Genomic DNA, 57,671 nt, shown 5'->3' with positions numbered 1-57,671 from the left:
TCCAATTATCGTCAGCCACTAACCCTGCTAATGCATCGATGCTTATTTATACGCCACAGAGCGTAGTACGCAGCTCTGGTAAGCCAGAGAAGCCATCGATGAAAGGACAGCAGAAGTTGGAGACGGTTCACATCGTGACCCTTCGTGTTGAGAATCGTAACAATGTGAGTGAAACGATACCGAATTTCAAATTGATGGCTTGGTCCCACAGTGATGTGTATCAAAGCTCGCGTTTGGAAGAGAAGCCTGTTACGCTCCAGCCAGGAGAACGGACGAATGTTCGGTTTGCCGTTGCAACAGGAGACCAGACTGAATTAACGAGTTTGCAAATTCAAATGCCAGAAACGTTTGTGCCGCGTAATGCTAAGGATGACACACAAAACATTACGTATCATGTAGGCCGAATCAATATCCAAGTTCCAACTACAGCGGTGGCGAAGATTACAGCTGTTGAAGCTTCTATGAAATCACCGCTTCCATTAGAAGATGCTAAAGAACTGTTTCCTGAAGGGGTAAAGCTGTCCGTTGAGGAACAGACCCTCTTGAGCAATAAAGAGGTTGGATTTAAAGCTATGCTTGTACGTTATAAGCTGGCGAATACGAGCGCATCGACCGTGAAGCCAAAGCCGTTCCACGCTGAACTGGAAACGAAAGATGGAGCGATTTTTGGTGGCGTCCAAGTTGAAAAATTACCGGAGCAGCTTGTACCGAATACAGCTGTCGTACTCACACATGTCTTTGTTATTCCGGACTTGGAGCAAGGATATAACCTGTCAATGCGTATCGTTGATAAACGCGAAGAAGGGAAATATCCAGTCGTTGTTGGTATATTCAACGTGAAATATACGTTGGATAATACAGGCGACAAAAACCTTCATATGTACCCGTTTGAAGTTGTCTTAGACAACTGGAAGTTCGAAATCGTGACTGGGGATATGGGAGGAACGAGCAGCGGTGTGAACTTGAAACTAAGAACAACCGTTGTGCGCCAAATTCAAGTCATGTCTGATCCGAATATGCATAAATTGCAATTGGAGTTAGTAGATGCACACAATAAGCTGCTTGCTACAAAGCAGTATTCGTTATCGGGAGATCCGAAATTGCCGAATGGCGAGCACGATGTAGCGTTTGGAAATATTAATATTTTCAACAATAATGTAAGAACGCCGCTGATGGTGAACTTCTATGAAGTCGTTGAGACTCCGACTCACGGAGCCGTCAAGCGATACCTCGGAAAAGTTGTGAATAATTAAAGCTTACGCGTAACGATGTGTGATGTTCGAGTACCCCTTAGATGAAGGGCAGTAGCTATCCTGTGTTATTTTACAGGTAGCAGCCCGGTTCTAAGGGGTTTTTTATTATGAGGAATAACGGAAATTTCATTTATATGAGCGAATTGGATAGTTGCTCGAGGGTGTGCTAAAGAACGAGCTGTTTCGTAAAGGTCACTGGTACGATATGATAGTAATGGGGTTGCTGCAGCGCGATAATGAATTAATATTGTAAATTATCCAAAGGGCAGCGCTAATAAAGTAGATTCAGTAGCTTCCAGAGGAGGTTCGTTAGTGATGAAGTCAGAAAAAGAAAAAATGATAGCTGGGGAAGCTTACCTCGCTGCCGATCCGGAATTGATCGCAGATCGCTTAAGCGCACGCAAGCTCACGCGCTTGTTCAATGCAACACTGGAGACAGAAGTTGAGCAGCGGAGTGTGTTGCTGAAAGAGTTGTTCGGCTCTACAGGGAACAACTTGTACATGGAGCCCGATTTCCGTTGCGATTACGGGTACAACATCCATGTTGGTGAGAACTTTTACGCTAACTTTAATTGTGTGATTTTGGATGTGTGTGAAGTACGCATTGGCAAAAATGCAATGCTTGCACCATGCGTTCAGATTTATACGGCTTACCATCCGCTTGATGCGGCTACGCGTATCTCAGGTGTTGAGTACGGGGCACCGATAACGATCGGAGATAATGTATGGATTGGCGGGGGAGCGATCATTATGCCAGGCGTTACGATTGGCGACAATGTCGTCATCGGTGCTGGAAGTGTAGTGACGAAGGATATTCCAGCAAATGTTGTCGTGGCAGGAAATCCAGGCCGTGTTATTAAGCAATTAAGTAATTAAGCGAATAGAGCATATTAGAGCATATGTAACCTATAGGAATGGCCTTGTAACCAGTCTTGTAACTATTCAGTTTAAAATGCGTCAAAAAGAAGCCCTGTTACTTAATTGCAGGGCTTCTTTACGTTATAGCATGGTTGACGCTATCGTTATGGCTTGGATGGCAGTGGGGTCGACCAATCGACCGTGTGCGACCGTACTTTGACTTTCGGTTTCAGTATCATTTGCTGTGGTAGCTTCTTCATGCCCTCAAAAAAGAACCACTTGCGAATATGATATGAACCGTCCGCTGCACGCTTTGGAGCTAAGTCTTCCGTATACTCCAGCGGAGTTCCCTTTTCGTCAGTAATAGTCCAAGCACTATATAAGGCGGTACCCAGAGGATGTGTCATATCCATTTCTAAGATAAAGCCTTCTCCTTTATAAGTTCCAGACCCATTCACCAGCTTGACTGTGGTAATGTCTTGTTTACCTTGTTGTTTTATCGGTTTAACACGAATAGTTGTGCCCTCATGAACAACAGTTAACGGCTCTGTCGTTGTTCTTGCTGCGTTTGAATGAAGCTTGAGCGCTAACTGAAGAGGCTCGTTCGTATAAATAGACTTAAGCTCAAATATCAAATGTTGCTTATTTCCGAATGGCAAATAACTGTGCTGCTCATAACCTCCGCTCCCAAAAAAGGCTTCGCGAACGATGTTTTTATGACCAAGCTGCATTTGCCCTTGCGACATACCATCCCAAGCCGCAACGATATTCCCTTGCTGATCCTTGATTTGATAGAACAAACCGTACCAATCAAGCATAATATCTTGTCGTTGTTCCGCCTTCATATCTTTCAACCGTTTCGCCCACACCTCGGTGTTGCTTGTGTGCAAAAATAGCTCCGAGCGACTCGGCCCATGACGCAACTGCAATAGCGAAATATCGAGACCAAGTGGAGACAAATGTGACTTGTCCAGCATCATCCAATTTGAAGCTGCCTTTGCTTTTTGAATATCAATCGGAACCTTTACATGCCACATTCCATTTGTATCGCCAATTTGGTTTACATTAAACTTTATATAAACCTTATCTGGAATTTCATTCAAGGCTTTGACTGCGCCTTTATCCAAGGAAGAATGAATCGGAAGTTGCAGCACCGTATCAAGATGGTGTTGGGACCAGCTTAACTGCGTTTGCTGAATCGGCTTGTTGGACTCATCTAGCAACTCAAATGTGTTGATAGGAGGGACAAGCTTATCGCTTCCTGGCGGTGGATCAGACCAAAGGGCATGTTTCATTACTAATTCGGTTGAAACGGGTTTCCCATTGTAGTGAAGACGAAATGCAATTGATAGCTGTAACGGATCGAGCAGCGCTTCTTTAACAATTAACGTGTAGCCTTTATCAGTCACTTTCATATCAATGGGCAGCGCGTGGCCTTGTTGAGCTGCTTGTTTGGTACCTTCATGACTTTTGTAAAAAAGAAATAATGACTTTACATACGCTGCAAATGTCGGCGACATATAGGCACCAAGCATAGAGGCGGCAATAAACATGGTTGTACTTGCTAAAGCTACGATTTTAATTCGTTTACGGCGAGATTGTTGTGCCCGACGTTTACGTTGTTGGCGAGTCTCAACGGGGCGCTCTATACCAAGCTCAGAGTCTGGCACAGTCCAATGTTGCAAGGGCTGTGTGAATTCATTCTCATGCCCAGCCATATCAAAATGAAACCGTGACTGTGTTCGTTCGTCATTGTTCGTTTTCCAATGCAGGGGCTTCTTACCTTCGATAGCGGCCATGACATTGGAAGCGAACGACTCTGGTAACGGTGGACAATAGCTTAACGTATCCAGCAGCGCGGTTTCCATTTGATACATTTCTAACTGTGAACGACATGTTGTACAACGCTCTAGGTGAGCATGAAATAAAATCGCTTCATCTTTCGTTACATCGTTATAGAGGTATTTCATGAACTGATCAAACTTCAAGCAATTCATAGAACTTACCTCCTTGTGTGGATTGTTGGACAATCATTTCCCGTAATTTTTTACGAGCGCGATGCAATCTGATTTGTACCGTGCTTACAGGAAGTCCAATAACATCGCTAATTTCGTTATAACTTAACTGCTGGACGTGGCGTAGTAAAATAACATCGCGGTAGTCAGGCGGAAGCTGAATGACTAGTTGCCACAATGTATCCGTTTGCTCTTTTTCCAGTAATATATCTTCTGGAGTTACTTGTTCGGGAATTTCAATGTCGAGTAGCGGTATATGTTGTATTCGCTTTCGTTTACGAATTTCGTCGATACAATGATGATAAGCAATTCGGCTTAGCCATGTCCAAAACGATCCTTGATGCGTATAGCGATGCAAATTCAAGTAAGCTTTAATAAACACTTCCTGTGTCATATCTTGCGCGTCTTGAGTTTGTCCCATCATTCTATAAATAAACGCATACAGCCGTTGTTTATGTTTATTAATGAGTTGCACGTATGAATCTTGATCCCCTTCTAAAATAAGCTTTATAAGCGTAACATCATCCTGCATGATAACATCCTCCAACAGATAAAGACACCTGCAAATAGAAACGGTTATCGTTACTTTAGAAATGAAAAGGAGCCGTTTCTCCATTATTTTCATATTTAAGAAGCTCAAAAAAAGGTATTAGTATACCTTACTTCATTAGAACGAAAATCGTTGCATAATTCTTACACATTTTTCGGAAAATCATAACAAAAAATTTATAGCTTCTTAAAATCGTATTTCATAGCCGTAAATAAGCGAAATAATCCATTATGATTCGGTTTATATGACGTTGTATTTTGGAAATTACCTGTACGGAATAAAAATTCCGTACTTTTTTGTGTATTTATTGTGTATCAAATATTTAATATTGTGCATTAAATAAATATGTGATACATTATATCCGGCAAATAAGAATATTTATTACATCACATTTCTTCTTTATATCTGCAATTATCCACACCATCAGACTGGGGAATCATCGAATTCTGACATTTCCGAATGTAATCCACCAATGCTATTACGAATTAGCCTACGACCTAGCAGAAGCCAACATATATGGATGAAACACACAGCAGCTCATGTAGATACATGTAAACCATACAAGGGAGGAACATAGTCAATGAGCAAGCGGATATATCATTTTCACGAGGGTCAGGTGGCCTTGAAGCCGTTGTTAGGCGGAAAAGGGGCAAACTTAGCCGAAATGACGGGACTTGGGCTGCCCATCCCACCGGGATTCACGATTACGACGGCGGCTTGCTTGGCGTATGAGGAAGCGGGGCAAATACTGCCGCTTGGGCTGATGGAAGAGGTGCAGCAGGCGCTGTTTCTTCTAGAGCAACGCAAGCAGTTGAAATTAGGAGATAGACACAATCCGCTGCTCGTCTCCGTTCGCTCGGGAGCTGTTGCTTCGATGCCGGGGATGATGGATACGATATTAAACTTGGGTCTAAATGATGAGACAGTAGAGGGGCTAGCAATACTTACGCAGGATGAGCGATTTGCGTACGATTGTTACCGTAGATTTTTGCATATGTTTAGCACGGTTGTTCTGTACATTCCTACTGTGTTATTTGAAGATATGGTTCACCTCATGAAGCAAGAAAGGGGCTTTGTTGAGGATCACGATGTGACGGCTGACGGTTGGAAGGAAGTGTGTCAGTCGTTCAAGCAAGCCATTCTGGAACGGACAGGTGATTCGTTTCCCCAGCAAGTAGAGCAGCAGCTGCAAATGGCGATTGAGGCCGTATTCCGCAGCTGGCACAATCCGCGTGCGCAAGTGTTCCGTCGTACGTACGGTATTCCGGATGCGCAAGGAACGGCGGTCAACATTCAAGCGATGGTGTTCGGCAACTGGGGAGAAGATAGCGGCACAGGCGTCTTATTTACCCGCAACCCTTCTACGGGTGAAAAAATGATTTACGGCGAATATTTAGCAAACGCACAAGGTGAGGATGTCGTGGCGGGGGTGCGTACGCCGTTGTCTATTAGTCATTTGGATGCGGAGATGCCGTACATTTATGAGCAGTTAGTGGATACGGCGTTAAAGTTGGAGCAGCATTACAAAGATATGCAAGATATTGAATTTACGGTGGAGCAAGGGCAGTTATATTTGCTGCAAACCCGCGAAGGCAAACGAACGGCACAAGCGGCGGTTAAAATTGCGGTTGATCTCGTGCGCGAAGGCGTTATTTCGCCGGAAGAGGCGGTCGAGCGAATGGAACCGATGCATATGGATCAGTTGTTGCATCGCTCGATTCGACACGGCGAAGCGCTAACCGTGCTAGCCCAAGGACTGCCTGCTTCGCCAGGAGCTGCCTCCGGCCAAGTCGTATTCGACGCAGACACGGCTGTGCAGTGGAAGAGCGAAGGGCGTAGCGTGCTGCTTGTCAGCACGGAAACGACGCCGGATGATATTCACGGCGTTATTGCAGCCGCAGGCGTGCTGACGAGTAGGGGCGGCATGACAAGCCACGCCGCAGTTGTGGCGCGAGGCATGGGTAAGCCGTGCGTATGTGGCTGTGCTACGCTCGTGATTGATGCGCAGAGCGGCACGCTGCGCCTTGGCAACGTAACGGTGCGCGAGGGTGAAGCGTTGACGATAGATGGTGCCACGGGGCAGGTCATTCTTGGCACAGTAGAGTTGCAAGAGCCGCAAGTGACGGCAGAGCTTGCGGAATTGCTGCGCATGGCGGATAGCATTCGCGAGCTGCAAGTTTACGCCAACGCGGATACGCCGGAAGATGCTGCAAAAGCACGCGAATTCGGTGCACAAGGCATCGGGCTATGTCGCACAGAGCATATGTTTATGAGCCCAGAACGACTGCCCGTCGTACAGGCGATGATCTTGGCGGAGTCGGACGTTGAACGTGCTGCTGCGCTGCGGCGCATTTTGCCGATGCAGCAAGCGGACTTTGAAGGTATTTTTGCGGCAATGGACGGTTTGCCGGTGACGATCAGGTTGCTGGACCCGCCGCTGCATGAATTTTTGCCAAGCTTGTATGATTTGAAGGATCAGTTACACCAAGTGGAAGCGGGATTGAGCACAGGCATTGAGCGTGAGCGGCTGACTCATGTTCTTCGCAAAGTAGAATCACTGCATGAGACGAATCCGATGCTCGGCTTACGTGGCTGTCGGTTAGGCTTGTTGTTTCCTGATATTTACGATATGCAGATCGAGGCGGTGTTCTTAGCTGCGCGTGCAAGTATTCATCGCGGAGTTGCTGTACTGCCCGATATTATGGTGCCGCTAGTCGGGCATGTAAATGAATTGAGCCGACTGCGCAAGCGGATTGATGAATGTGCAGAGCGTGTGCTGGGTGTGGAGCGGCTGCTATGCCCTTATCGAGTAGGCACGATGATTGAAGTGCCGCGAGCAGCATTGACGGCAGGCGAAATTGCACAGCATGCCGAGTTCTTTTCATTTGGTACAAACGATTTGACCCAAATGACGTTTGGCTATAGCCGCGATGACGCTGAAGGGAAATTTTTAGCGCAATATTTGGAGACAGGAATATTGCCTGTTAACCCCTTTCAAGTGCTTGACCAAGACGGTGTTGGTCAGCTTATCGAGTTGGCGGCTGCACGTGGCAAGGCTATGAATGCTAATTTGAAGACGGGAATTTGCGGTGAACACGGTGGCGACAGCAAGTCGATTGCATTTTGTCATGCCATTGGGCTAGACTACGTAAGTTGCTCGCCCTATCGCATTCCGAACGCACGCATTGCGGCTGCACAAGCGGTACTACAGCACAGAAAGCAGCACATGCAGGCTTCTTTGTCCCAGCAAGCGGAGCGCATGTCGAAGCGGAAAGTGGAAGCTATTTAGGTGGGCATAAGCGAGCTTTTAAGCAAGCTATTGAACAAACTACTAAGCAAGCTACTTGAACGAGCATTTTAGCAGGCCAAAGGCGCACTTCGTCCAACAGATGCAACAGATGCAACATATGCAACACATGCAGCTCCTGCAACGCATCTGAGGTGAGGCGCGCCTTTTCCTATTTAAAATCGCGTTATTTATGCTTTAATTTCGGTCATACCATACATATACGGTCGCAGCGCTTCTGGAATGTAAATCGAACCGTCTGGGCGCTGATGATTTTCCAGCAATGGGATCAAGATGCGCGGGCTGGCAACGGCTGTATTGTTCAATGTATAAGCATATTGCAGCTTACCCTCGCCGTCGCGGAAGCGGATATTCGACCGTCGTGCTTGAAAGTCCAGCAAATTCGAAGCCGAATGCGTTTCACCGTAAGCTCCGCGGCTAGGCATCCACGTTTCAATATCATACTGCTTATGCGTCTTTTCCGACATGTCGCCTGTACATACGGCCATCACTCGATAAGGTAGCTCCAGCAACTGCAATATTTGCTCCGCATTGCTGAGGATGTGCTGTAGCAATCGGTCCGCTTCAGCTGCATCATTGCGGCAAATGATAACTTGCTCCACTTTGGCAAATTGATGTACACGGTACAGTCCACGCACATCGCGTCCTGCCGATCCGACTTCACGGCGGAAGCACGTCGAAGCTCCTGCCAAACAAATAGGCCCGCTGCTTAAATCTACAATTTCGCCCGCATAGTACGAGATTAAGCTGACCTCCGATGTGCCTACGAGCCATTGGTCATCGGCTACCGCATAAGTCTGCTCTTGACCGTACGGGAAAAAGCCAGATGCCGTTAACGCTTGTTCGCGTACCATAAGAGGCACTTCCAGCGGCACAAATCCTTGCCGCACAAGTAGATCCATCGCAAGCTGCTGCACAGCTCGATGCAAGTAGACGCCTGCTCCGGTCAAATAATATTGGCGCGTTCCGGCCACTTTGACGCCGCGTCCCATATCGATAAGGCCGAGCCGCTCCCCAAGCGCGACATGGTCAAGCGCTGCGTCTTCCTGCTGCACAGTTGGTTCGCCTACCCTGCGAACTTCAACATTATCTTCGTCTGTCTGCCCAACAGGCGAATCTGGCGAAGGGAGGTTAGGGACGAGCAGTATAAGCTGTTTATAGTGCTGCTCAGCCTGTGCCAGCTCCATTTCTAGTTCAGCCAATTGTTCATTCGCCAAGTTGACCTGCTGCTTTAATTGTTCCAAGTCGAACTCCAAATCAAGTTCCAAATCGAGCTGCAAATCTTGCTTTAGAGCTTGCTCCTGCTCCTGCTTTTGCTCCTGCGTCTGATTGTGCTCTAGAGGGGTAGCATCAGCTCCAAGTCTGGCTTCATGTTTCTTGCCGTGATTGCGATGTGTTGCTCGCATATATTGCCCAATACGGGTCGAAACTTCGTTTCGCTCCCGACGTAGCTCATCAACAGCTGTTAACAGCGAACGGCGCTTATGATCCGAATCTAGCAGTTCTTGCACCGAGAAGCGAATTCCTTTTAAATCAGCAGCCTCTTGCACTCGTTCTGGGTATTGGCGAATCCAATGCATGTCTAACATAGCGATCGTCTCCTTTTATTCCGCGAAATTGTTGAAAAAAGACAGAAAGCGCCCCTCATCCGATTGGGACGAGGAGCGCTTAGCTCGCGGTGCCACCCAACTTGGTGCAACTAACGACTACAGAACAGCCTACCTTACGAGGTAAGCCTCTATCGTGGCTTACCTTCATTAAAGGTGCTGTAATTGCAATCGTTGCTGCTACCCTCTTGGTTCCGCGATAACGGGCGGTTCCGGTTCACTTAGGGAGTTGCGAATGGGTCCGCAAATCCTTGACGAGAACGCCTCCGAGTTGGATGCTCTTCACGGGCGTAATGTGCACATTTATAATTAACGTTATTATATAGGCTTTAAATGGAAAGTCAAGGGGGCATATCTTACCCCTATATTAAAATGGTTCAGCAATCTACAGCAGCCCTTCAATATCTTTCGCCAATTTACTTGGGTTCGTTTGCGGGGCGTAGCGATCAATGACACGGCCTTGGCGATCAACGAGAAACTTGGTGAAATTCCATTTCACATCGCTGCCAAGTAGCCCTTTTTTCGCAGACGTCAAATGAGAGAACAAAGGATGAGCCTGCTCACCTTTTACATCCACTTTAGCGAACATAGGGAACGAAACGCCATAATTCAACTGGCAAAACTCCATCGTTTCATTCATGTTGTCGAACTCTTGCTTGGCGAATTGATCGCAAGGGAAGCCAAGTACGGTAAAGCCGCGCTCTTTATACGTTTCGTAGAGCGATTGCAGCTCTTTAAATTGCGGCGTAAAGCCACATTTGCTTGCTGTATTGACGATGAGTAGAACGTTATTTTCATATTCACGCAACGATGTTGCTTCGCCAGCAGGCGTGTTCACTTCCATATCATAGAGGTTCGACATTTCATTCGCTCCTTCGGGTTCCGCTTTTTTAACTTCACTTTATTTATAACACGGCATTATATTGTTATCAATTAAATTTTGCACAAATTAAATATAAAGGTGAAGAAAAACGATTTCGTTTAGGTGAACCAGCGCAGCGCCATCATCGTTAGCATACCAACCGTGACCGTACCAAGTAAGCTACGGGTAAAATAAGCGACAAGTAGCGCGGGAACAGCAGCTAACAGTCGTAAATTATTATGTAAAATGGAAAATTCCGAGGTCGGCAACAGCAACTCATGCGCCAGCAAAGCGGCCATGACGGCGACCGGAATATGACTAAGCCAACGTATTCCCCAGTCAGGTATTTGAATTTTACTTAATAAGACTAGCGGCAATACGCGTGGAATCATCGTCACGATCGCTCCGCCCATAATAATAAGGAATAAGTACCAGCTTACTTCCATTTTTCAACCACCATCCCCATCGTTGCTGCAACTACGGTTGCAATAATAATGCTGAAGCTGTCCAAACCTACTAAACCGCCTATGAAAGCTATAATGGCAGCGCTAGCGGCAACGATGACATCGGTACGCAGCTTGCCTCTGCTTAAGATTTGCAAGATTAACAAACCGATAAACATCGCAGGCAGTGCAAAATCAAGGCCCCATGCTTTCGGATCAGCGATCCATTGTCCAAAAAATGCGCCAGCCACATTAGCAATAGCCCAGTTCAAATAAGCCGTTACGTTTAGTCCAAGCATCCACTTGTCGCTGCCTAACGCTCGGTTAGCTAAATGATTAGCTGCCACACCGAACGTTTCATCGGTAATTTGAAGCCCGATCAACGTATTTTTCCAAATAGGAAGATGGCGAAAATAGGGCGCAAGTGCAGCACTCATCAGCAAGTGTCGAAGATTTGCCAGAAAAATAGTGAAAATAATGGCGGTCACCGGAGCGCCAGCCAGCACCATGCCCGCGGTAATAAATTGTGCGGACCCGGCGTAGACGAACAGGGACATAAGGAGAATTTCCATAATCGTTAACCCTGCTGCTCGTTCGAGCACACCGGCGGCGAAGCCGATGCTTAAATAGCCAAGCACAGTTGGTAAGCAATCTTTTACACCTTGCATAAATGTATCTTCATGCAGAGGCTGAGCAACGCCCCGTCGCTCGGATACTAGTTCCTGATTCAATTCAGTTCACTCCTTGTCTACTGATCATGTAGCAATAAACGTTCTGAATATCATATAGTTTATTCCATAATCAGTAAAGGTAGGGAAGAACGTTTCCGGCACACGTAAACAAAAGCGGGCGGTATATTTGGCAGTACGAAGCGGATGTGGTCGATGTCGAATTTTTGTGCCAGCCGCTTGCGCATATGAACCGAGTATTGAAAGGCAATAAATAACCCGTCAGGCTTTAGTGCTTGTTCGACTTGATCTAGAATGTCATCAATGAGCTTGCTCGAAAATATGGCAAACGGAAGTCCGCTTATTACCACGTCTAAGGTGGAAATCCCGTACTGCTGCATGGCGCTAAGCAGATGTTCTGCGTGTTCGCCCATAACAGCGTGCGGATATTGTTGGAGCAACCGCTTACGCATATCCGTATCTTGTTCAAAAATGAGGAAGGTCGATTCTGCACGTTTGTATTGCATAACATGCTTCGTAAATACGCCTGTGCCAGCTCCGAGTTCGGCAATCGTCTCAAGTGTGTGCCAATTCACAGGCTCCATCATGCGTAATGCTAGTGCTTGTGAGCTAGGAATGAGACTGCCAATTAAGTGGGGGGTTCGTATAAATTTATAAAAAAACAAGACGGTGTCTTTCCAGCTATTCCAGTGCCATCCCGCGTAACTGTCTTTCATCGGTGTTCTCCTTTTCGTCCATTTGCCATTTGTTTAGCTTGTGCACTTTTACGGGAAATTATTGAACAGGACTGAAAATGAAGGCTGCTTATCCATACCGTGCTTACTGCTATCCCATGGTATAATAAGCAGCATAGTACGCATAACGGAAGGAAGAATTGGATGAAAGCACTTGTATTGGCGGAGAAGCCATCAGTCGCACGTGAGATTGCGCGCGTGTTGGACTGTCGCTCCACACATAAACATTACATGGAAGGTCCTAATTATATCGTTACATGGGCACTTGGCCATTTGGTCGGCTTAGCAGAGCCGGAAGATTACGACCGGAAATTTCAAACGTGGCGTTTAGAAGACTTGCCAATCGTACCCGAGCAGATGAGGTTGAAAGTGTTAAAAGAATCGGCTCATCAATTTAAGGCTGTACAGCAGTTGTGCAAGCGCACGGATATTAAAGAACTCATTGTAGCGACTGATGCAGCGCGTGAAGGCGAACTGCTCGCACGCTGGATTATGCAAATGGTGAAATGGAATAAGCCGTTTCGCCGTCTTTGGATTTCATCGCAAACGGATAAAGCGATTAAAGAAGGATTCCGTCAATTGAAGCCTGGCAATCAGTTTGACCGTTTGTACGAGTCGGCTCGCTGTCGTGCAGAGGCGGACTGGCTCATTGGATTGAACGTGACACGTGCATTGACGTGCAAGTTCGAGACGCCTTTGTCCGCGGGGCGCGTTCAGACACCGACGCTCGCGACATTGATTACTCGTGAGCACGACATTCGCGAGTTCCGCTCGCAAGAATACGATACGGTGCATGCCGAGTTCGCTGGCTTTGAGGCTGTGTGGCGCGGGGCCAATGGCGATGCGCGCCTATTTGATTTGAATGTGGCAGAGCAACGCGTACTGCGTATGCAGGGCCAAGCGGCTACTGTCGTCGAGCTGAACAAGACGACGAAAGCGGAACCGCATCCGCTGGCATACGACTTAACCGAGTTGCAGCGTGATGCGAACCGTCGCTTCGGATTCTCAGCGAAGCAGACTTCCAATGTGCTGCAGAAGTTATACGAGCAGCACAAAATCGTAACCTATCCGCGCACCGACAGCCGTTACTTGTCCTCGGACATGGTCGGCACGCTGAAAGAGCGGCTGGATGCGATGGCGGTTGGTCCCTATGCGTCGCTCGTCAGGCCGCTACTGCGTAATCAGCTAACGACGACGAAGCGCATCGTGGACGACAGCAAAGTGACTGATCACCACGCGATCATTCCTACGGATGAGCCGCTGCGTTTACATGCGCTTTCTGCGGATGAGCGCAAGCTATATGACCTCATCGCGCGTCGATTTATCGCGCTCTTCTTGAAGCCTGCTCGTTACGAGCAAGTAACGGTGACACTTGAGGTTGCAGGTGAGAAGCTGCACGCCAAAGGCAGAACGATGCTAGAGGCTGGCTGGCGCGAAGCGTACGGCGGTGATTGGAACGACGTGGAGGACGATGAGGGAAGCGCCACACAAGCGCGGACTCAAGAAGATGCGCGTGCCGCTTGGAATCAGGATCAGCGTCTGCCGAGCCTGACGAAAGGGGATAAGCTGTCTGTTAAGCGTCTGTTTACACGCCGTGACCGTACGAAGCCGCCCGCAAGGTATACAGAAGCGGGGCTGCTGACGCAAATGGAGAAGCATGGCTTAGGCACGCCAGCGACGCGTGCTGATATTATCGAGAAGCTAGTTGCTTCAGATACGATCGAGCGTCAAGGTTCTCATTTGCAGCCGACAGGCAAAGGGACGCAGCTTATTAACCTTGTTTCCGAGCAGCTTCGTTCGCCAGAGCTTACGGCTTCATGGGAGAGTGAGTTGGAACGAATTGCGCGTGGAGAAGCTCGTTCTGCTTCTTTTATGAGTCATATTCGTCGCATGTCAGAGCAACTCGTACGAGAGGTGAAGACGAGTGAGGCGGAATATAAGCCACACAATTTGACGCATAGCCATTGTCCGGAATGCAGCGCACGGCTTATGGAGCGAAAGACGAAGCGCGGCAAGATGCTCGTCTGCTCGAACAAGTCGTGTGAGTACAAACGTTCCGGGGAAAAAACGTTGTCTAACCGTCGTTGCCCAACTTGCCATAAGCGGATGGAGCTGAAAGACGGCAAGGCAGGCAAGTTCTTTCAGTGCTTGCCGTGTAACATCACGCAGAAGCTCGAAGAGGGCGGCGGGAAGTTGCGCAAGCATGAGGAGCGCAAGTTAGTGAAGCAATTTGAGAAGCAGGAGCCGATCGGATCTAACTTGGGTGAGTTGCTGAAGGCGGCTATGGCGAAGCAGCAGGAGTAGTGAGAGACATCTTCGTAATCGGGCAGTAGCGTCTAGCAACTGAACAGAAGTATATAGCAATCGATCAGTAGTAGTATCTAGCTATAATGGAGCATCATCGAGCAATGGAACAGTTAGTTGAACCTAGCTACAGTGTGGCGGTATCTAGCAACTAAACAGAAGTATCTAGCTGTAGTGTGGCATCATCGAGCTATCAATCAGAAGTATATAGCAATCGAGCAGTAGCGGGCTTGAAGGTATAGGCTTAAGTTGATCACATAAGCGCAAAATACGTATAGATGTTGCATCGTAAATCGCTGAGAGGGCAGGGGAAGCTTGAGATGATACGCATCGTTGTTCTTGATGGTTTAATGCTTAATCCGGGAGATTTAAGTTGGGATACCGTTAATACAGCGGTGCAAGCCGCAGGTTACCAAGCTGATCACATACAACTGCAAGTGTATGACAGATCAGCACCAGCAGATGTCATAGATCGGGCACAGGGCGCGGCGATTGTGCTGACGAACAAGACGCGCTTAACGGCTGAAACGATGTCACAATTGCCAGACTTACGTTATATCGGCGTCTTGGCGACGGGGTATGACGTCGTAGACGTAGCGGCTGCAAGAGAGCGGCATATTACCGTGACGAATGTACCTTCATACGGCACGGAAGGAGTGGCGCAATTCGTATTTGCCTTGCTGCTTGCTTGGTGCCATCGCATCGAGCGGCACGACGATGCGGTGAAGGCGGGAGAATGGTCCCGTCAAGCGGACTTCAGCTTCTGGCTCACGAGCCAGACAGAGCTCGCAGGCTTGACGTTCGGCATTATTGGCTTCGGTCTCATCGGCCAGCAGGTTGCTAGACTGGCGCAAGCATTTGGCATGAAGGTACTCGTATCGAGCCGCAGCAATCGCGGTCAAGTCGACCATCCTCATGTTAGCTTTGTCTCGCAGGCAGAGTTATTGCAGCAAGCCGACGTCATTTCGCTGCACTGCCCGTTAAACGATGACACGCGTCATATGGTTAACGAGCGCTTTTTGCAGCAAATGAAACGAAGTGCGCTGCTCATTAATACAGCACGCGGTGCGCTTGTCCACGAGCAGCAGTTGCTCGCTGCGTTGGAGCAGGGGACAATCGCTGGAGCTATGCTGGATGTACTGTCCGAAGAGCCTCCAGCAACGAATCATCCGCTGTTAGCAGGAACTGAGGGCCACGAGCGGCTTATCATTACGCCGCATATCGCATGGGCTTCACAAGCGGCTCGTAGCCGCTTGCTTGAAATCGCATCGAGCAATATTCAACATTTTTTACGCGGTCAGCCGCAACATGTCGTTTCATAGCGCATTAGAGAGACGGTAAGAGCATGCTCGTCATGCTGTTGCCGTCTCTTTTTTTTGTCCATATCTCGCCGTATTCCGCCACATCTCTCCATAATCCGTATGTAGTAACAACAATGTTTCTATATTCCTAACATTTCCCTAGATCTTGTAACGTTTCTGTAATACGCTTTTGATAGATTTATATTATAGTAGGTGTCGAAATAAGTCGTTAGAAGGAAGGGTTACAAGATGCGAGAGCGAAGTGTGATGGCGGCCAGCAGCCGTCGTCGAGGCGGTCGAAGATTGAATCCGAAAAAATTTATTGGCCGCTTAGTATTGCTAGGCTTAATAATCGGATTATGTTTTGGTGTGTATAAGATAGGTACGGCGTTGTTTGCAGACGATAAGGCAGTAAAAAGCGGTGAGGTTGCGGTTACAGAAGTGCCTGTATTTTTATCGGCCGCTAAAGAAAAAGCGACACCGAAGGAATACAACGGGATGAAGCGTAAAGTTGCGTACTTGACGTTTGATGACGGGCCTAGCAAATTTACGAATGAGTTGCTAGATATGTTGAAGCAGCATGATATTAAGGCGACTTTTTATATGCTCGGCCAAAATATGCATACATACAGCGACGCTGTTAAGCGTATGGCCAAAGAAGGGCACTATCCTGGGCTTCATAGTATGACACATGAATACAACAAGCTCTATAAGAGCGGCGGTTCTACGAACTTTGTGAACGAGTTCAAAGAGGCGCAAGAAATTGTGAATCAGCTAACAGGTGTAAAGCCAACTAATATTCGTGCTCCTTACGGCAGTGCCCCACAAATCGGTGAGCAGTTCAGAGCGGATATCGCAGCAGCCGGCTTTACGTTGTGGGACTGGACGCTAGATTCGTTTGATTGGAAATATCCAAACGACCCGAATCGGATTGTAGACATTGTGAAGTCTGGATTGACGAAAGATGTAGAAATTATTTTGCTACATGAGCGCAAGCAGACGATGGAAGCTATGCCGGCCATTATTGAATATATTAAAAGCCAAGGCTACGAGTTCGAAGTATATAACGAGAATGCTCATTTTATGGTCAACTTCCATGATGATAAAAAGTTGTAAGCTAGTATTTTAGGAGGTTAGTAGCTTGAGAAGCAGACACAATTGGGGACGCTTTGCACTGTTGCTGCTCGTGGTAGCAGTAGTGTTAACAGGTTGCGGTACATCTGCAACGACGAAAATTTTCAACGCATTTGAACAGGCGGCTACGGCGGAAGCAGCTGTTACGACAACGATGGCTTCCTTGCAATCGTTAGAACAACATGACGAGCAGCAATATAGCAGCATTATTAATGAAGGTGTAAAATCGAATCAGAACGTGCAAACGTTAATTGCTAGCGCGACAGAAGGATTAGCCAAGCGCAAACTAGCGATGGACGAAGTGAAAGTGCAGATTGATGAAGCTCGTCAGAAGCTTGGCGAATTAGACGGTACGCTGTCCGATTTGGAAGATGCCAAATTGAAAGAGCAAGCAACGGCTGCATATCAAGCTTATGTGAAGCGTTACGATACGTTCCAAACTTTGCATAAGCACTACGGTGAAATGTTGGAGCGGGAGCAGAAGTTGTACGAGCAATTGAAATCGCCAGATACGAAATTGAAAAATATTAATGCGTCCGTTTCAGAGCGCAATGCATCGTTCCGTCAAGTCGAGCAATTAAAAACCGAGTTTAACGAGTATTCGACGCAATTTAATACATCGAAGCAGACTTTTTATAAAGCAGCGGGCATCTCATCGCAGCCTACCCCATCAAAGTAATGATATCCATCTATAGAGGACATAGATGATGTCGTAACGAGCAAAGGGTAGAATCGGCGCGAAGAAGGGATGCCCCTTCTTTTTTAAATGGATATATCGTATTTTGAAGCTCCACATCAACATGTTAATGGTTCAGCTGGTTAGACGGATGTAGAGGGTTCAAATAAGACTTGAATTAGATTTCAATATTTTACAAGTAAAATTTTTGTTTATTTGTGAGCCAATATTTAATATAATTATAAAAATATTTAGCTGAGTGTCCTCTCCACGAGGACACTTTTGTGTTGGTCTAGGGAGGACAGTCAGATGAATCAGTCAGCAAGCGCTCCAAAAAGGACCTTGTTTATGCGTATCCTTGACGGCATAGAACGTATCGGCAACAAGTTGCCTGATCCGGTTATGTTGTTCGCTATTTTGGCACTGTTAATTGTAGTCATATCTGCGATTTTATCCAGTATTGGATTAAGTGTTGAACATCCGCTCAAACCGGGTGAAACATTGACCGTGTATAACTTGCTTAGCAAAGAAGGAATTGCTTACATTTTTGAAAATGCGGTTGCGAACTTTACGAACTTTGCGCCGCTTGGCACCGTGCTCGTCACGATGCTCGGTATTGGAATTGCGGAGCGCTCAGGTTTGATATCGACGGCTTTGCGCGCGCTCGTTATGTCTGCTCCACGTCAATTGATGACGGCAGCGCTCGTATTTGGTGGCGTCATGTCCAGTATGGCATCTGACGCGGGTTATGTAGTATTGACGCCGCTAGGTGCGGTGCTATTTGCGGGTATGGGACGCCATCCAATCGCTGGTTTGGCGGCTGCATTTGCCGGTGTATCCGGTGGTTTCAGTGCGAATCTATTGCTAACGTCGCTTGACCCGATGTTAGGTGAGCTGTCTCGTACGGCTGCGGCAACGCTTGATCCTGCATATGCAGAAAGCTTTAATCTCGCAGGCAACTATTATTTCATGGCTGCGTCGGTATTTTTAATTACGATTATTGGTACGTTTGTAACGGATAAATTGGTCGAGCCACGCTTGGGTACGTATACAGGCGGTACGCAAGAAAAGGTCGAGAAGTTGAAACCAGAAGAGGTTCGCGGACTATGGCTGTCTCTTGCTTCGTTTGTAGCTACTTGCGTAGTGCTTGCTTTGCTTGTCGTTCCAGATTGGGGTCCATTGCGTGGAACTGGAGATATTGTCAGCTCTCCATTCTTTAAACACTTGGTACCTGTTATTTTGATCATGTTCCTCGTACCAGGTGTAGTGTACGGCGTCGTCACTCGTTCGATTCGCAGCTCTAGAGATGTGTCTGCGCAAATGTCGGACACGATGGCTACGATGGGTTCTTACATCGTATTGGCCTTCTTTGCTGCACAGTTCGTCGCTTACTTTGGTAAGACGAATTTGGGCATGATCTTGGCGATTAAAGGTGCTGAATTCATTCAAAATAGCGGTGTAACAGGTATTTCGCTTATTCTCATTTTTGTTCTTATTTCAGGTGTGATTAACCTGTTTATCGGATCAGCATCTGCAAAGTGGGCCATTATGGCACCGGTATTCGTACCGATTATGATGCAGTTGGGTTACACGCCGGAATTTACGCAGCTCGTGTATCGGATTGCGGATTCAACAACGAACATTATTTCGCCACTGTTGCCTTACTTCGCAGTCGTGATTGCGTTTGCGCAGAAGTATGATAAAAAAGTGGGTATCGGAACACTCATTTCAACGATGGTTCCATACACGATTGCATTTACAATCGGTTGGTTGATCATGTTGTTCGCATGGATGTTCCTTGGTTGGGAAATCGGCCCTGGTACAAGCATTTTCATGCCAATTAAATAATACATGAATACAAGGAATGCCCTTTTCAAGTCGTTAAGTCTACTTGGAAAGGGCATTTTTACAACTCGTTTGCATTAAAAAAAGATTGCCCGCCACCTGGCCTTTTGGCTGGATGGTCGGCAATCTTTTTCATATAGTCAGAAGTTATGCATGTTCGTAGTTGTTAGAGGCAGCATCAAATCTTCACATCTTTAGCTTACTCAACGCCACGTCTGGGCTACCACATCAGCCACAACCATAAATACGATATAAGCTACAATGGCAGAGACGATATGTATAAGGCCGACTTTCGTTTTTTGCTGAAACAAGCGCAGCACCCCGAGGCTGAGCAGTGGGCATACGATAAGTAAAAAGAAGAGCACAGTTACAAATAGTTGGGGACTAATCGTACTAATATTAACATAGGTCATGGCTTTCACCTCATCAGTTACAAATTCCATATTTTTCAATGATTGATTTCACAGCACTTTTATTATAGCGGGAACTGGGCAGGAAGTCTTTAGGTTCGCTTCCAAGTTTGCGGCGATTTTGCGTCAGTTTTTTGTGTGGGGATTGAGTTCAGTGCTCACTTTAATGTAAAGGCCATTACGGTTATGAAGAATGAATACCCTCCTTTTTCCTGTGTATTCGAATAAAGTAATACACCGCTAAAACGATAGATGTCAGAATTCCTAGAATAGGTGCGACGATAAGCATTAAGATCATGCTTACTCTTTTGTATTCCATTCCTTCGATTTTAAGCATCTCTAATATAGTAAGTGATAGAAACCCATAGAAAATATAAAGCAGAAAAAAGGTTCCAATGGCTATTCCGATTCTCCCCAGTATGCGATCTACAATTTTCAACGTGTATTCTCCTTTACCTCATCCATATCGTTAATTCATCTACTCGACATTCGACAATAATAGGGTACACATTTTTCATGCATTTTTCGATACAAAAATGTTCATGACCGTCGTCTTTTTTTGAGAAATTTAACAATTAGGCGGCATAGCTCGTGGTATAATATTCCTAATCATAAAAAGGTTTATTTTGGTATTTAAATGGATGGGTTGTCGAAAAAATAGAGAATTAAAGGGGAGAATATGATGAGTTATATGATCGGAATCGACTTGGGCGGCACCAATATCGTGTGTGGGTTAGTGAATGAACAGTATGAGCTGCTTGAAAAAGTAAAACGCCCAACGGATGCAGCGCAAGGTGTCGAACAGGTGATTAGCAAAATGGCTGAGATGATCGAGGAGCTAGTTAACCGATCAGGAATCAAGCGCAGCGAGTTGGTCGCGGTTGGGGCAGGAATACCAGGCTTTATCGACCCTGAGCGCGGAATCTGTTTATTTTCGGCCAACTTGAAATGGCAGGATGTCGAAGTGGCGGAGCTGTTAAGCGTTAAAGTTGGCGTACCTGTCTTTATCGATAATGATGTTCGAATGTACGTTTATGGTGAAGCGATGAGCGGTGCGGCACGTGGATCTGAAGTGGTACAAGGTGTCACGATCGGTACGGGATTGGCATCGGCCACGGTGACGCGCGGCGAATTGTTTTATGGCAGCCGATTTATGGCGGGCGAGCTTGGTCATGTCGCCGTGGAAGGCGAAACCGAACGTTGTGGCTGTGGCTTGACCGGCTGTTTGGAGACGGTTGTGTCGGCCACGGGTATCGTTCGGCAAGCGAAGCAAGCGCTTGAGGTAGGGCGAAGCAGCACGCTGCGCGATGTGTATGAGCGCGGTGAATTAACGGCTGCGCACGTATCAGCTGCTTATGATGAAGGGGACGAGCTGGCCGTGCAAATTATGGACTACACAGGGCAAGTGCTAGGCCGGGGATTGGCCTACTCTATTTCGCTGTTTAGCCCAGACGTTATCGTGATTGGTGGAGGCGGGGCATTGGCAGGAGAGCGTTTGTTCCGTTCGGTGCGTGAGACGTTGAAGCGGACGGTATATCACGGCTATTTAGAGAACTTGACCATTTGCCAAGGTGAGCTGATCGATGATGGCGGTGTGATTGGGAGCGCGGCGTTTGCCAAAAATCGATTGGGTAAGTCAGCGTTGCAGGTGAATGTATAATGGCTGATCTGCGAACAGAGCATGGAATGGCACACGTAGCGGTTCCGTCTGATGCTCGTACGGACGGGATGGAAGATTTAACATCATTGATGCTTCAAGAGCGAATCATTGCGATTTTCCGCGGCATTACAGGTGAGCCGGCCGATTTAGCAGGACAGGCGCTTGTAGCTGGCGGGGTTCGGTTCATGGAAGTGACGATGAACACGGAGGGAGCCGTTCAGCAAATCGCCCGCTGGCGCGAGCAGTTTGCTGGGGTAGCCTACATTGGTGCTGGCACGGTGTTGGATGAGAGCATGGCCGCAGAGGCGATTCATGGCGGCGCACAGTTTCTTATTTCGCCGAACTTGGATGAACGCGTTATTAGTTATGCAGCAGAGCGCGGAGTTGATGTGTGGCCGGGCGTGTTGACGCCGACTGAGATGGTAAAGGCTTGGAAAGCCGGAGCTAAAGCGGTCAAGTTATTCCCGATGGGGGCGCTCGGCCCTGAATACATTCGTGAAGTTCGTGGACCGCTGCCACACATTCCGATTATTGCTACTGGCGGAGTGGATTTGGACAATATGGCCTCATTTTTGAAGGCAGGTGCTTCGGCGTTTGGACTTGGTTCGAAGCTGGTGCGAAAAGAATGGATTCAAGACGGGCGCTATGAGGAGTTAAGGCAGCAGGCCCAGTTACTAGTGAACACAGCGAAAAGTACAAGTTGAATCAGCTAGACCAAGTTAAAGGAGGAGGAGTAGATGGCTTTGTTATGGCTATTTGGAGCAAGTGTGTTAGCAGCAGCTGGGGCGGCGGGCGGCGTATGGAAGATGGCAGTAAAAAGTCAGGCACCGCGTCACGTACCGATTACGGCGGAGCCGCCTTATCCTTATGAAAATGTACAGTTTGTTGGTTGTATGCCACTGCAAGGGTGGTTTATTCGTGGCAAGGGGCGAATAGACACCGAACGAGCCCCTACAATTATTATTTCACACGGCTGGGGTTCCAGCCGTGTGAGGGTACTGCGTTATGTGACTCCGCTTATTGAAGCTGGTTACCATGTGCTGATGTATGATGTGACGAGTCACGGGGCAAGTGAACGGATAGCTGCGCCTTCAGCGTTCTTATTCAGGGACGATTTGCTGGCGGCTGTTCGATATGCACGATCACGTGCAGATGTGGACACTGCGCGAATCGGATTGTTGGGACATTCAATGGGCGGATTCGGAGCTGTCTTGGGCTTACATGAGGGCTTGAATGTACAAGCCATCGTAACCGATTCGATGCCTGTGCGGCCGTTTACGATGATAACGGCAGAACTAAAGCGTCGCAATATACCGCTATTTCCGTTAGCGAATATTTTGCCGCGTATTTGGTTGTGGCGTGCCAGAATACCGGTGAAATCATTCATTAAGATTGATCTCGCGCGCATTTTAACAGACAACCACAATCGTAAGCAGCAAGAGCAAGTACCTGTGCTCATGGTGCATTCCCGACAGGATGATTTTATTCCGGCAAGTGAACTGGAAACCTTAATGGCGAAACTGCCCTATAAACAGTCTTGCTTGCTTGTAGATGCGGACGGACATAGCTGTTCCGAGCAAGATGCCCGCTTCTGGGAAACGGTATTACCGTTCTTTCAACGGCATATCTAAGGTGTTAATTTAGGAAACACTTAACATTTTATTTTTTCAAAACTCGCTTCGATTCGGCACTACTCGCCTAAAATAATGCCTCACATACAGCGACCTCTTTATGAATTCTTGCATAATAGATGAACTTCATGGCGGCCAATGTCGATGATCACCGATTCACTCCGATTGTGAACCATTTTGCAGCTGTCATAACCAGACAGCATCTGCATGAGTGCTGTGCTACGATACGTATCACCAAAGGCGGACTAGCGCCGTTTTAACCGAGGTGGTGATACGTTTGCACGATTTTGATTCAGATGAGCCCCATCACATCCCGCTACGCGTAACGAAACGGGGACGAGTGAGGACAGCTTTACGTGTGTGTATCTTTTTGATGATTTCGGCCAGCTTAATCGTGGGCTTCGCAGTATTATCCACAGTTGAGGCCAAACCGCTGCGTCAAAAGCAGGAAATCCAGCAATGGTTAGTGGAACAATTAACGCATCGGGAGCCGAAATCTACTTTTCAATATGAAGGAGCAACGGATAAGTTAACGAAAAAAATGAACAGTGTGCTGGCGGAATCGCTGCATTCTGATCCGTTTATTCGGTACAATGTCAGCCGTTATTCTTTTAATTGGAAGGGAGACGACAATAGTGCGACCGTAACGGTATACGTTGATTATCGTGAGACGTACGAGCAGTCGATGTATGTCCGTAGTGAAGCGAAGCGAATTGTACAGACCATTATTAAGCCGGAAGACGATGTCAATTATAAGGTGAAAAAAATTCATGATTATATCGTACAAAATGTGGCGTATGACGCAAATATGAAAAAGTTCACCGCATACGAGGCTTTGACTGACGGTAAAACGGTGTGCCAAGGCTATGCTTTGCTTGTGCAAGCGATGATGGAGGAAGTCGGTATTCCGAGCCTCGTGATCGAAGGAGAGGCAGGCAATACGCTGCACGCTTGGAATTTGATTCAAATGGATGAGCGGTGGTATCATCTTGATGCAACTTGGAATGATCCGCTTCCTGACAAAAAAAATCAAGTCCGGTATACGTATTACATGCGTACGGATCAGGAGATGCGGACAGACCATAAATGGGTAGCTGATAAATATCCGCAAGCATTCGTTTCGTATGCGGGCCAAATCGAGAAGCTGAACCAAGGCAGCGCCGCAACGCGTGCACTGGCGGCAGAGCTTCAGCGGGTGTGGAGCCCGTATATTTTGCGGCCAGATCGCGCGATTAGTACAGCGCGTGATCTCGTTCAGCAAGTGGAGGCGGCACGCAAGCAAGGATTAAAACAAGTGCAAATCCGCTATGCGCATAATGAGCTTCAACTGCGTTCTGATTTGCATGAGGTGTTAAAGCAATTCAATGCTGGAAAGGGTGAGCTTGATTACCGGGTCTCGGCGTTTAACGATAGCGAGCATTTACTGGTGGACATTGAGCTGCCCGCTTCCTAGCATAATAGCATAACCTAACAGGAACAGGTTCGGGTGCTACCACATTGCCATGTGTCGCGCCCGCCTGTTCCTATTTTTTATATGAAGCAAAGTCAGCTTATTCTTGTTTAAGATAACGTTTATCTTTTAAGAATAGCTTCCAAAAGATGATGAACACGGGAATGAGCAACAAGGTACTCACCGTATACCCAATGAGGAGTGAACGCAATACGGTTGGATTGGTTACCCCTTCTTCTAGCGTTAAATACGGATAAATAATGTACGGTAAATGCGCTCTACCGTACGCGATACTCGCAAGTGCGTATTGAATGGCAATCAACGTCACCGTCACACGTGTATATCCAACCCAGCCGTCCTTCCTTTTTATGAACAAGAAGACATAGCCGACGATAAAAGTGAGCGCGGACAAGCCGAACAAGGGCAACTGTTGCCGAAACTGTTCAACGATCCAGCGCGCCTCTGGCAGCATCGTAAAGGTGACAAGCAGCGCTGAAATCATGCTGATCGGGCCAAATATGACCGCTAAACGACGGTACACGATATAAGTGGAGCGGTCGCGTGCTTCATGTGCATAATCGGCCAAAAACAATGCCGAAAAGAACAGCTCTGTCGCAAGTCCAAACGCCAAATGGGCGTACAGTGTCGGGCTCACGAGCAGCTTTCCATAGTTAAGCGACAATGTGCCGTCAGGAGCTTCTGTAATAAAGCCGCCCAACGTAACGATCAGCACCGTGACAAGCAGACAAGGAATGAGCAAGCCTGTGATGCCGGAAATGATGCGCAGCGCGCGCTGAAACTTTTTGGCATGATATCCATATACCATAAACGTACTTCGAATCGTTAGCAATACAAGAACCAAGCAGACTGGAAGCAGCAGCAGTGAAGCTAAGGGATACGTTGCTCCCGGAAAAAAGCCAAACAAGGCTACGACGAGCAGGACGAGAAACGTGTTCGTTATTTTCCACGAAGGTGATAAATATCGGTTCGCTAGTACAGAGGCTCTTGTATTGTCCTCCATCCCTTTTCCCGCGTACACCATCGCCCAAAATCCTGCTCCGAAATCAACGGAACCGAGCAGTGAGTAAATAAACAGAAACAACCAGATGACAGATATAGCTATTGTTGCATCACTCATGAATAGGCTCCTTCCTGCTCACGATGAAATTCGCGTGATAGTGGATTTCGTTTGAAGTAGAAGCGCATCACGATTGTGGTGACGATAAGCAGCAACACATACACCGAAACGAATAGCATAAATAGTGAGCCCATAATGTCACTTTTGAGTGCGGCATCTGAGGTGCGCAGCACATGGTATATCGTCCATGGCTGACGCGCTGAACAGCTGAACACCCAGCCAATTTCGATCGCTAGCATCGAGAGTGGGCCTGTCCACACGAACAGATGAATAAGCCATCGTGGAAATGGGCGCTGCTGCTTTCGTGTCCATATTTTCCACAACAGTGCTGCACCGGAAAGGGCGATTAACCCAGAGCCGATCACGACCATCAAGTTAAACAGCGTGTGCGAGTATAAAGGTGGCCAATCTTCACGTGGAAAATCGTTCAATCCTTTGACTTCGGTATCAAAAGAGTTGCCAGCTAAGAAGCTGAGCGCCCACGGAATTTCTAGGCCGTAGTGAACCGTTTGCGCTTCAGGATCTGGAATTCCGCCTAGGACAAGCGGCGCGTGTGTCTGCGTGTCGAATAAAGACTCGGCTGCTGCTAGCTTTTCAGGGTTATGTACGTGCAGCGATTGTGCCGCTGCGTGGCCGTTGAGTGATGTTAAAAAGGACATCACAAGCCCAATGATCAAGCCAATCATTAAACTTTTGCGATGATAGTTTACTTCTCTTTGCTCAATGCCACGCTTCAATAGCTTGTAAGCGGCGGCTGTCACAATAAAGAAAGCACCCGTCATATAGCTTGTCGTCACCACATGCTGGGCCGATGTTAAGAAAGACGGATTGAACACGGCAGCCCACGGATCGACGTTCGTCACTTTTCCGTCTACAAGATCGAATCCAGTCGGCGTGTTCATCCACGCCTGTGCCGACGTGATCATGACCGCAGAGGCAGTTGCCCCCAGCATCACGAAGAACACACTTAACAGCCGCATACTTGGCGACAAGCGATCGGCGGCATAAATGTAAATGGACATAAAGAGCGCTTCAAAAAAGAAGGCCCATATTTCAATTTGGAACGGCAAGGCAATGACTTGCCCGACGTATTCCATAAATCCAGGCCAAATCAGCCCCATCATAACGCCTACAATGGTACCTGATGGAATCGCGACCCCAAGCAAAATACCAAGCGCTTTCGTCCATCGTTTAGCCAAAATGGCATAGTCCCGATCTTTTTTTCGCCAATACATTAGTTCTGCGCAGAAGATCATCAGTGAAAATCCTACACTGAGCGTAGCGAACATAATATGAAAAGCCATCGACGTACCAAACAAGGCGCGTGCCATCGTAACGGAATCCATGACGTAACTACCTACTTTCGACATGTTTGTAATATTGAACAGTAGTGTGTGGAAATAGTGGAAAGTTTATGCAAGTGACAGAGTGGGGGGAATTGAACAAGTTGAACAAGTTGAACAAATTGGACAGAGCACTGGGAGTGCTGTGGAAACTGTGAGAACCGTGAGAACTATGAAAACGGTCATAAAGAACGGTAATCCGTTTCCGTACCATATAAAAAGCCCGTGCTACGCTCGCGCAAGCTGCGCGGTGTAACACGGGCGTGAATTACAATTTAGTTGGTGCCTCATCATTAAAGCGACATTCTTCCAACGGGATAAGCTTTGTCCGATGCTTCAGCTTGTAGCCGAGCCATACCGCCAAGAACAGCGGCAAGCCGATATACGTCATGATCAAGCCTTTCCAGTCAATCGCATCTCCGATAAAGGCTTGGAAGTTCTGGCCGATAATGACGAACATACAGAGCGCAAAGGCGAACAGTGGACCGAATGGGAACCAACGTGCTCGATAAGGCAGCTCTTTCAAATCACGTCCTTGCTTAACGAAAGCGCGACGGAAGCGGTAATGGCTGATCGCGATACCGAGCCATGCGATAAAGCCGCACATTCCAGATGCGTTCAACAACCAAATGTAGACGACGCCGTCTCCGAAAAAGCTTGCAAGAAACGCGAGCATCCCGACTGCGCTCGTAAGCAGCAGTGCATTAACAGGTACGCCACGCTTGTTCAGCTTAGCAAGGAACTTGGGCGCTTTGCCTTCCTTCGCCAATACCCACAGCACGCGTGTCGATGCATACATACCGGAGTTACCCGCGGATAACACCGAAGATAAAATGACCGCGTTCATAACAGCAGCGGCAAAGGCGAAGCCCGCTCTTTCAAATACGAGTGTAAATGGACTCGTATTAATAGCATCTACGCCGCTTGCAAGCAAGCTCGGATGCGTATATGGAATGAGCATGGCGATAACGAAAATCGCCAACACATAAAAGAATAAAATACGCCAGAACACTTGGCGAATGGCACGTGGTACACTTTCACGTGGGTTTTCGCTCTCACCTGCGGCAACACCGACTAGCTCCGTTCCTTGGAACGAGTAGCCTGCTGCCATGAATATACCGAGAATGGCGAAGAATCCGCCGTGGAAAGCACCGTTACCCCCTAGATTAAAGTTCTCAAAGCCAACAGGTGGTCCGCCAATAATTCCGAAAATCATCAGTACACCGACGACTAGGAAAACGATAACGGTCGCAATTTTAATAATTGCAAACCAAAACTCCGACTCGCCATATCCTTTTACAGATAAGAAGTTAAACAAAAAGATGACGCTAAGGAACAAAAAGCTCCACAAGAACGAGTTGCTGTCTGGGAACCAATATTTAATGATGAGTGTAGCTGCTACTAGCTCTGAGGCGATCGTAATCGCCCAGTTGAACCAGAAGTTCCAGCCTAGCGCAAATCCGAACGCCGGATCGACGAAGCGGGTTGCGTAAGTACTGAAGGAGCCTGATTCAGGCATATACGTAGCTAACTCACCTAAACTTGTCATTAGAAAATAAACCATAATACCGACGGCTATGTAGGCTAACAGCGCCCCACCTGGTCCAGCTTGCGCAATAGCGCCGCCGCTCGCGAGGAACAAACCTGTACCGATAGAACCACCGAGCGCAATCATCGTCAAATGACGCGTTTTGAGACTTCTTCGTAGTTGCTGACTATTGTCTTGACTCATGATGTAATGCTCACTCCTTAAATTACTCGTATTAGTATTGCCGGAAAGGAGCAGAGAACAACAAAAAAACCGTTAGAGCGTATTACGTCAAAACGGTTTGAGCCGTCCTCACCATACCCTTCCTAAAGATAGCGCTTCATGCAACGACGGGTAATCGATGTATGACAGTACTGAACCTTTCGGCAGCAGCCCCAGCTCGCGTCTTGGAAGCAACAAAATGATGAAGCGCGAACTTCGGCGGGTGTTCCTTTCTCTTCGCTTCAGCGACGCTTCCCGTCTCTACGAAGATACTCTTAACAACCGCAACCTCTACCTCATCTGGAATTAATAGTGATGAGGATTTGCACTATGAAGATGCTGTGCATCATTGTTATGATTACTACTATGTAGTTAGTATAAAGAACGAGCTTATTTCTAGTCAATGCCAAAAACAGTAAATCAACTTTTGTATGACATTCTTTATGTACTTCATGTACTTCGTGTTCTTCATGTTTTTCATGTACTTCACGTTCTTCATGTACTTCACGTTCTAACGGTCACCATGACCGTTAATGTTCCAAAAAGTAGACTTCTGCAATGATAACGGTTGTGAGAAACGTTATTAGATTAAATATATGCAGAATAAGGTGTAAATCGAAGACTTAAGCCCTGTCACAACCGCTAGCGCGGCAAATAACGAGAGAATGAGCAAATAGCGCTTCTCGTAACCGTTAAAGGTTGAAGGAAGTTTATATTTCTACTGCATTACAGTAATAGGTTGGTATGTACAGTAATTCAAAAAGAGACAGAGATTTTGTTGGGGGATGAATGGTATGAAACAAGCTTGGGATGGGGGCTCTATGAAGCAACTCGGGTTAGGTAAGGGAGACAGCAGTAAGCATGCGCGCGTCAAGCTGAAGGATGTTTCGCTGCGCCGAATCGGGGAACTGTTTCGGGGATACTGGAGCAGGCTTTCATTTATTATTGGTTTGGCCTTGGCAGCAGCTGTCATCGGTTTGCTACCGCCGCTCGTGATGCAGCGGATTATTGATGTGGCTATTCCGCAGGGGGATATGCAGCAAATGCTGAAATGGGCTGCTTGCCTCGTGGGGCTGCCGATTGTGAGTGGAGCACTAGGCGTATGGCAGAGCCATTTAAATACGCAAGTGACGCAAAGTGTCATGGCTGACGTTAGACAAGGCCTGTTTCGCAATTTGCAACGACAGTCGGTCGGCTTCTTCACCGCTTCGCGCTCGGGTGAGGTGATTCAACGGCTCACAGATGATGTAGCTGCTATTCAAAATGTAGTCACGAACGTGATCGTGTCCTCGTTGTCCCAGCTTGTCATTGTGGTGACGACGATTACGATTTTGTTCGTGCTAGATTGGAAGCTTGCGCTTATTTCGATTGTCATTTTGCCGGTGGCGATGATTCCTGTCCGCAAGGTGGCAACGGTGCGCAAGCAAATGCGTACTGAAACGCAAAAGGTACGTGCCGATATGGCATCCCAATTAGGCGAGGTATTTGGCGTTTCGGGGGCGATGCTCACGCGCATTTTCGGGCGCGAGGCAAGTCAGGAAGCGGAGTTCGCGCAGCAGAACAGGCGCGTGCAAGAGCTGGAAGTACGCCTCAATCTGATCGGGCGCTGGTTCTTTATGTTTATTACGACGCTTGGCCCGCTTGGCACAGCGGTCATTTATTTGTATGGTGGCTACGCGGTGATTCAAGGGCAAATGACGATCGGGGCGATCGTGGCCTTTGCCGCTTATTTGACGCGGCTGTACCAGCCATTCGGCACATTGCTTAATTTGCATGTGGAAGTGATGACAGCGCTGGGAGTGTTTAAGCGCATTTTTGATTATATGGATATGGAGCCGGATGTGCAGGATAAGCCGCGAGCGTTACAGCTAGAGGCAGTTGCAGGCGCGATTGAGTTTGATCGTGTTGCTTTTGCTTACAGCAATAGTGAACCTAACGGAAGGAAGGCTGATGGGAGTGACGCTGACGGTAGCCGATCTCTCAGTGGTACCCCTAACGACAGCGATTCTAACGGCACTAATTCTAGCGACACTAACTCTAACGGCACTAACTCTAATGACACTAACTCTGACGGCACTGACTTTAATGGCAGTGATTCTAGCAGCGAGGCAGGGTTGCGGGTCTTACACAACGTATCCTTTAAGGCGAAGCCCGGGGAAGTCATTGCCTTGGTTGGGCCTAGTGGAGCTGGAAAATCAACACTAATTAACCTTATCGGACGCATGTACGACGTAACGGACGGTACGGTCAAGGTGGATGATACGGATGTACGTGAAGTGACGATGGCCTCACTGCGTGCTCAGGTGGCTTATGTGACACAGGAGTCCTTCTTGTTCCATGCTACTGTAGCGGACAATTTGCGGTTCGCGAAAGCTGACGCTACACAGGCAGAGCTGGAAGAGGCATGTCGCCAGGCGTATCTTCACGACATGATTATGAGCTTGCCGCTCGGCTATGCGACGATGGTCGGTGAACGTGGTCACCGCTTATCCGGTGGTGAACGACAGCGGCTGGCGATAGCGCGCGCGATTCTCAAAGACCCGCGCATCCTCATTCTTGACGAGGCAACATCGCACCTCGATTCGCAGTCTGAGGCTTACGTGCAAGCTGCCTTAACGGCGCTGATGCAGGGCAGAACGACGGTCGTCATCGCGCACCGCTTGTCGACCATTTTGACAGCCGATCAAATTCTTGTTCTGCAAAAAGGAACCATCGTGGAGCGGGGACGCCATTCTGAACTGCTGGCGCAAGGAGGACTGTACGCTACTCTCTACGAGACGCAGTTTGAGCAGAAGTCGGCTTTATTCTTTTAAGTAAGGGGAACGAATACAAATAGGGCTCTTAAAAAAGTGATCATATTCCTATAAAAAGTAATCATTGTCTACTATTAGTCCCAGTGTAATTTATTTATAGTAACCATTAATAGAGCTACCAATTAGCTCTTAAACTCATAAGGAGGAGATATTGAGATGAAAAAAACACTAATTGCTACTGTTTCTATGGCTTTATTCGTTTCTGCTACCCCAGTGTTTGCGCAAGAGTCTAAGCCGCAAGCACAATCTCAAAGCGCTCAGGTTTCCGCTCAATCCGAAAGTAGATCGTTCAGCAGATCACTGGTCGGGAATGATCTAGATGTTGTGACGTTCAGAGCAACAGGTGACACTGTTACACTTATTGTGAATTATCAGTACAGTAGCAATAAGACAAATATCCAGTACAGATTGTATTCTCTTGATAGCAATGGAAATCAGTTGTCGAGAATCGGCGATGTACACAGATTAGAGAGAGATATTTCAACTGGTGATCCAGCTGCTGCTTACACTTGGAAAGACAGCAGAATCATTAAAGGTGAACGCTATCAAATTGAAATCGATAATGATAGCAAAAACTCTAGTGGAAAGATTGTCGATGCAGAAGTAAGAGGGCTTGTGTATTACTAGACCTTTTTTGATTAACTGTATCTATGTACTACCGCTTGATTCAATCCTTTAGTTGAAAAGTTCGACCTCAGAAATTCGAGCCCGTGTAAAGTTTAATCTTTACACGGGCTTCGGCGTTAATGGCACATCTTCTGGACATCAAATTAAACCCCTCACAGGTAGCAGTAAAATGGCTAGTTACTGCCTACCTAGTAAGAGGTTTTATTCATTTATGCCGTTGCGTATTTACAGATTAATTTGGCGACCACCAGTTGCCGGATACGACGATTACGCTAAGCAAGCGGATGCTGTCACCGAAATAATTGGATCGACTCGTTGGTTGAGTAGTAACATTGCTCCATAGTTTATTGAGCCAATCTTGATTCGCGCCGCTAATCATGGCGCTCACTGCAAACGGAGCAGTAAAAGTTAAATCATAATATTTTGTTGATTTAATATACTCGTTACCATCTAAGTTATATCCGCCGCCATTAATGAGGGCAGGATTACTGCCAGTACGCCACATAATCCAGCCGTTGAGATTATGCAGTTGCTGTGCGTAGCGTTGATCTCCTGTCAGTACGACATCAGTGCCCAGCCTCCATGGCGTACGAGCTGAATTATAGTAATAAAGAGGGTCTTCCGCTTTTTCTAAATACGATGGAGGTGAAGGCTTCCATTTTCCATTTTCAAGAATAGCAAAGTCAGGAAGAAGTCCTGTTTGCGGTGCGAAACCTTCGGAAAGATCTTTCATCGCTTTATGAGTAGCGTCAATAACATTGTTCCAACGCGAGTCGCCTGTTGCAGATTGAAACGCTTTTAAATGCTGCAGCATAAAGTCAGCTGGACGCGTACCCTTACCGTATTTAGGATCGGAGTCTTGGGCCCAGTCGCCAAGCTTCAAGAAATTGTTTGTCTGATGGACGTCTTTTTGCATAATTGCTTTAATCACTTGCCTCGCTTGCCGACCATAATCAATACCCGTTCGGTTGCCCCATTGTTTCTCTGCGAGCAACAACGCATATGCAATATCCATATCTCCGTCTGTTGCAGAGTTTGTGCCACCAACGTCAATGATCTTTCCTCCTCGATTGGCTTGCTGCCAAGCCATTAAATCAGGATGATTTTGACTCGGGTGGGCACGATAATAGTGGTATAATCCATCAAATAATTTTTTAGCTTCAGGATCATGTCCAGCCATATAAGCGGTTGCGATCATACCATAACCGTGAGCTTCTGATGTTGTAATGATGTCCGTAGGTTTTATTGCCCCGTTAAGGTTGTAATGAACAAAATATTGTTTTCCGTTGTATGGGTTTTTGGTTAAAAATGTTGATTTCCATTGATTGTAAAGTTTACGAACCTCTTGATCTAATTGTGATTGCGAAACGTGATTTGGCTTAATGATTCCGCTTGCGTATTGTACATGCTGCGGAAATGAACGCATAGGCGTAGCGAGCGCATCGACGTTCGCTTCATCCACATTCTGCCCATACACCGTATCTGCTACAGATTGAGGTGGCACTGCGTGAGCAGGGGATGCAGAAGCAGGAGTAGAGAGCAACAACGTTTGCATAAGCAAGAGTGATGAAAGTGTGACGATGAATGTTTTTTTCCATGTCATAAGAAATGATCTCCTTTCAAAAATGAACAATTTGATAAAGTTGAATCACTGTCTGACTATGGTGACAAGAACGTTCGTAGAATATCACCTCCAAAATAAGTATCGCGGCTTAATAGAGTCTCCAACAGAGCTAGATAGCAGAGCTAAGAAGTAGTGGGAAGAACTAAGAACTAATGAAGTAGAACGATAGAGTTGGGTGAAAATGGTTGTTATGATATGATGTGGTTTCTAAACATAGCGTACATGAAATAACGCTTACATAGTGTAAAGTTTCATTAAATTAACAATAAAGTTTATATAAAGCTATTTTTATTACATGATCTAAACAATACTGGCAGCATAAAATAAGACCGCTCGATTAACGAGCGGCCTGTTTTTGGTGATATTTTTTCATTTTAGCTAACAACTGCTCTGCCGAAATGTTTGGACTTCCCGCATTAATTCGCTTCACGTTGCGTGTATGGCGGTCATTAATTCCCTCATGCAGAGAGAAGAACAGCTTGAATCCGAGCGCTTCACCCATTTTAAGCACGGTACTGTTATATGCTCCGTACGGAAATGCAAGCAGCATCGGCTGCTGGCCCAACTCCTGCTGGAGGCGTTTTTCCATAAATACAAGGTCGGCTTGAATACGCCGCTTGTACTCCGCTTCCGTTTCCAGACGCCTCGTATGCTCCAAATAAATCCGGTTGCTTAGCAGCGCCCCTTTTTTTCCTTTTCCCACATCCACTTGCTTATGCATGTTGTATGTATGATTGAAGAACGACATACCATTCTGCTTCATATCTCTCATTTGATCCCACGTTAAATGCGAATATGCATCCGAGTTGTACAAATCGGTATCGTATCCCACGATAAAATGCGTTGCCGGCATCTCGTACTGCTGTAAAATCGGATATGCCTTCGTATAAAAAGATTCATAGCCATCGTCAAAAGTAAGCAGTACCGCGTTGTCCGGCACCGGTTTGTCATGGAGTGCGAACTGAATATAGTCGTCCATGGAGATGACTTCATAGCCGTTGTCTTGCAGCGCTTTTAAATGTGAGCGGAATTGTTTCGTTAACACCGTGCTACCTTTCGGCTTGGTCGGATGAAACTGATCTGCCACATGATGATACAGCAGAACGATCACTTTATCTTTATAATACGCTTGCTGCTTCGCTTCGCTCTTATGTGTCGGGAACAGGCCGAGTGTAAAGCAAAGAATGATCGATAACGCAGCATACGATATTTTTTTACATTTCTCTCTCATGTCTAAGTTGCAACCCCCATTAATGCGTACACGTTCTTGTTTATTATCGTGCATTTTAACTAAAAACGGAAGCTTAGAGGTTGAATATTCCGTGAAATAAATAAGCCACTTTAGCTGTTGTAATCAGCCAAGGGCTTTAGGATTCGTAAACTATTCCAATGAAAATAGTTGTAGAAATGAAAAGAGAATTTGCTATTCCCTAGAGAATAGCAAATTCTCGGTGTTTATCTTAGGTGCTGAAAACGGTGATGAGGACGACTTAGTTGGGACTTAGAGTACCGTGTACGAAAGCGGCAGAGGTTCCGATGTTTTCTACAAGAACAAAGTATGTGCCTTGCTCAAGTTGAACCTGAAAGGACTGAGATGTTGTTCCATATAAGGTAAATGGCTGATAGGTACCGCTGCTGTTCATTTTCAAGACTTGGTACCTAACAGCTGGACCTGGTTCGTTAGCATTTACGGGATTTTGATAAGCTGTAAATTTCGCCGTATGTGGGCCGTTTGATTGATATACTGCACCTACAGTCTGTGAGAAGAAATTAGTGCCTGGCTGCAAGTTAGGTGCTTGAAACCACATATTACCCGATAAAATATTGCTTTCTGCTTGAACGACTGACTGTGTCTCAGGAGTTACTACCGGAGTAGTAGCTGCAAACGCTGATTGCGCCATTAGCACCATACTTGCACCAATAATAAGAGTGGACAATTTCTTTTTGAAACTCATACAGACACCTCCAAAATGATAGTAAGTCCGGCCGAACTTAAAGAAAACTATACTTCAATATCTCAAAAATGTAAATATATTATTCTGAAGTTCAATAATGGAATTTAAAAAATATATATTCACAGATAAACCAACATTATGAAATGAAGTGCCTAAACAAGTGCCTAGTGAAGGGTATGCGGCTGCTTGCTAGGTTCCTTTTTCGGGAACAGAAGGTAAGAGACGCTAAAGATACAATCGATAGCTAATACCATTGACCACACCTTGCTCACCTGATTCAGAGTATCTTGCTTAAACCAACCGAGGCCGTCACGACTCGTTAATTGCTGCCATGAAAGCTCGGTTACGATTTGCATGGTGATAGGCTCGCGTAAGCCAGCTATCAAGACAAAGCCAATATGAGCAGCTACAAATACAAGCAAGTGTATAGCGAAACCGATCATTTCCTGTTGGGCGTAGGCCATGCCGTATTTCGGAGTAGGCATCGTAATATGATCAGGCATAGGTTGCCTTTTCCAGCTAGCTACTTGTCGTGCGATAAAATAATCCAACTTGCGAATATCGGACTTACCGAGCGTTAAACTATAAATGACGATGGCAGCAATGACAAAATGAAATGCCGAAAATTGCCCTGTGCGATTGTAGTCCATGGCCGCAATGGTTAGCAGCCAAATATCATTGGCGATAAAGACGAAGAAACTGATAGTGCTTGCCCGCGGCTGCTGAAAAGCGTAGCGCAGGACGAATCCAGCAATAAGTGAAAGCACCGCAATGAGTTCAGATATGATAACGAACGTGATTTTGTGGTCCAATACAAATGACATCGAACATTCTCCTCGTGAGTGAATTGTAAGGTTGAGTATAGTACCTCACGTAACGTTATGTGCAAGAGGGGATGTCTTAATTGTTCTCATTTGAGCTCATATAAGTCGAGTTAGAAATGAAAAGAGAATATGCCACTCCCAAGAGAATGGCATATTCTCGGTGTTTATCTAAGGTGATGTACATGGTGAGGAGTTACTTCTTAATCATTACCTAGAATGGCGTGTACATTGGCGCTATGGATTCCCGTATTTTCGATGAAAATAAAGTATTCTCCCGGCTGAAGATAAACATTTTCCTCATAATATCCTTGTCCTTGCTTATTAAATGGATAAGAGGTGCCGCCACCGTTATATGGCATGATTATAAACCTAACATATATATTTGTTTGGTCAGGATTAGTGGCTGAATAATACATCCGTAATTTCACAGATTGTGCATGGGTTACACGAAGTATTTGGCCACTTGCGGATGAAAAAATAGAAGCACCGGAGAGCAAATTAGGTTCTCCAGCCCAAATCTTTCTTGCCGAAGTAATGCTGTTTTCCTGAACCATTATTTGTGACTCAAGAGATACGACTGGGGTATTTGCTGACACTGCCGGAGTAGGCGCTGCAAACGCGGACTGCGACGTAACTAGCAAACTTGCACCAATAATAAGCGTGGACAACTTCTTTTTCAAATTCATAAAGACACCTCCAAATTTTTTTAATTCCGACCTACCTCAACCATCTACCCTCCTTATGCCAATATTGTGTTGCAAGGCTAAGTCTAAATCCTAACGCCGCGTGATGAGCAAGAGGGAAAATAAAAGTTTCTGTTTTTTTAAAAAATTGAAGTTTGGATATTATTTATGGAACGATCGTGTCGTTAATTCGTATTTCATGTAAATTGGTGTAATGCCGTAATCATAAATTTGCCTCTATTGGTTGAGATGAACTATAATTAATGGAGCATTATACCATTTGTCGAAAGGAGGTGTCGAAATATGGGAATCTCTTTGGTTAAAGGTCAAAAAGTAGACTTAACAAAAGGGAATGCTGGACTTGGACGTGTCATTGTTGGTCTCGGTTGGGACCCTGCAGACATCGAAGAGCGCGGTTTTTTTGGAATGAAGAAGAAGACGAAGGCTAACGTTGACTGTGATGCATCTGCTATCTTGCTAGATGAGAGAGGCAAGCTGACTCATGCCGACAATCTCGTATGTTTCTATAACAAGGTGAGTGGCTGTGGTTCTGTTGTTCACTCTGGTGACAATCTTACAGGTGAAGGCGACGGAGACGATGAGCAAATTCTTGTTGATCTGGCTCGCGTGCCCGCATCGATTCATAAAGTGCTAGTTGCCGTAAATATTTACGAGTGCGAATCTCGCAAACAAGACTTTGGGATGATCCGTTCCGCATTTATTCGAATTGTGAATCCAGCAAACAATCAAGAACTGATTCGCTTTAACTTAACCGATAACTATGCAGGTAAGACGGCTCTTATCGTAGGTGAATTGTATCGCCATAGCGGAGAGTGGAAGTTTAATGCGATCGGTGAAGGTGCACATGCAGCACATATTAATATTTTAGCAAGTCAGTACCAATAAATTTATTGAAAATGAGGGATTAGACATGGCAATTAGCTTGCAAAAAGGACAAAAAGTCGATCTTACAAAAACAAACCCAGGCTTGACGAAAGTAGTTGTTGGTTTGGGATGGGATACGAATAAATATGATGGCGGCAATGATTTCGACTTGGACGCATCCGTATTTTGCTTGAACGCTTCTTCTAAAGTAGGAAATGATACAGACTTCATCTTCTACAACAATCCTAAAAATGCTAACGGTTCAGTTGTACATACGGGTGACAACCGTACAGGCGCTGGCGACGGCGACGATGAGCAAGTTACTGTTGATTTGGCAGCTGTTCCAGCTGATACAGCTAAAGTTTCTTTCTGTATCACGATTCATGATGCAAATACACGTGCACAGAACTTCGGTCAAGTATCGAACGCGTTCGTACGCGTATTGAACGAAGCAACAGGCGCAGAATTGTTGCGCTACGATCTTGGCGAAGATTTCTCCGTTGAGACAGCTGTTGTTGTAGGCGAATTGTACCGTCACGGAGCAGAGTGGAAATTTAGCGCTGTAGGTAGCGGATACCAAGATGGCCTTTCTGGCTTGTGCCGCGATTTCGGATTGCAAATCGGATAATTTAGAAATGAATGAAGAGAAGGCCGTCATGATTAGGCGGCCTTTTAACTCATTATTGTACATAACTGCAACGGTTATTCTACCACTAGCATAAGGAGGGAACTAGGATGACGATTAGTTTATCCAAAGGCCAACGTATTGATTTGACGAAGACGAATCCTGGGCTGAAAAAGGCGATCATCGGCTTAGGCTGGGATACGAATAAGTACAATGGCGGTCAAGATTTCGATTTGGATGCTTGCGCATTTTTGTTGTATGAAGATGGGAAAGCCAAAGGCGCGGACGATTTTGTGTTTTATAACAATTTGACCGGCGGTAACGGTTCTGTCTCGCATTCCGGTGATAACCGAGACGGTCTAGGTGACGGTGATGACGAGCGCATTAAAATGGATTTCTCGCTTATTCCGTCCCACATTCATCGCGTTGGCATTACGGTTACGATTCATGATGGAGATCTGCGTAATCAGAACTTTGGTCAAGTGTCCAATGCGTTTGTCAGAGTTCTTGACGAGGAGTCCAATCGAGAAATATTACGCTATGACTTGGGCGAAGATTTCTCTGTTGAAACAGCAGTCGTCGTGTGTGAACTGTATCGCCACGGTCAAGACTGGAAATTCCAAGCTGTAGGTGCTGGCTTTACGGGCGGTCTTGCGTCGCTATGCCGCAACTACGGACTTGATGCAAATTAAAGGATTACAACTATTCGGGTGCTGCAAACTGCCGTTGTACGTGTAATGACTATACATAGCAGATAGCAGCACCCTGCCTCGAAGATCATGCGAAAGGTGGCTTCCCATGTCTGTATCCATCATTAAAGGGCAAAAAGCAGATGTTACAAAAGGCAATACAAACGTCAATCAAGTTGTAGTTGGCATGGGATGGAGAACAGGAGGCTCAGTAGAGCTTGATTTCTCTACCTTTCTTTTGCGCGCAGACGGAAAAGTAGAACGTGACGAAGATTTGATTTTTTATAGCAATCCTACTGGTGCAGCTGGATCTGTCACTGTAAAGAGCCAGAATGAGGCTTATGGCGGGATAACGGATCAAGCTCAAGTAAGTATTAAACTGCGTCAAGTTCCTCATGAAATTGAACGAATTGCGTTCTCGCTTACGGTTTATGATGGTGAGCAGCGTCGTCAGAACTTTGGTATGGTCGAGCATACATACATTCGAATTATGGATGAAGCGACAGGTACAGAGTTACTGCGCTATGACATTGACAATAACTTCTCCGTCGAGACCGCTGTCGTTGTAGGAGAGTTGTATAAATATAAGAGTGAGTGGAAGTTCAGTGCTGTAGGCTCCGGTTATAAGGGCGGATTAAGCGCGTTGTGCACGAGCTTCGGCATCGAAGTGAAGGACGAGCCTTCAACTACACAATCAACGCCTACACCGGCTGCGACTACGCAGTCAACGTCCGTACCATCTGTGCCAAGTCAGTCACCACCAGCGACGAATACCTTTTCGAAGCCAACTCCACCGCCAACATCACCGCCACCGCCGCCAACAGCTCCACCGTCGGCAGCCCCGGTCAACATTGGCAAAATCGAGTTGAAAAAGCGTGGCGACTCTATTAATTTGCAGAAAAATGCTTCAGGTAGTTTAGGTGAACTACTCATTAACTTGAACTGGAATCAAAAGCAAGCTTCCGGTTGGTTTGGCGCCCTTACCCGCAGTCGTGGCGTAGATTTGGATTTAGGTTGTCTCTACGAGCTTAAAGACGGACAGATTGGCGTTATTCAGCCGCTAGGCAAACAATTTGGCTCTTACAATAGAGCGCCGTTTATTTCATTGGACGGTGATGACCGGATTGGCACCGTGAAGACCGGTGAGAATTTACGGATTAACGGAACGAAGCTCCCTGAGTTTAGAAGGATTCTTATTTTTACGTTGCTCTATGAAGGAGCCTCGAACTGGGCTGAAGCAGATGGCGTTGTCACGCTTAAGCAAACAGGCGGCCCAGACATTATTGTACGATTGGACGAGCATGACAACCGTCGCAGAGTATGTGCTATTGCGATGCTTGAAAATGTGAGCAATCAAACGTTCAATATTAAAAAAATAGTTGAATATTTCAGTGATAATTCTTCAATGGACCGAGCTTTCAATTGGGGATTAAGATGGGTGCCTGGTTCAAAATAACCTCTAAAGCAGCTGAATGCTACAGTGTGTATAAGAAACAAGCCTCTCAACAGGGTTAGAACAACCAAGCCAAACAAATATCCCTCCACATGTTAGGAGGGATATTTTTTCTTCTAAGAAATCTCATAATTTAACTATCTTGGGAGGTTGACACTAGTGCGATACTTCAGTTTCTTGACAAGAGAAGAAGAGAGCGCGATATTTTTTTCGGCTCCTACTTCCTTTAACTCGTCGTCAAATAAGCAACTGTTGGCGCATGCGGTAGGGGCTGCTTTATACATGCCTGCCACACGTCCAACGATTGCACAAGAGCTGTTGCAACGCAAGCACGAAGGGCTAGTCACGATTGTCATAGATTTAGAGGATGCTGTTGGTGACAATCAAATCGAGCAGGCGGAGCAAATACTTGTGCAGCAATTTGCTCAACTTCGTACTTTTTTGCAAGAGGGGCGTATGCATGCAGATGATTTGCCTCTTATTTTTATTAGAATACGCACACCGGAACAGTTGTCCCGTCTAGTGTCACGATTAGAACATCATATTACACTTGTAGCAGGGTTCGTGTTCCCGAAGTTTTCTGTTGAAGAAGGACAGCCTTATTTCGAGCTGTTATCTAATTACAATACGCATAAACAGGACGATGCACCCATCTTGTATGGAATGCCTATTTTAGAGACGGCTCAAGTTATTTACAAAGAGACACGCTATCAAGATTTGCTATCTATTAAACAGTTATTAGATCACTATAAGGCCTATGTCCTTAATGTTCGCATCGGTGCGACTGATTTTTCGAGCTTGTTTGGCTTGAGGCGCAGCCCCGATATGACCATCTATGACATTGGCGTTATCCGTGATTGTATGACGGACATCGTTAATGTGTTTGGCCGCGTGGAGGACAGCTATGTCATTTCTGGAGCGGTGTGGGAATATTTCAAAAGTGAGCGGGTTCTTAAGCCGCAGTTGCGTCAGACGCCGTTCGAAGAAAGTATGGGACGAAACGGTCGGCTACTGCGCAAGCAATTCATTAATCGCTATGTAGATGGGCTTATTCGCGAGGTCGTCATGGACAAAGAGAACGGCATTATTGGCAAGACGATTATTCATCCGAGTCATATTAAACCTGTTCAATCGTTGTATGCGGTGACGCACGAGGAATTTATGGATGCTTCTAGTATTATTGCGCACAATGACGGCTCTCTTGGTGTGATGAAAAGCGAATATTCTAACAAAATGAATGAAATCAAGCCACATTTGAGCTGGGCTCATCGCATCATGATTCGATCAAAAATATACGGGGTGCTGCATGAACATCAAAACTTCACTAGCTTACTTGCCACACACGACCACGACCACGCACTTGTATAATATTATCGGAGATTTAGCCGTGCGCGTAGATGTTCACGCCAATCCGTATCATTTACCGCTAGAAACGCTGTTTCAAATGGCGGCGAGAGTGAACAAGAAACGGAGCTTCTTGTTCGTCAGCAAAGTGCTAGGTAAGCATATTCCGGTTGACCCGTGCACGTCTTTGTTAAGTGGCGCTTCGTTAGCGCTTCTGTATCAACAAGAGCTGGGCGGTGTAGTCCCGCTAGAAGTGGAAGGAATGCTGAAAGCGTTTCAAGATCCGGCTTACGCGCAGGAAACGTACAGGCAGCTTAAGCGCACTCCTATGCAGCTGACAGAGCGAACGCTGTTTATTGGCTTTGCCGAAACGGCGACAGCGCTGGGGCATAGCATGTACGATATGTTCAGCGGGCCTGTTCATTATTTACATACGACACGGGAGCATGTTGCCGAGCTTGAGACGGTGATTACTTTTGAAGAAGAGCACTCGCATGCTACCGACCATCGCTGCTACGCATTAGATCCGGACAGCTTTGAGCGGGCGGACACGGTTGTGCTCGTAGACGATGAAATGACGACAGGCAAAACGTCTCTAAATATTATTAAAGCTTTACATGCTCGATTTAAGCATAAACGCTTCTTTGTAGCGAGCTTGTTGGATTGGCGTAATGTTGCTGATCGCCAAGCGTTTGCTGATCTTGAGCGGGAACTGGACGTTACGATTACGTGCTTATCCCTTGTCCAAGGTGAAATCGAAGTGACTGGTGGGCCGATTGAACGATTAATGGGCGGAGAAGAGCAGGGCTCCGTGCAAGGTTTAGCAAAAGGGTCAACAGTAATGGTGGCCCACGGTGCAACGCAAGCTTCAGCGCATGATGCCGCACAAGATGGAGCACCAGCACTTGGAGAAAATCAGGAACACGTGCAAAATCGAGTTCACTTCGAGACGTATCGTATCGAAACTATTTTCGATCGTCTAGAAGCAACTGCAAAGCCGTATTTGCGTCATACCGGCAGATTTGGCCTGTTTGCCGCACAAAATGCACGCTTAGACGAGCATATTAGTGCGACAGCACAGAAGCTACGTACGCTGCGTAACGGGGCACGGACGCTGTGCATGGGAACGGGAGAGTTTATGTACGTACCGATGCGTATTGCGGCAGAAATGGGGCAAGACGTCGTCTACCAGTCTACGACAAGAAGCCCGATTCATCCTTATGTGTCCGATACGTATGCGGTGCGTTATAAGGCGAACTATCCATCGTTGGAGGACCCAGAAGTACAGAACTTTATGTACAATATACCGGCTGACACTTACGATGATATGTTTCTTTTTATCGAGTGTGAACCGAGCGCAGAGCGGCTAGAGCCACTCATGGAAGTTCTTTCGCAGCTGCGTATACCGAGAATAAACATCGTATATTTCAGCTAAGAAGTGAGCGGCATAAGATGAACAATCGGAGGTAGTGCTATGGCAGTATCGCTTCATTCTCGAACGATTTCAGATCCGGTGCAGATGGGCAGCTACCGACCAGAAGAGGTTACTTTTCTACTTAAAGATTTAAGTCAACTTGCGTTGGAACAAGGAACGGAAGACCGTGAAGAGGCGATTCAATCGGGTACGCATTATTCAGAAATGCTACCGATTGAATATGAGCCGTCACCGGAATATATTCAACTGTTCCATCGAGCATTAGAATCGTCAGCGTCGAAAGTGGCCTTGGCGGTCGCTGTCGTCGCGGAGAAGATTGTGCGGCGCAAAGGTTTGAATACGGTGCTCGTATCTCTAGCAAGGGCAGGAACGCCTGTTGGCGTACTTATTAAACGATACATCCTACAGAAGTATGGTGTAGAGCTGCCTCATTACAGCATTTCCATTATCCGTGGTAAAGGGATTGATGAAAATGCGCTCGTCTATATAGTAAGACGTCATCCTGAAAGCGCACTCCAATTCGTTGATGGCTGGACAGGAAAAGGAGCTATTCGAAAAGTGCTTATCGATGGCTGCCAGCAGTTTAATGCCATGTATGGCACGTCACTCGATGATGAGTTAGCTGTGCTTGCTGATCCAGGACACTGCACGCCGATATTTGGCACGCGGGAAGATTTCTTAATTCCGAGCGCATGCTTAAACGCGACCGTATCAGGGCTTATTAGCCGGACGGTTCTGCGTGATGATTTAATTGGGCCGCATGATTTTCATGGAGCCAAGTTCTACAAAGAGTGGGCGGACAGTGATAAGACCAATTTGTTCGTCGATACCGTGGCGGCTTACTTTACACAAGTGAGCGCTCAAGCGCAATCCGAGGTTAGTAACGACGATCAGTCATCACAAGCAAGTGTGGTTACTTGGCAAGGAATGAAGAGCATCGAACAAATCCAGCAACAATATGCTATTAAAAATATTAATCTCATTAAACCTGGAGTTGGCGAAACGACGCGTGTTCTGCTGCGCAGGGTACCTTGGAAAATACTCGTCGATCGGCTGGACAATCCGCATTTACAGCATATTTTACTGCTAGCGGAGGAGCGCAATGTGCCAATTGAACAGTTCGAAGGCATGACTTACTCATGCTGCGGTCTCATTAAGCCACTGAAGGAGGAGTAACGATGGGAGCAGCTATGGGAATAGCGAAGATGTTTGCGAGCGATCTAGATCGAACACTCATCTATTCAAATGCAGCGATGGGTGATGTACCTAGGCATATCCTGCGTTCTGTGGAGTGGTATAAAGGAAGAATCATTTCATATATGTCACAAGCTTCCGTTCGCTTGCTGGACGAGATTGTGAAGGACGCCTTGTTCGTGCCGGTCACAGCACGTACGACGGAGCAATATATGCGAGTATTTAAGTTTAGCGAGCAAATGAGGCCTACCTATGCGATTACGAGCAACGGGGGCAATGTTCTCGTAGACGGGACACCTGACCAAGAGTGGGCCATGCTTATACAGGAGCGTCTGAGAAGCAGCTGTGAGCCGGAAGTGATTAAAGCGATGTTCGATAAGATTGCTTCGCCACAATGGTGCTTCCAACAGTCGCTTGCGGAAGGGTTGTTCTACTCGATCAAAGTGGATCGCGAGAGGTTGCCCCATGATGAACTAGATTCCTTCCAGCGTGAAATCAGCAAGCTAGGCTGGCAGCTGTCCATTCAAGGCCGCAAAATATACCTTGTTCCACATGTGATCAACAAAGGCGACGCCATGTTGTTCGTCAAGGAACGAACAGGGGCACAGGGAGTTGCCGCGGCAGGCGATTCGCTGCTCGACGAGAGCTTGCTAGCAGTCGCGGATTTCGCGCTGGCGCCACGCCACGGCGAACTGTTCAGACGCTACGAGGCGAGCGGGCATGATCATATCCATTTTACGAGCGCATCAGGCATTTTAGCAGCTGAACAATTGCTGCAAGCTGTACATCAATACGTGCAAACGGGTCAGACTATCAACTTGAGGACGGTGCAATTATGACGAGAATTTGGTTTAATCGTTGGTTTTCCGTAGCCTATCATTATATGAATATGATTCGTAACAATGCGGACCAAGCACCATTTATGCTGTTCGGCACGCATCCAGATCCACAGCATATGTCCTTGCAGGCAGCTGACTATAGTGAGGCTGAGCCAGTACTGGAAGCGGAAGCGTATGTGGAATATGCACTTGATTTTTGCAAGCGGCATAGCATTGATATTTTTATTCCACGACTGCATATGTACGAGATTGCTCAGCACGCAGACCGTTTTGACGCGATAGGCACCAAGGTCATGGTGTGCCGTGATACGGAATTACTTCAGGCAATTATGGAAAAAGATAAAATGTATGCACTCATCCAACAGACCGATGACGTGGTAACTATTCCAGATTATGAAGTCGTCAATACCGCGGAGCAGTTTAAGCAAGCTTATGAGCGGATTACCGCTAAGGGACACCGTGTTTGCTTCAAGCCTACCAATTCCGAGGGTGGCATGGGCTTCCGTATCATTCATGATAAGCCACAATCGCTGCAAGATTTGTACGGTTGGGTCACACTAAAAATGACGTTTGACGAAGCGTATCACATTTTAGCGACGGTGCCGTCATTTGACGACATTATGGTCATGGAGCTGTTGGAAGATGATGAGTACAGCATCGACTGTCTAGCTTCAGAGACTGGCGAGTTGATTACAGCGATACCGCGCAAGAAATCGTCTCGCAGGCTGTATGAAATCGACGATATGCCAGAGCTATACCAGATAGCAGAGCGAATGGCGGAACGGTACAAAATCCCTTACGCATACAACATCCAAGTCAAGTATAATAAAGGTATTCCAAAACTATTGGAAATTAACCCGAGAATGTCAGGTGGGTTGTATATCACCTGTTTGACGGGAGTCAACATTCCGTATCTTGCGGTCCGAGCGGTTATGGGACAACAGGTTGATAAGCCAGAACCACAGTATGGCATACGGGCAGGGTACGTAGAAGACCCTATTTTAATTACCAGTTAGTTTGATTCGGGGGTGTTTCGATGTCAAAGCTTAAAGTAACGACTGGGTTTGCACTATTTGGCTACATATCGGGTTTAGTGTTAGACTCTGTGCTCGATCTTAGCTTTGTTTCATTAGCGGCGCCTGCGCTTTCTGTATTTTTGGCGTCGGGAACCGTGTATTACATGACCAACTCTAAACTAAAGGCTGCTGCCAAGCAGGAGGCTGCTAGGTCTGAAGTGCGCCTAGATGGAAGCACAGCCGCGCAAAGTACAATTGCGGCGCCTAGCGGTAGGGCGAACACGTTAAGTGCTGTCCCAACGAACGCTACGGTGCAATCGTCGAATAGTGTGCAGCAGCAAGAACCTCATCATGCGCTGGGGGAAGAATGGTCGCAATTATTAGAGTATATTGGCGCGATTGAAGATATGGTCATTTTAGAAGGGCAAAAAAATCAGCTGGACGATGAGATCGTCGAGAAGACGTTGTCTCTGCTCGCGCGGTTAGACCGTATCATTCCGCAACTTGTTGAGTTTAGCAATTCGGAAATGAATCATAACATCAAGCGTCTCGTACTGCGCGACTTAAATGGCGTTATTACACCGTTTTTGAATTTAAGCGGGGAAGCGAAGCGTCAGAACCGCCGTATTTTGCTGAACGGCTTGAAAGATATCAACTCCAAAATTACGTTCTATACCGAAACGATTGAACACAAAGATTTGATCGAACTGCGTTCAAAAGCGGAGCTGATTCATCAGCGTTACAATTCCAATGTCTTATAGAAGGAGATGAAGCACGATGTCAACGCAACTCGTACAATTGAAGGAAACGGATTTGTCCAAAGTCCAGCAGGAAGCGAAGCAGCTTATGCAAAAAGTTAGCACAACAGACGATATGCAATTGGACGTCTTAATGGACGAAATCGGTAAGATGGGCCAGCGCACCATGGAGCGGGCGAGTCAATCACTGCAAATGTTGGAGCGTCCTGTTAACGATCTGATGGCTGGCAAACGTACAGAAATTACGAACAACATTTTAAAATTACGCAATGAAGTTGATAGTCTGAGCAAAAGTAAGCAACTGGGCATCATGGATCGTTTGCTGCGCAAAGTTCCATTAAAGAACTATATTCACAAATATCAATCGGTCAAAACGAACGTGGATGCCATTGTTGGCTCTTTGCGCAACGGTAGAGATACGTTAGAAGAGAACATTGTGCATATGAAAAATTTGAAGCGTTCCTCGATTGAAGAGGTATACGCTTTGCAAGCGCGTATCGAGTTAGGTAATGAGTTGAAGCAGTTGTTTGAGCAGGAGATTGCGCAGACACACGATGCTGGCCGCAAAACTCATTTAGAGCGCGGGTTACGTAAAGTGGTAACGCGTATTCAATCGTTTACGGAAATGATTATGTTGTATCAGCAAGCGATTGCGGGTACGGACATCATTAATGATAATAACGATAAGTTGATTGATGCTGTCGAAGGCACGATTGATAAGACTCAGCATTTAATTACGGTGTCGGCGATGATTTCGTTGGCCTTGCAAGATCAAATGGACGTGATTGAGGCTGTAAATACCGCGAATAAGACGATTGAGAATCAGTTTGCGGAAAATGCCCGCCTGCTGCGTGAAACGACGCAGAAGACGAGTGAGGCGTTGACAAAGCCTGCGATGTCATTAGAAAAAATCAATCAGGCGATGTCAGATCTAACGGCAGCGATGGATATGTATGAGCAGTCGAACCGGACTATTATTAAGACGGCGACGGAGCATACGACACGTATGACGGAAATGAACAAGCAGTTAAATGATCGACTCGGCTTGAAAGCAGGCTCGCAACAGCAGTCAGCGCTTAAAGAGCCGTCCATTACGAGCTTGTTGGACTAACAGCGTTACCAGATTAAACGGATGTAATAGATGTGCTATATGAAATAAAATTCAATCCATCTAATCGATGTATTGCAAAGGGCAGCCCTAGTAGGGTTGCTTTTTATTTTACGATAAAGCTGTAAGTGAGAGTGAGGGACGTGTTGATATGATAACGAAATCTATATCAGAATGGATGAAGTTGTTTCTTCTTCTAACGTGCTTTGGTATAATGTAGCTTATTATCCAGACAAGCGAGGGATCGATGATGTTGGATTTTGAATTTGAGCTCATGTCAGATGCTACGATTAACATACGCTACAATTATGGTGGCGAGTGGTTTACTTTTAATATGTTCCAACAAGAAGATAGTTGGATTTTGCATCCATTTGATGGCAGTTTACTTGGTAACCGAGATGTGTGCCGCTTAGTTGTAGCGGATTTGTTCAACCACAAGCCTTTCCAAGTTATGCTGGCGAGGGAGCGGATTCCGCTATCGAATATACGAACCTCCATTGATCTAGAACCTGAAAGCACTCCTACCTCACGATCACGCAGAATAGACCGCAACCCAATTGATGACGAAATTATCCGAGATGGTACAAGAGATGATATTGACGACTTTATTCAACATCATTCATTAGAAGATGTGCTAGACCAAGAGATCGATTATATTCAGAACAGAGCTTCGTTATATAAAGAAATTTTACAGCGGATGTTTATGGACGGGCTAGGGCCGACAGATATTGAGTTTCAAAAAATTCAAGAAGTTGTACGCGCTTATAGCGATATGCTCGCCAAGGTAGTCTCTATTAATAATAGTCGGTGACAGTATGGTCTATAAGGAAAGGATACGTAACATGAGGCTTAAAAAAATGGGTATACTGTTTTTTATGTTTTTGTTATTGTCCTCTTTTGTACCTTTTGTTAGTGCAGGATCAGCTATAAGTGAAGCAGACAGAGATAGAATAAAAAAAGAGTATGGGTTGGACGAGTCTCCTCCTCCCAAAATCCATCTTTTCGATGGAAATATCGGAATGTCTTTTGCTCCTGAGCCTATAGATAGAAGCCCAATCAATGCGATGGCACACAACATTGCTGGCAAGCATCGAGGGCCACTGACTCCATTTATTACGCTTGTGCTGCTGCTTTGGTAGAACTATTACGAGTTATATGTTTTGAAAATGTTTTGAAAAAGTTCAAAGCTTTAAAGCTTTAAAAGCCAGTATACAGCTGGCTTTTTCTTATGAATAATAAAGTATAACGATATATAAAGGGGCTGTAATACGAATGGCATATCAAGTTATAGATGGCGTGCGTGTATGGGGGACACCGGATGATGGTGCGTTGGTACAAGCGAAAATGTGTGCAGAGACAGGCAATGTGGCTCAAGCATTGCTGATGGCTGATCATCATAAAGGATATAGCCAACCGATAGGCGGAGTTGTTGTATACGAGGGACAAATTTCGCCGTCAGGTGTTGGATATGATATCGCGTGCGGCAATAAAGCGGTGCGCACGAATATCATGGCGCAAGATATTAAAGGAAAGCTATCATTGATCATGGATGACATTGCGCAGCAGGTTTCGTTTGGTGTAGGACGGACGAGCAAGAAGCCTGTCGACCATGATTGCTTTGATGACCCGAATTGGGATGTCTTTAAAAATGTTGGCCAGCAAGAGTATGACAAGCTACGTGCGTTGGCGATAAGCCAATTAGGGACGGTCGGCAGCGGCAACCATTTTGTCGACTTGTTTGAGGAGCCGGAAACGGGCTTACTCTGGGTTGCTAACCACTTTGGCAGCAGAGGGTTTGGGCATAAGACAGCCAGCGGCTTCATTAATTTAGCTGCGGGGCGTCCGTTTTTCGGCAATGCGCCAGGTGAAAAGATGGATCAGCCACCGCTGTTGTTCGACATGACCAGCGAGCTTGGTCAAATGTATATTACTGCTATGAAGCTGGCAGGTCGTTATGCGTATGCGGGTCGTGATTATGTGATGGATCAGGTGCTGTCCATCTTAGGTGCGCAGGCTCAATTTGAAGTGCATAATCATCATAATTATGCTTGGGAGGAACAACATAACGGAAAGTCGTATATCGTTGTACGCAAAGGCGCAACTCCATCAGCACCGGGGCAGCTGGGCTTTATCGGGGGCAGTATGGGCGACATTTCCGTTATTGTGCGAGGGAAAGATACGGTTGAGAACCGTGAGTCATATTACAGCACTGTGCATGGCGCTGGGCGTGTCATGAGCCGGACACAAGCGGCAGGCAAGATGAACTGGAAGACGAAAAAACGGCTAGGTGGTCAAATTACAGATAAGCAAATGCATGATGCGGTACGCTCCTTCGGTGTGGAGCTGCGTGGTGCGGGCACGGACGAAAGTCCGTTCGTCTATCGCAAGCTGCAAACCGTACTCGATGCACATCGTGAGACGATCGATGTATTGCACGTGTTAAAGCCAATCGGCGTATGCATGGCAGGCGCAAATGAGTTCGACCCTTACAAAGATTAATCACTCTGATCAGGTATATCACTAATAATATAGCAACATATGTTCGTATGTAAAGTAAATTTTTCCTTAAGTTCGACGATTAAGGCAATAATGAGTTGAACAAGCACAAGGCGATTGTTATGATGTGAGAACCATTAGTTCACTAGCTTCAAATTGCAGCTACATAGAATGAAGTCGAACGAACACATGAAGAAATGTAATGCATGTGGAAGCGCTAAAGGGCTACCGAAAACATGAGTATTATAGAGAGTATGACTGTGGAGATTAGTGGAGCGGTCCAGAAAGTTTAAAAATGAAAGGGAAGAATGGTACATGACAACAAGCAAAGACAATCCAGAGAAGTGTACACAGTGGGACAAACAGACGCTAGTCGCACATGACTGTCACGATGAGCGGCATCATGGCGCTGTTACAATGCCTATGTATCAGAACAGCCTGTTCACTTTTCCTACGCATGAAGCGTTTTATGAGGCGCTTGATGCACCGCTTCAGCATCATTTGTACACCCGTGGTAACAATCCTACAGTGAACGAGTTGGAATGCCGCTTAGCGCTGCTTGAAGGCGGTGAGTCAGCACGGTGCTTTGCATCAGGCATGGCCGCGATTTCGGCTTCGATTTTGTCAGCTGTTAAAGCTGGCGACCACGTCATTTGCGTGGAGTATATTTACTGGCCGATACGTGATTTTTTAGAAAATTATTTGCGCCGTTTCGGGGTCGAAACGACTTTCGTGCACGGAGAGAACATGGCAGCGATTGAAGCAGCGGTGAAACCTAATACGACGCTTATTTTTTTGGAAAGCCCGACGAGCATGACGTTCAGGCTGCAAGACTTACAAGCCTGCGCAGAACTGGCTAAGCGCATCGGTGCAACGACGATCATTGATAATACGTGGGCTTCACCGATTTATCAAAATCCGCTACAGCTAGGCATCGACCTTGTCGTGCACTCGCTAACCAAGTATGTCGGCGGTCATAGCGACATCATCGGCGGTGTTATCATCGGCTCGAAAGAGCGGCTTGACCGCATCGGCAAGGAAGAATTCTGGCTGCTCGGCGGCATTATGACGCCGCAAGTGGCGTCACTTGCGATGCGCGGATTGCGCACGTTGCCGCTGCGGATGGAGAAGCTCCAGCAGAACGGCTTGCAGGTGGCGAGCTTCTTGGAAGGGCTCCCGTTCGTGGAGCGTGTTAACCACCCAGGCCTGACTAGCCATCCACAGCACGAGTTGGCTGAGCGGCAGCAGAGTGGTTATGGCAGCTTGTTCTCATTTGAGGCTGCGCTTTCTGCCGAACAAATACAGCAATGGGCGGACGGGCTTGATATGTTCCGCATCGGCTTGAGCTGGGGCGGCTATGAAAGCCTTGTGCAAGTATGGCGAAATACGTGTGAGGAAGACGGTAAGACGCTACGCCTTGTGCGGCTTTATATTGGCTTGGAAGACCCGAATTTGCTAATTGAAGATATGAAGCGTTCATTTGCGCGGATAGGGTTGAATTGCAGCGAGAAGTAAGCGTGAAGATTCACATTTTAAAATAGCTGGATTCCATATCTAGCCTTGCTCTAAGCAGGAACAACGGTATAGAGCAGCAGATATGGAATCCATATATACATCCCTACATCCCTACATCTTTACACCTTATACACGAACGGTGAAATCAGGTATAGGATCTGGACTAAAAGTAGCGTAGTTCAATCCGTATTGGTATGCCTCTTCTAACAACTTATCAAAATGCGCGGTTGCATTTTCATACTTTGCTCCGTAACTGCCATCCTCCAACACTTTACTACCCAGTGATTCATAAAGAAAAGCGACCTTGGACTCCTTGATACCCGTGAAGTTAGAAACTCCGATATTAAAGAAGTGACGCATCATGGCATCATATTGACGCTTCTTAAATTGCTGCTCCGATTCAGAAGCTAAGCCTAGCCACAATACACGTTTATGCGGAAGTTTGCTGCTGCCGCCGTACGCAAAGCCGTACGTCCAGACGCGATCGATGTAGCCTTTCAATATCGCGGGCACGCTGTACCACCACACTGGAAAAATGAAAGCCAATGCGTCGTTTCGTTTGATCCGCTCAATCTCAGTTTGCACATCACTCGCAAATGGTTTATTCGGATTCGACCAATCCGGCTCATCTACTTCCCGTAGCATGGGGTCAAATGCTGTTCGATACAAATCAACCAATTCAGCTTCATGACCTGCATCTGTCAAACCTTTAATAAAGCGCTGTGTAACGGCGAACGTCAGCGAGTTTTCGCGGGGATGGCTTACAACAGTGAGAACTTTCATTTGGATTCACTCCTTAACCAATATGATTGTGGCTTACGAGTTCCATCTTAATGTCTATAGTTACTATAGAGTCAAGGGGTGATTTTAATTTGCAGTTCCCAAAGTGTCGTATCGCTTCCGTCTGAAGTTGGTAAAGACATAATACAGCATTCTATAAAATCACCAACGGTGGAAATACCTTCGTCCACGATATACTGCTTAAACTCGTTATAGTGCCGTTCGTAGCTTGTCATGTAAGTATCCTCAATGACGAGGGATAAATAGGTTCCAGCGGGCAGCACCTCGTACTCATATCCGCTGAACAGACGCTCTGGATTCATAATAAATACATGAGTAGCTTGGATGATGTGATCGACCATCAACTTATGACGAGATACGATTGAGCCGGGCTGAAACGTTAAATAGGACGTTTCTCGCTCAAGCTTTCCAAATGCCTCATAGCACATCACTTCTAGCTCTGCTTGGGAAGAGGCTTCGATACGTTTAACTGCAATGCGTCGCTCGGGTAGCTCGATGGGGGTAATGATTCCGTTGCCGCATTGCTGCAGGCAGTTTATTTCAGATCTTTTTTTGCTGATTTGTCCTTTTAACGTGGACAATTGACGAATTTGTTCCTCGATCGTATGTTCATGTTTACACAATAAATCTTTGACATGCTCCAGCTTCAATGGCCCTGACAAAAATTGTTTCATTTCTTTTAGTGGTGTGTTCAGCGTCTTAAGTACTTTAATAAAGTCGAGAGCAACGAACTGATCGGCGGTGTAATAGCGATAACCGCTATCTTCATCGACGCGAGCTGCTTTAAGCAGTTCAATTTGGTCATAGTAGCGGAGTGTTTGCACAGGCAAATTAAATAGGTTGGACATTTCTCCAATCGAAAAATACCGTTTCATTCGATTCCCCTCCTCCCCCTATTATCGTATAAAAAAAGCCAGGTTCCTAGGAACCTGGCTTCATCTGTTACCTTATTTTAAAAATTAAGCATTTTTTCTTTCCAATTCTTTTTCAGCTTGCTCAGCTTCTGGTTCTACGTCTTTAGACATGAACCAACCTACAACAGCGATTAGGATAAGTACAGCGAAGAACGTACCTTTCCAAATTGGACTCTTGGAGAAGCCTTCTGGAAGAACAGCAAGCTCTGGGTGAGACAATGTAAATACAGCCAACTTAATACCAACCCATCCTACGATCATGAATGCTGCTGTTTCCAAGCCAGGCTTACGGTTAAGCAATTTAACGAACATTTGAGCAGCGTAACGCATAATAACAACACCGATAAATCCACCAATGAAGATAACGATGAATTGTCCTGCGTCCATACCACCGATTGTGCCTAGGCCAGTCGCTGGAAGTGTTACAGCCAATGCAACTGCTGCCAAAATACTGTCGACCGCAAATGCTAAATCTGCGAGTTCGACTTTAAGAATCGTGAACCAAAGGCCTGAGCCTTTACGCTTCTTCTCAGAGCCTTCTCCCTCATCAGGTTTAAGCACGAACTTCTTCAGCAAGTGGTACACGGAGATGAAGATCAAATAAACCGCACCGATAGCTTGTACTTGCCAAATGTTTACGAGCTGCGCAATGATGAACAAGGAACCGAAGCGGAATAAGAATGCCCCCGCCAAACCATAGAATAGCGCCTTCTTACGCTTTTCTTCGTCCAAGTGCTTGACCATTGTTGCAATAACGAGTGCGTTATCGGCAGCCAAGAGACCTTCTAGTCCAATCAGAACGACCAGTACCCATGCATACTCTAAAAATAGTGAAAAATCCATTAGGTCTCCCCCTTATGTTGTTTGTATTAAACAGTTAGACTGGATAATAATACGTACAAGTTTCAAAAAGGTTCAATATTTTTTAAATATTTTTGTTAACTTTTGTTGAACGGTGTCATTATGGCTAAGAATATAAAGTATATCACGATTAACTGGGGTTAGTGTATGTATTTCCTGAAGTAGTTAATGTAGAATATTGTGGAAATACTGTGTATAATATTGGGCGATGTAAAAGACACGTAATAATGGAAAGGAGATTGGTATGCTTCCTCCTCCGATTGTATATGCTGCAATACCTTGCTATAACGAAGCGGAAGCGTTGCCTGTCACAATTAAACAATTAACCGAAGTGTTTGAACAGCTTGCACAAGAGCGGCTCATTTCGAAGGAGAGCCGTTTATTGTTCGTCGACGATGGAAGTAAAGATGCGACTTGGTCGCTTATCGTTGCAGCGCAAGTAACTAACCGTTGGGTGCTTGGTTTAAAATTGGCGCGCAATGCCGGACATCAAAAAGCTCTGCTTGCAGGGCTGATGCACGCACGAAAATATGCGGATTGTGTCGTTTCTATGGATGCCGATTTACAGGATGATATTTGGGCAGTACGTGAGTTCGTCCTGAAATATAATGAAGGCTTCGAAGTTGTTTATGGGGTAAGACGCAGTCGCACGACCGACACTTGGTTTAAGCGCTGGTCAGCTGAATCCTTTTATAAACTGATGCAGGGTATGGGAATTCCGCTCGTGTACAACCATGCGGATTATCGATTAATGAGCAAGCGAGCGTTGGAGCAATTGTCTCGCTACGAAGAAGTGAATTTGTTTCTGCGCGGCATTGTACCGACGATAGGCTTTCGTTCCACGACGGTCGAATATGACCGGAAGGAACGTATTGCTGGAGAGTCGAAATATCCGCTGCGTAAAATGTTGTCGTTCGCCTGGGATGGCGTCACCTCTTTTAGTGTCAAGCCGATGCGCGTCGTGACGACGCTAGGCTTTTTGAGTTTAGGGGTAAGTATAGCCGTAGGCGCGTACGCGTTATGGTCTAAGATTCTCGGTGAAACGGTGTCCGGCTGGACTTCGATGATCCTGTCGGTCTGGTTTATCGGCAGTATACAACTGCTGGCGCTAGGCGTGATTGGGGAGTATATCGGCAAAATATATAGCGAAGTCAAACGACGCCCGCCGTTTATTGTCGAGGAAGCGCTTGTAGACGAGCCTTATCGTACGCTCGTATCTACGCAGCAGAAAGAAGAAGCGGCAGTAGTCGATTCCATGAAACATTAAAGGATGAGGCGATTGATGAAGCCACACCCTAACATGGCGACGCTATTCAGTCGCTACGCGCTTATAGGTATCGTAAATACAATAGTAGGTCTCGGAACGATATACATATTTTTGTACGTGTTCGGGTGGTCGCATCTTGCATCCACCTTTACAGGTAATGCGGTAGGTATCGGTTGCAGTTATGTGTTGAATCGACGGTACACTTTTCAAGGGCAAGGCCCGTCCTTGAGAAGTTTGTTGCGTTTTATCGGTGTAAGCCTAGGGTGTTATGTCGTGGCTTATGTGTTGTTGCATAGCGGCATTACGGCAGCAATTGCAGTTGTGCTGAGCATACTCCCAACTTGGGCTGCGAGCTGGCAAACGAGTTTAGTGGTCCTTGTCGAGGCAGGCATATACACGATCATTTCTTTTTTGATTCATCGAGCGTATACGTTCAAGATCAAGAAAGGATAAATGATGTAGGAGAGATTCGATGCGCAAAGTTTGGAGCAAAGCAGATTGGATAACGTGGGGCGCACTTGTGATAGGGGCCCTCCTTATCGTTGGATTGTTGTGGGTTCGACCATACATTGGAGTGGCGGACAATGGTGATTTTAGCCGAATTATGAAGAGTGCCGGCGTGATGAAGGATGCCTCGTTGTCGTACACGGATCAATATTTTTACTATAGCCATTCGGAGTATCCATATGGTCCTTTTGGGATCGGTTATGCGTCGTCCCAAGTCATAGTCGTTTTTATTGCCGGATTGTTAGGTCGCATTTGGGACAGCTCGGTCTTTCACATGGAAGTGCTAGGCTTCATTTATGCTACACTGATGTTGTTCACCTTGTACATCATCTTAAAGCATGTGTGTGGTGGTAAGCGTTGGTTGCAAATCACGGCTGCGCTATGCCTCTTTATCGTGTTTTTTGATGTCGGTTATATCGCCTATTTCCAGTCCTTTTTCGGCGAACCGCTGTCGATGATTTGCTTGTTGTTATCTACT

The 57,671-nt window shown here is 46.3% G+C and carries 51 protein-coding genes and 1 riboswitch (2 of these 52 cut by a window edge); of the genes, 32 read left to right on the top strand and 19 right to left on the bottom strand.

The features are described from left to right. A protein-coding gene (locus tag KIK04_RS07145) for a hypothetical protein (RefSeq protein WP_232277586.1) crosses the window boundary here: on the top strand, positions 1-1,253 show its 3' portion. The gene continues 622 nt to the left of window position 1, outside the view; 1,253 of the gene's 1,875 nt are visible here — the last part of the coding sequence; its start codon lies beyond the left edge, outside the window; its stop codon occupies positions 1,251-1,253. Between the two features lie 315 nt (positions 1,254-1,568). Further along, complete coding sequence (locus tag KIK04_RS07140) at positions 1,569-2,129, top strand: sugar O-acetyltransferase (RefSeq protein WP_232277585.1); 561 nt, start codon at positions 1,569-1,571, stop codon at positions 2,127-2,129. 146 nt (positions 2,130-2,275) lie between these two features. Here the strand turns inward: KIK04_RS07140 and KIK04_RS07135 are convergent, their stop codons facing one another. Together KIK04_RS07135 and KIK04_RS07130 are read right to left on the bottom strand one after the other, a co-directional pair. Further along, positions 2,276-4,108 carry a DUF4179 domain-containing protein gene (locus KIK04_RS07135; RefSeq protein WP_232277584.1) on the bottom strand — a complete coding sequence of 611 codons (1,833 nt, stop codon included), beginning with the start codon at positions 4,106-4,108 and terminating at the stop codon, positions 2,276-2,278. Then, on the bottom strand, positions 4,089-4,658 hold the full coding sequence (locus tag KIK04_RS07130) for an RNA polymerase sigma factor (RefSeq protein WP_232277583.1): 570 nt from the start codon (positions 4,656-4,658) through the stop codon (positions 4,089-4,091). Before KIK04_RS07130 ends, KIK04_RS07135 begins: the two co-directional genes overlap by 20 nt. Positions 4,659-5,256: 598 nt before the next feature. Here KIK04_RS07130 and ppdK point away from each other — a divergent pair. Further along, complete coding sequence (gene ppdK, locus KIK04_RS07125) at positions 5,257-7,965, top strand: pyruvate, phosphate dikinase (RefSeq protein WP_232277582.1); 2,709 nt, start codon at positions 5,257-5,259, stop codon at positions 7,963-7,965. A 188-nt stretch (positions 7,966-8,153) separates the two neighbouring features. On the opposite strand, the gene serS is transcribed toward ppdK, so the two are convergent. From serS to KIK04_RS07100, 5 genes are all read right to left on the bottom strand, one after another. After that, the gene (gene serS / locus KIK04_RS07120; RefSeq protein ID WP_232277581.1) at positions 8,154-9,572 is read right to left on the bottom strand and encodes a serine--tRNA ligase; all 1,419 of its coding nucleotides are present in this window, start codon (positions 9,570-9,572) and stop codon (positions 8,154-8,156) included. A gap of 403 nt (positions 9,573-9,975) precedes the next feature. Then, a complete protein-coding gene (locus KIK04_RS07115; RefSeq protein ID WP_232277580.1) occupies positions 9,976-10,452 on the bottom strand; it encodes a glutathione peroxidase in 477 nt (158 codons plus the stop codon). Positions 10,453-10,571: 119 nt separating this feature from the next. Further along, complete coding sequence (locus KIK04_RS07110; protein WP_232277579.1) at positions 10,572-10,898, bottom strand: AzlD domain-containing protein; 327 nt, start codon at positions 10,896-10,898, stop codon at positions 10,572-10,574. After that, positions 10,889-11,563, bottom strand: a complete 675-nt coding sequence (locus KIK04_RS07105) for an AzlC family ABC transporter permease (protein WP_232278639.1) — start codon at positions 11,561-11,563, stop codon at positions 10,889-10,891. Before KIK04_RS07105 ends, KIK04_RS07110 begins: the two co-directional genes overlap by 10 nt. A gap of 122 nt (positions 11,564-11,685) precedes the next feature. Beyond that, positions 11,686-12,300 (bottom strand): class I SAM-dependent methyltransferase, encoded by a 615-nt coding sequence (locus KIK04_RS07100; RefSeq protein WP_232277578.1) that lies wholly within the window; start codon positions 12,298-12,300, stop codon positions 11,686-11,688. A 162-nt stretch (positions 12,301-12,462) separates the two neighbouring features. Between KIK04_RS07100 and KIK04_RS07095 the strand changes: the two genes are divergently transcribed. From KIK04_RS07095 to KIK04_RS07075, 5 genes are all read left to right on the top strand, one after another. Then, positions 12,463-14,622 carry a DNA topoisomerase III gene (locus KIK04_RS07095; protein ID WP_232277577.1) on the top strand — a complete coding sequence of 720 codons (2,160 nt, stop codon included), beginning with the start codon at positions 12,463-12,465 and terminating at the stop codon, positions 14,620-14,622. A 323-nt stretch (positions 14,623-14,945) separates the two neighbouring features. After that, a complete protein-coding gene (locus KIK04_RS07090; protein WP_232278638.1) occupies positions 14,946-15,944 on the top strand; it encodes a D-2-hydroxyacid dehydrogenase in 999 nt (332 codons plus the stop codon). 228 nt (positions 15,945-16,172) lie between these two features. Next, on the top strand, positions 16,173-17,039 hold the full coding sequence (locus KIK04_RS07085; RefSeq protein WP_232277576.1) for a polysaccharide deacetylase family protein: 867 nt from the start codon (positions 16,173-16,175) through the stop codon (positions 17,037-17,039). A 25-nt stretch (positions 17,040-17,064) separates the two neighbouring features. Beyond that, a complete protein-coding gene (locus KIK04_RS07080) occupies positions 17,065-17,736 on the top strand; it encodes a YkyA family protein (protein WP_232277575.1) in 672 nt (223 codons plus the stop codon). A gap of 306 nt (positions 17,737-18,042) precedes the next feature. Continuing rightward, positions 18,043-19,581: an AbgT family transporter gene (locus tag KIK04_RS07075; protein WP_232277574.1), complete on the top strand. Its 1,539-nt coding sequence runs from the start codon at positions 18,043-18,045 to the stop codon at positions 19,579-19,581. 200 nt (positions 19,582-19,781) lie between these two features. Here the strand turns inward: KIK04_RS07075 and KIK04_RS07070 are convergent, their stop codons facing one another. Then, positions 19,782-19,991, bottom strand: coding sequence for a hypothetical protein (locus KIK04_RS07070; protein ID WP_232277573.1), 210 nt, complete (start codon positions 19,989-19,991; stop codon positions 19,782-19,784). Between the two features lie 679 nt (positions 19,992-20,670). On the opposite strand from KIK04_RS07070, the gene KIK04_RS07065 reads away from it, so the two are divergent. The 4 genes from KIK04_RS07065 to KIK04_RS07050 all read left to right on the top strand — a co-directional run bounded on the left by KIK04_RS07065 (position 20,671) and on the right by KIK04_RS07050 (position 24,732). After that, positions 20,671-21,648, top strand: coding sequence for an ROK family protein (locus KIK04_RS07065; protein ID WP_232278637.1), 978 nt, complete (start codon positions 20,671-20,673; stop codon positions 21,646-21,648). A gap of 68 nt (positions 21,649-21,716) precedes the next feature. Beyond that, on the top strand, positions 21,717-22,352 hold the full coding sequence (locus KIK04_RS07060) for a bifunctional 4-hydroxy-2-oxoglutarate aldolase/2-dehydro-3-deoxy-phosphogluconate aldolase (RefSeq protein WP_232278636.1): 636 nt from the start codon (positions 21,717-21,719) through the stop codon (positions 22,350-22,352). A 33-nt stretch (positions 22,353-22,385) separates the two neighbouring features. After that, positions 22,386-23,279: an alpha/beta hydrolase gene (locus KIK04_RS07055; RefSeq protein WP_232277572.1), complete on the top strand. Its 894-nt coding sequence runs from the start codon at positions 22,386-22,388 to the stop codon at positions 23,277-23,279. 277 nt (positions 23,280-23,556) lie between these two features. Then, on the top strand, positions 23,557-24,732 hold the full coding sequence (locus tag KIK04_RS07050) for a transglutaminase domain-containing protein (protein WP_232277571.1): 1,176 nt from the start codon (positions 23,557-23,559) through the stop codon (positions 24,730-24,732). Between the two features lie 97 nt (positions 24,733-24,829). Here KIK04_RS07050 and KIK04_RS07045 read toward each other — a convergent pair whose 3' ends face one another. The 3 genes from KIK04_RS07045 to KIK04_RS07035 form a co-directional block, all read right to left on the bottom strand. After that, a complete protein-coding gene (locus tag KIK04_RS07045; RefSeq protein ID WP_232277570.1) occupies positions 24,830-25,867 on the bottom strand; it encodes a cytochrome d ubiquinol oxidase subunit II in 1,038 nt (345 codons plus the stop codon). After that, positions 25,864-27,213, bottom strand: a complete 1,350-nt coding sequence (locus KIK04_RS07040; RefSeq protein ID WP_232278635.1) for a cytochrome ubiquinol oxidase subunit I — start codon at positions 27,211-27,213, stop codon at positions 25,864-25,866. The genes KIK04_RS07045 and KIK04_RS07040 overlap by 4 nt, the downstream gene beginning before the upstream one ends. Positions 27,214-27,478: 265 nt before the next feature. After that, positions 27,479-28,942, bottom strand: a complete 1,464-nt coding sequence (locus tag KIK04_RS07035) for an amino acid permease (protein WP_269671004.1) — start codon at positions 28,940-28,942, stop codon at positions 27,479-27,481. A gap of 121 nt (positions 28,943-29,063) precedes the next feature. After that, a riboswitch (Lysine riboswitch) is annotated at positions 29,064-29,262 on the bottom strand. Between the two features lie 492 nt (positions 29,263-29,754). Here KIK04_RS07035 and KIK04_RS07030 point away from each other — a divergent pair. Together KIK04_RS07030 and KIK04_RS07025 are read left to right on the top strand one after the other, a co-directional pair. Beyond that, positions 29,755-31,773, top strand: coding sequence for an ABC transporter ATP-binding protein (locus KIK04_RS07030; protein WP_232277569.1), 2,019 nt, complete (start codon positions 29,755-29,757; stop codon positions 31,771-31,773). Between the two features lie 156 nt (positions 31,774-31,929). Then, positions 31,930-32,400, top strand: a complete 471-nt coding sequence (locus KIK04_RS07025) for a hypothetical protein (RefSeq protein ID WP_232277568.1) — start codon at positions 31,930-31,932, stop codon at positions 32,398-32,400. Positions 32,401-32,632: 232 nt separating this feature from the next. Here KIK04_RS07025 and KIK04_RS07020 read toward each other — a convergent pair whose 3' ends face one another. The 5 genes from KIK04_RS07020 to KIK04_RS07000 all read right to left on the bottom strand — a co-directional run bounded on the left by KIK04_RS07020 (position 32,633) and on the right by KIK04_RS07000 (position 37,489). After that, entirely contained in the window at positions 32,633-34,003 is a 1,371-nt protein-coding gene (locus KIK04_RS07020) for a family 8 glycosyl hydrolase (RefSeq protein WP_232277567.1), read from the bottom strand. 358 nt (positions 34,004-34,361) lie between these two features. Next, entirely contained in the window at positions 34,362-35,255 is an 894-nt protein-coding gene (locus KIK04_RS07015) for a polysaccharide deacetylase family protein (protein ID WP_232277566.1), read from the bottom strand. A 259-nt stretch (positions 35,256-35,514) separates the two neighbouring features. Further along, positions 35,515-35,979: a hypothetical protein gene (locus tag KIK04_RS07010; protein WP_232277565.1), complete on the bottom strand. Its 465-nt coding sequence runs from the start codon at positions 35,977-35,979 to the stop codon at positions 35,515-35,517. A 164-nt stretch (positions 35,980-36,143) separates the two neighbouring features. Beyond that, entirely contained in the window at positions 36,144-36,803 is a 660-nt protein-coding gene (locus KIK04_RS07005) for a hypothetical protein (protein WP_232277564.1), read from the bottom strand. A 200-nt stretch (positions 36,804-37,003) separates the two neighbouring features. Further along, complete coding sequence (locus tag KIK04_RS07000) at positions 37,004-37,489, bottom strand: hypothetical protein (RefSeq protein ID WP_232277563.1); 486 nt, start codon at positions 37,487-37,489, stop codon at positions 37,004-37,006. A gap of 300 nt (positions 37,490-37,789) precedes the next feature. Here KIK04_RS07000 and KIK04_RS06995 point away from each other — a divergent pair, with 300 nt between their 5' ends. From KIK04_RS06995 to KIK04_RS06925, 15 genes are all read left to right on the top strand, one after another. Further along, a complete protein-coding gene (locus KIK04_RS06995; RefSeq protein WP_232277562.1) occupies positions 37,790-38,392 on the top strand; it encodes a TerD family protein in 603 nt (200 codons plus the stop codon). Positions 38,393-38,417: 25 nt separating this feature from the next. After that, positions 38,418-38,999, top strand: a complete 582-nt coding sequence (locus KIK04_RS06990) for a TerD family protein (RefSeq protein WP_232277561.1) — start codon at positions 38,418-38,420, stop codon at positions 38,997-38,999. Between the two features lie 107 nt (positions 39,000-39,106). Beyond that, positions 39,107-39,688, top strand: a complete 582-nt coding sequence (locus KIK04_RS06985; protein WP_232277560.1) for a TerD family protein — start codon at positions 39,107-39,109, stop codon at positions 39,686-39,688. A gap of 106 nt (positions 39,689-39,794) precedes the next feature. Further along, the gene (locus KIK04_RS06980; RefSeq protein ID WP_232277559.1) at positions 39,795-41,141 is read left to right on the top strand and encodes a TerD family protein; all 1,347 of its coding nucleotides are present in this window, start codon (positions 39,795-39,797) and stop codon (positions 41,139-41,141) included. A 156-nt stretch (positions 41,142-41,297) separates the two neighbouring features. Next, complete coding sequence (locus KIK04_RS06975; protein WP_232277558.1) at positions 41,298-42,506, top strand: HpcH/HpaI aldolase/citrate lyase family protein; 1,209 nt, start codon at positions 41,298-41,300, stop codon at positions 42,504-42,506. Then, positions 42,445-43,917: a phosphoribosyltransferase family protein gene (locus KIK04_RS06970; protein WP_232277557.1), complete on the top strand. Its 1,473-nt coding sequence runs from the start codon at positions 42,445-42,447 to the stop codon at positions 43,915-43,917. The genes KIK04_RS06975 and KIK04_RS06970 overlap by 62 nt, the downstream gene beginning before the upstream one ends. A 39-nt stretch (positions 43,918-43,956) precedes the next feature. Further along, complete coding sequence (locus tag KIK04_RS06965; RefSeq protein WP_232277556.1) at positions 43,957-45,093, top strand: cysteine protease StiP family protein; 1,137 nt, start codon at positions 43,957-43,959, stop codon at positions 45,091-45,093. 2 nt (positions 45,094-45,095) lie between these two features. Then, the gene (locus tag KIK04_RS06960) at positions 45,096-45,950 is read left to right on the top strand and encodes an HAD family hydrolase (RefSeq protein WP_232277555.1); all 855 of its coding nucleotides are present in this window, start codon (positions 45,096-45,098) and stop codon (positions 45,948-45,950) included. Beyond that, positions 45,947-46,966: an ATP-grasp domain-containing protein gene (locus KIK04_RS06955; RefSeq protein ID WP_232277554.1), complete on the top strand. Its 1,020-nt coding sequence runs from the start codon at positions 45,947-45,949 to the stop codon at positions 46,964-46,966. The genes KIK04_RS06960 and KIK04_RS06955 overlap by 4 nt, the downstream gene beginning before the upstream one ends. 20 nt (positions 46,967-46,986) lie before the next feature. Then, positions 46,987-47,727 carry a hypothetical protein gene (locus KIK04_RS06950; RefSeq protein WP_232277553.1) on the top strand — a complete coding sequence of 247 codons (741 nt, stop codon included), beginning with the start codon at positions 46,987-46,989 and terminating at the stop codon, positions 47,725-47,727. A 16-nt stretch (positions 47,728-47,743) separates the two neighbouring features. After that, positions 47,744-48,835, top strand: coding sequence for a toxic anion resistance protein (locus tag KIK04_RS06945; protein ID WP_232277552.1), 1,092 nt, complete (start codon positions 47,744-47,746; stop codon positions 48,833-48,835). A 244-nt stretch (positions 48,836-49,079) separates the two neighbouring features. Continuing rightward, on the top strand, positions 49,080-49,643 hold the full coding sequence (locus tag KIK04_RS06940) for a hypothetical protein (protein ID WP_232277551.1): 564 nt from the start codon (positions 49,080-49,082) through the stop codon (positions 49,641-49,643). A 31-nt stretch (positions 49,644-49,674) separates the two neighbouring features. Next, positions 49,675-49,971, top strand: a complete 297-nt coding sequence (locus KIK04_RS06935) for a hypothetical protein (protein WP_232277550.1) — start codon at positions 49,675-49,677, stop codon at positions 49,969-49,971. A 133-nt stretch (positions 49,972-50,104) separates the two neighbouring features. Next, on the top strand, positions 50,105-51,331 hold the full coding sequence (locus KIK04_RS06930) for an RtcB family protein (protein WP_232277549.1): 1,227 nt from the start codon (positions 50,105-50,107) through the stop codon (positions 51,329-51,331). Between the two features lie 312 nt (positions 51,332-51,643). Beyond that, positions 51,644-52,843, top strand: coding sequence for a trans-sulfuration enzyme family protein (locus tag KIK04_RS06925; RefSeq protein WP_232277548.1), 1,200 nt, complete (start codon positions 51,644-51,646; stop codon positions 52,841-52,843). A gap of 126 nt (positions 52,844-52,969) precedes the next feature. On the opposite strand, the gene KIK04_RS06920 is transcribed toward KIK04_RS06925, so the two are convergent. The 3 genes from KIK04_RS06920 to KIK04_RS06910 all read right to left on the bottom strand — a co-directional run bounded on the left by KIK04_RS06920 (position 52,970) and on the right by KIK04_RS06910 (position 55,401). Then, on the bottom strand, positions 52,970-53,626 hold the full coding sequence (locus KIK04_RS06920) for an NAD(P)H oxidoreductase (RefSeq protein WP_232277547.1): 657 nt from the start codon (positions 53,624-53,626) through the stop codon (positions 52,970-52,972). A 71-nt stretch (positions 53,627-53,697) separates the two neighbouring features. Next, positions 53,698-54,519, bottom strand: coding sequence for a MerR family transcriptional regulator (locus KIK04_RS06915; protein ID WP_232277546.1), 822 nt, complete (start codon positions 54,517-54,519; stop codon positions 53,698-53,700). 84 nt (positions 54,520-54,603) lie between these two features. Then, the gene (locus tag KIK04_RS06910; RefSeq protein ID WP_232277545.1) at positions 54,604-55,401 is read right to left on the bottom strand and encodes a TerC family protein; all 798 of its coding nucleotides are present in this window, start codon (positions 55,399-55,401) and stop codon (positions 54,604-54,606) included. Between the two features lie 262 nt (positions 55,402-55,663). Between KIK04_RS06910 and KIK04_RS06905 the strand changes: the two genes are divergently transcribed. The 3 genes in view from KIK04_RS06905 to wsfD are tightly spaced (at most 19 nt apart) and all read left to right on the top strand, a layout consistent with a single transcriptional unit that may run on beyond the window. Further along, on the top strand, positions 55,664-56,686 hold the full coding sequence (locus KIK04_RS06905; RefSeq protein WP_232277544.1) for a glycosyltransferase family 2 protein: 1,023 nt from the start codon (positions 55,664-55,666) through the stop codon (positions 56,684-56,686). A 15-nt stretch (positions 56,687-56,701) separates the two neighbouring features. Then, positions 56,702-57,139, top strand: a complete 438-nt coding sequence (locus KIK04_RS06900) for a GtrA family protein (protein ID WP_232277543.1) — start codon at positions 56,702-56,704, stop codon at positions 57,137-57,139. A 19-nt stretch (positions 57,140-57,158) separates the two neighbouring features. Beyond that, positions 57,159-57,671, top strand: partial view of a glycan biosynthesis hexose transferase WsfD gene (gene wsfD, locus KIK04_RS06895; protein ID WP_232277542.1) — the start only. Its footprint extends 921 nt past the window's final position; only the first 513 of its 1,434 coding nucleotides appear in the window; the start codon lies at positions 57,159-57,161; its stop codon lies beyond the right edge, outside the window.

The organism is Paenibacillus sp. 481 (assembly GCF_021223605.1).
Classification (GTDB): domain Bacteria; phylum Bacillota; class Bacilli; order Paenibacillales; family Paenibacillaceae; genus Paenibacillus_B.
This window is presented reverse-complemented; position numbering and strand designations above follow the sequence as displayed.

Bases quoted from the DNA above. Each gene is read 5' to 3' on its own strand.
- KIK04_RS06920 (WP_232277547.1), bottom strand. From the start codon at position 53,626: ATGAAAGTTCTCACTGTTGTAAGCCATCCCCGCGAAAACTCGCTGACG.
- KIK04_RS06965 (WP_232277556.1), top strand. From the start codon at position 43,957: ATGGCAGTATCGCTTCATTCTCGAACGATTTCAGATCCGGTGCAGATG.
- KIK04_RS06985 (WP_232277560.1), top strand. From the start codon at position 39,107: ATGACGATTAGTTTATCCAAAGGCCAACGTATTGATTTGACGAAGACG.
- KIK04_RS07110 (WP_232277579.1), bottom strand. From the start codon at position 10,898: ATGGAAGTAAGCTGGTACTTATTCCTTATTATTATGGGCGGAGCGATC.
- KIK04_RS07075 (WP_232277574.1), top strand. From the start codon at position 18,043: ATGAATCAGTCAGCAAGCGCTCCAAAAAGGACCTTGTTTATGCGTATC.
- KIK04_RS06925 (WP_232277548.1), top strand. From the start codon at position 51,644: ATGACAACAAGCAAAGACAATCCAGAGAAGTGTACACAGTGGGACAAA.
- KIK04_RS07060 (WP_232278636.1), top strand. From the start codon at position 21,717: ATGGAAGATTTAACATCATTGATGCTTCAAGAGCGAATCATTGCGATT.
- KIK04_RS07005 (WP_232277564.1), bottom strand. From the start codon at position 36,803: ATGTCATTTGTATTGGACCACAAAATCACGTTCGTTATCATATCTGAA.
- KIK04_RS07095 (WP_232277577.1), top strand. From the start codon at position 12,463: ATGAAAGCACTTGTATTGGCGGAGAAGCCATCAGTCGCACGTGAGATT.
- KIK04_RS07035 (WP_269671004.1), bottom strand. From the start codon at position 28,942: ATGAGTCAAGACAATAGTCAGCAACTACGAAGAAGTCTCAAAACGCGT.
- KIK04_RS07140 (WP_232277585.1), top strand. From the start codon at position 1,569: ATGAAGTCAGAAAAAGAAAAAATGATAGCTGGGGAAGCTTACCTCGCT.
- KIK04_RS07115 (WP_232277580.1), bottom strand. From the start codon at position 10,452: ATGTCGAACCTCTATGATATGGAAGTGAACACGCCTGCTGGCGAAGCA.
- KIK04_RS07130 (WP_232277583.1), bottom strand. From the start codon at position 4,658: ATGCAGGATGATGTTACGCTTATAAAGCTTATTTTAGAAGGGGATCAA.
- KIK04_RS06940 (WP_232277551.1), top strand. From the start codon at position 49,080: ATGATGTTGGATTTTGAATTTGAGCTCATGTCAGATGCTACGATTAAC.
- KIK04_RS06960 (WP_232277555.1), top strand. From the start codon at position 45,096: ATGGGAGCAGCTATGGGAATAGCGAAGATGTTTGCGAGCGATCTAGAT.
- KIK04_RS07040 (WP_232278635.1), bottom strand. From the start codon at position 27,213: ATGGATTCCGTTACGATGGCACGCGCCTTGTTTGGTACGTCGATGGCT.
- KIK04_RS06970 (WP_232277557.1), top strand. From the start codon at position 42,445: ATGAACATCAAAACTTCACTAGCTTACTTGCCACACACGACCACGACC.
- KIK04_RS06935 (WP_232277550.1), top strand. From the start codon at position 49,675: ATGAGGCTTAAAAAAATGGGTATACTGTTTTTTATGTTTTTGTTATTG.
- KIK04_RS07010 (WP_232277565.1), bottom strand. From the start codon at position 35,979: ATGAGTTTCAAAAAGAAATTGTCCACTCTTATTATTGGTGCAAGTATG.
- KIK04_RS06930 (WP_232277549.1), top strand. From the start codon at position 50,105: ATGGCATATCAAGTTATAGATGGCGTGCGTGTATGGGGGACACCGGAT.
- KIK04_RS07025 (WP_232277568.1), top strand. From the start codon at position 31,930: ATGAAAAAAACACTAATTGCTACTGTTTCTATGGCTTTATTCGTTTCT.
- KIK04_RS07000 (WP_232277563.1), bottom strand. From the start codon at position 37,489: ATGAATTTGAAAAAGAAGTTGTCCACGCTTATTATTGGTGCAAGTTTG.
- KIK04_RS07135 (WP_232277584.1), bottom strand. From the start codon at position 4,108: ATGAATTGCTTGAAGTTTGATCAGTTCATGAAATACCTCTATAACGAT.
- KIK04_RS07015 (WP_232277566.1), bottom strand. From the start codon at position 35,255: ATGAGAGAGAAATGTAAAAAAATATCGTATGCTGCGTTATCGATCATT.
- KIK04_RS06950 (WP_232277553.1), top strand. From the start codon at position 46,987: ATGTCAAAGCTTAAAGTAACGACTGGGTTTGCACTATTTGGCTACATA.
- KIK04_RS06905 (WP_232277544.1), top strand. From the start codon at position 55,664: ATGCTTCCTCCTCCGATTGTATATGCTGCAATACCTTGCTATAACGAA.
- KIK04_RS06910 (WP_232277545.1), bottom strand. From the start codon at position 55,401: ATGGATTTTTCACTATTTTTAGAGTATGCATGGGTACTGGTCGTTCTG.
- KIK04_RS07020 (WP_232277567.1), bottom strand. From the start codon at position 34,003: ATGACATGGAAAAAAACATTCATCGTCACACTTTCATCACTCTTGCTT.
- KIK04_RS06900 (WP_232277543.1), top strand. From the start codon at position 56,702: ATGAAGCCACACCCTAACATGGCGACGCTATTCAGTCGCTACGCGCTT.
- KIK04_RS06915 (WP_232277546.1), bottom strand. From the start codon at position 54,519: ATGAAACGGTATTTTTCGATTGGAGAAATGTCCAACCTATTTAATTTG.
- KIK04_RS07100 (WP_232277578.1), bottom strand. From the start codon at position 12,300: ATGAAAGACAGTTACGCGGGATGGCACTGGAATAGCTGGAAAGACACC.
- KIK04_RS06980 (WP_232277559.1), top strand. From the start codon at position 39,795: ATGTCTGTATCCATCATTAAAGGGCAAAAAGCAGATGTTACAAAAGGC.
- KIK04_RS06990 (WP_232277561.1), top strand. From the start codon at position 38,418: ATGGCAATTAGCTTGCAAAAAGGACAAAAAGTCGATCTTACAAAAACA.
- KIK04_RS06955 (WP_232277554.1), top strand. From the start codon at position 45,947: ATGACGAGAATTTGGTTTAATCGTTGGTTTTCCGTAGCCTATCATTAT.
- KIK04_RS07065 (WP_232278637.1), top strand. From the start codon at position 20,671: ATGAGTTATATGATCGGAATCGACTTGGGCGGCACCAATATCGTGTGT.
- KIK04_RS06995 (WP_232277562.1), top strand. From the start codon at position 37,790: ATGGGAATCTCTTTGGTTAAAGGTCAAAAAGTAGACTTAACAAAAGGG.
- KIK04_RS07105 (WP_232278639.1), bottom strand. From the start codon at position 11,563: ATGCAAGGTGTAAAAGATTGCTTACCAACTGTGCTTGGCTATTTAAGC.
- KIK04_RS07030 (WP_232277569.1), top strand. From the start codon at position 29,755: ATGAAACAAGCTTGGGATGGGGGCTCTATGAAGCAACTCGGGTTAGGT.
- KIK04_RS07085 (WP_232277576.1), top strand. From the start codon at position 16,173: ATGCGAGAGCGAAGTGTGATGGCGGCCAGCAGCCGTCGTCGAGGCGGT.
- KIK04_RS06945 (WP_232277552.1), top strand. From the start codon at position 47,744: ATGTCAACGCAACTCGTACAATTGAAGGAAACGGATTTGTCCAAAGTC.
- KIK04_RS07045 (WP_232277570.1), bottom strand. From the start codon at position 25,867: ATGAGTGATGCAACAATAGCTATATCTGTCATCTGGTTGTTTCTGTTT.
- ppdK (WP_232277582.1), top strand. From the start codon at position 5,257: ATGAGCAAGCGGATATATCATTTTCACGAGGGTCAGGTGGCCTTGAAG.
- KIK04_RS07070 (WP_232277573.1), bottom strand. From the start codon at position 19,991: ATGACCTATGTTAATATTAGTACGATTAGTCCCCAACTATTTGTAACT.
- KIK04_RS07055 (WP_232277572.1), top strand. From the start codon at position 22,386: ATGGCTTTGTTATGGCTATTTGGAGCAAGTGTGTTAGCAGCAGCTGGG.
- serS (WP_232277581.1), bottom strand. From the start codon at position 9,572: ATGTTAGACATGCATTGGATTCGCCAATACCCAGAACGAGTGCAAGAG.